Origin of the sequence: Lysinibacillus sphaericus (assembly GCF_006864135.1) — a bacterium.
Lineage (GTDB): Bacteria > Bacillota > Bacilli > Bacillales_A > Planococcaceae > Lysinibacillus.
This window is the reverse complement of record NZ_SADV01000010.1, coordinates 115,344-173,014: the sequence shown is the minus strand read 5'-3', so window position 1 is coordinate 173,014 and position 57,671 is coordinate 115,344. Positions and strand designations below refer to the sequence as shown.

Annotated in this window: 53 protein-coding genes, 1 tRNA gene and 1 pseudogene (1 of these 55 only partly in view); 21 read left to right on the top strand and 34 right to left on the bottom strand. The window is 34.5% G+C overall.

The features are described from left to right. Window positions 1-81: 81 nt before the first annotated feature. The 9 genes from C7Y47_RS14160 to C7Y47_RS14120 all read right to left on the bottom strand — a co-directional run bounded on the left by C7Y47_RS14160 (window position 82) and on the right by C7Y47_RS14120 (window position 9,173). On the bottom strand, window positions 82-969 hold the full coding sequence (locus C7Y47_RS14160; RefSeq protein ID WP_142509360.1) for a 5'-3' exonuclease: 888 nt from the start codon (window positions 967-969) through the stop codon (window positions 82-84). A 172-nt stretch (window positions 970-1,141) separates the two neighbouring features. Continuing rightward, window positions 1,142-1,687 (bottom strand): GNAT family N-acetyltransferase, encoded by a 546-nt coding sequence (locus C7Y47_RS14155; protein WP_142509359.1) that lies wholly within the window; start codon window positions 1,685-1,687, stop codon window positions 1,142-1,144. Window positions 1,688-1,828: 141 nt separating this feature from the next. Next, window positions 1,829-2,821 (bottom strand): agmatinase family protein, encoded by a 993-nt coding sequence (locus C7Y47_RS14150; RefSeq protein ID WP_142509358.1) that lies wholly within the window; start codon window positions 2,819-2,821, stop codon window positions 1,829-1,831. A gap of 372 nt (window positions 2,822-3,193) precedes the next feature. Continuing rightward, window positions 3,194-4,219: a polysaccharide deacetylase family protein gene (locus C7Y47_RS14145; protein ID WP_142509357.1), complete on the bottom strand. Its 1,026-nt coding sequence runs from the start codon at window positions 4,217-4,219 to the stop codon at window positions 3,194-3,196. Beyond that, entirely contained in the window at window positions 4,207-4,953 is a 747-nt protein-coding gene (locus C7Y47_RS14140; protein ID WP_255505180.1) for a hypothetical protein, read from the bottom strand. The genes C7Y47_RS14145 and C7Y47_RS14140 overlap by 13 nt, the downstream gene beginning before the upstream one ends. Beyond that, window positions 4,934-6,616: a GNAT family N-acetyltransferase gene (locus C7Y47_RS14135; protein WP_255505179.1), complete on the bottom strand. Its 1,683-nt coding sequence runs from the start codon at window positions 6,614-6,616 to the stop codon at window positions 4,934-4,936. Before C7Y47_RS14135 ends, C7Y47_RS14140 begins: the two co-directional genes overlap by 20 nt. Further along, on the bottom strand, window positions 6,609-7,703 hold the full coding sequence (locus C7Y47_RS14130; protein WP_142509355.1) for a glycosyltransferase family 4 protein: 1,095 nt from the start codon (window positions 7,701-7,703) through the stop codon (window positions 6,609-6,611). The genes C7Y47_RS14135 and C7Y47_RS14130 overlap by 8 nt, the downstream gene beginning before the upstream one ends. A 47-nt stretch (window positions 7,704-7,750) precedes the next feature. Beyond that, on the bottom strand, window positions 7,751-8,389 hold the full coding sequence (locus tag C7Y47_RS14125) for a sugar transferase (protein ID WP_255505178.1): 639 nt from the start codon (window positions 8,387-8,389) through the stop codon (window positions 7,751-7,753). A 340-nt stretch (window positions 8,390-8,729) separates the two neighbouring features. Beyond that, complete coding sequence (locus tag C7Y47_RS14120) at window positions 8,730-9,173, bottom strand: SACOL1771 family peroxiredoxin (RefSeq protein ID WP_142509353.1); 444 nt, start codon at window positions 9,171-9,173, stop codon at window positions 8,730-8,732. 402 nt (window positions 9,174-9,575) lie between these two features. Between C7Y47_RS14120 and C7Y47_RS14115 the strand changes: the two genes are divergently transcribed. Beyond that, window positions 9,576-10,256: an NUMOD4 domain-containing protein gene (locus tag C7Y47_RS14115; protein WP_142509352.1), complete on the top strand. Its 681-nt coding sequence runs from the start codon at window positions 9,576-9,578 to the stop codon at window positions 10,254-10,256. A 330-nt stretch (window positions 10,257-10,586) separates the two neighbouring features. After that, complete coding sequence (locus tag C7Y47_RS14110) at window positions 10,587-11,273, top strand: zinc transporter family protein (protein WP_255505184.1); 687 nt, start codon at window positions 10,587-10,589, stop codon at window positions 11,271-11,273. A 41-nt stretch (window positions 11,274-11,314) separates the two neighbouring features. On the opposite strand, the gene C7Y47_RS14105 is transcribed toward C7Y47_RS14110, so the two are convergent. Further along, entirely contained in the window at window positions 11,315-12,343 is a 1,029-nt protein-coding gene (locus tag C7Y47_RS14105; protein ID WP_142509350.1) for an S-layer homology domain-containing protein, read from the bottom strand. 708 nt (window positions 12,344-13,051) lie between these two features. Here C7Y47_RS14105 and C7Y47_RS14100 point away from each other — a divergent pair. Then, window positions 13,052-13,951: a 3-hydroxyacyl-CoA dehydrogenase gene (locus tag C7Y47_RS14100; RefSeq protein WP_142509349.1), complete on the top strand. Its 900-nt coding sequence runs from the start codon at window positions 13,052-13,054 to the stop codon at window positions 13,949-13,951. 111 nt (window positions 13,952-14,062) lie between these two features. Here C7Y47_RS14100 and C7Y47_RS14095 read toward each other — a convergent pair whose 3' ends face one another. Both C7Y47_RS14095 and C7Y47_RS14090 read right to left on the bottom strand, forming a co-directional pair. Next, window positions 14,063-14,263 (bottom strand): hypothetical protein, encoded by a 201-nt coding sequence (locus C7Y47_RS14095; protein WP_142509348.1) that lies wholly within the window; start codon window positions 14,261-14,263, stop codon window positions 14,063-14,065. 3 nt (window positions 14,264-14,266) lie between these two features. After that, the gene (locus C7Y47_RS14090; RefSeq protein ID WP_142509347.1) at window positions 14,267-14,851 is read right to left on the bottom strand and encodes a sigma-70 family RNA polymerase sigma factor; all 585 of its coding nucleotides are present in this window, start codon (window positions 14,849-14,851) and stop codon (window positions 14,267-14,269) included. A 506-nt stretch (window positions 14,852-15,357) separates the two neighbouring features. Here C7Y47_RS14090 and C7Y47_RS14085 point away from each other — a divergent pair. The 4 genes from C7Y47_RS14085 to C7Y47_RS14070 all read left to right on the top strand — a co-directional run bounded on the left by C7Y47_RS14085 (window position 15,358) and on the right by C7Y47_RS14070 (window position 16,862). Continuing rightward, a tRNA-Cys gene (locus C7Y47_RS14085) sits at window positions 15,358-15,428 on the top strand. A 41-nt stretch (window positions 15,429-15,469) separates the two neighbouring features. After that, complete coding sequence (locus C7Y47_RS14080) at window positions 15,470-15,643, top strand: YvrJ family protein (protein ID WP_016993736.1); 174 nt, start codon at window positions 15,470-15,472, stop codon at window positions 15,641-15,643. A 78-nt stretch (window positions 15,644-15,721) separates the two neighbouring features. Beyond that, window positions 15,722-16,024, top strand: a complete 303-nt coding sequence (locus C7Y47_RS14075) for a hypothetical protein (RefSeq protein ID WP_255505177.1) — start codon at window positions 15,722-15,724, stop codon at window positions 16,022-16,024. A gap of 553 nt (window positions 16,025-16,577) precedes the next feature. Continuing rightward, complete coding sequence (locus tag C7Y47_RS14070) at window positions 16,578-16,862, top strand: hypothetical protein (protein WP_142509346.1); 285 nt, start codon at window positions 16,578-16,580, stop codon at window positions 16,860-16,862. 85 nt (window positions 16,863-16,947) lie between these two features. Here the strand turns inward: C7Y47_RS14070 and C7Y47_RS14065 are convergent, their stop codons facing one another. Continuing rightward, entirely contained in the window at window positions 16,948-17,445 is a 498-nt protein-coding gene (locus C7Y47_RS14065) for a GNAT family N-acetyltransferase (RefSeq protein ID WP_142509345.1), read from the bottom strand. A gap of 117 nt (window positions 17,446-17,562) precedes the next feature. Here C7Y47_RS14065 and C7Y47_RS14060 point away from each other — a divergent pair. Further along, window positions 17,563-18,082: pseudogene (locus C7Y47_RS14060) on the top strand (DinB family protein). Window positions 18,083-18,111: 29 nt separating this feature from the next. Beyond that, window positions 18,112-18,450, top strand: coding sequence for a CHY zinc finger protein (locus tag C7Y47_RS14055; RefSeq protein WP_142509344.1), 339 nt, complete (start codon window positions 18,112-18,114; stop codon window positions 18,448-18,450). Window positions 18,451-18,526: 76 nt separating this feature from the next. Here C7Y47_RS14055 and C7Y47_RS14050 read toward each other — a convergent pair whose 3' ends face one another. The 3 genes from C7Y47_RS14050 to C7Y47_RS14040 all read right to left on the bottom strand — a co-directional run bounded on the left by C7Y47_RS14050 (window position 18,527) and on the right by C7Y47_RS14040 (window position 21,313). Continuing rightward, window positions 18,527-19,720 (bottom strand): alpha/beta hydrolase, encoded by a 1,194-nt coding sequence (locus C7Y47_RS14050; protein WP_142509343.1) that lies wholly within the window; start codon window positions 19,718-19,720, stop codon window positions 18,527-18,529. Between the two features lie 313 nt (window positions 19,721-20,033). Further along, window positions 20,034-20,327 carry a hypothetical protein gene (locus tag C7Y47_RS14045; RefSeq protein ID WP_142509342.1) on the bottom strand — a complete coding sequence of 98 codons (294 nt, stop codon included), beginning with the start codon at window positions 20,325-20,327 and terminating at the stop codon, window positions 20,034-20,036. A gap of 137 nt (window positions 20,328-20,464) precedes the next feature. Further along, complete coding sequence (locus tag C7Y47_RS14040; protein ID WP_142509382.1) at window positions 20,465-21,313, bottom strand: pyridoxamine kinase; 849 nt, start codon at window positions 21,311-21,313, stop codon at window positions 20,465-20,467. A gap of 190 nt (window positions 21,314-21,503) precedes the next feature. Here C7Y47_RS14040 and C7Y47_RS14035 point away from each other — a divergent pair, with 190 nt between their 5' ends. Beyond that, on the top strand, window positions 21,504-22,055 hold the full coding sequence (locus C7Y47_RS14035; RefSeq protein WP_142509341.1) for an ECF transporter S component: 552 nt from the start codon (window positions 21,504-21,506) through the stop codon (window positions 22,053-22,055). 130 nt (window positions 22,056-22,185) lie between these two features. Beyond that, window positions 22,186-22,626: a cell wall hydrolase gene (locus C7Y47_RS14030; protein ID WP_142509340.1), complete on the top strand. Its 441-nt coding sequence runs from the start codon at window positions 22,186-22,188 to the stop codon at window positions 22,624-22,626. A 63-nt stretch (window positions 22,627-22,689) separates the two neighbouring features. On the opposite strand, the gene C7Y47_RS14025 is transcribed toward C7Y47_RS14030, so the two are convergent. Continuing rightward, window positions 22,690-24,159, bottom strand: a complete 1,470-nt coding sequence (locus C7Y47_RS14025) for a DUF7309 domain-containing protein (protein WP_142509339.1) — start codon at window positions 24,157-24,159, stop codon at window positions 22,690-22,692. Window positions 24,160-25,273: 1,114 nt separating this feature from the next. On the opposite strand from C7Y47_RS14025, the gene C7Y47_RS14020 reads away from it, so the two are divergent. The 4 genes from C7Y47_RS14020 to tnpB all read left to right on the top strand — a co-directional run bounded on the left by C7Y47_RS14020 (window position 25,274) and on the right by tnpB (window position 28,194). Continuing rightward, entirely contained in the window at window positions 25,274-26,401 is a 1,128-nt protein-coding gene (locus C7Y47_RS14020) for an RNase A-like domain-containing protein (RefSeq protein ID WP_142509338.1), read from the top strand. A 70-nt stretch (window positions 26,402-26,471) separates the two neighbouring features. Further along, on the top strand, window positions 26,472-26,834 hold the full coding sequence (locus tag C7Y47_RS14015; RefSeq protein WP_142509337.1) for an RNase A-like domain-containing protein: 363 nt from the start codon (window positions 26,472-26,474) through the stop codon (window positions 26,832-26,834). Between the two features lie 19 nt (window positions 26,835-26,853). After that, window positions 26,854-27,441 (top strand): hypothetical protein, encoded by a 588-nt coding sequence (locus tag C7Y47_RS14010; RefSeq protein WP_142509336.1) that lies wholly within the window; start codon window positions 26,854-26,856, stop codon window positions 27,439-27,441. A 471-nt stretch (window positions 27,442-27,912) separates the two neighbouring features. Continuing rightward, window positions 27,913-28,194 carry an IS66 family insertion sequence element accessory protein TnpB gene (tnpB, locus tag C7Y47_RS14005; protein ID WP_142509335.1) on the top strand — a complete coding sequence of 94 codons (282 nt, stop codon included), beginning with the start codon at window positions 27,913-27,915 and terminating at the stop codon, window positions 28,192-28,194. Between the two features lie 23 nt (window positions 28,195-28,217). On the opposite strand, the gene C7Y47_RS14000 is transcribed toward tnpB, so the two are convergent. From C7Y47_RS14000 to C7Y47_RS13980, 5 genes are all read right to left on the bottom strand, one after another. Next, on the bottom strand, window positions 28,218-31,415 hold the full coding sequence (locus C7Y47_RS14000) for an AAA family ATPase (RefSeq protein ID WP_142509334.1): 3,198 nt from the start codon (window positions 31,413-31,415) through the stop codon (window positions 28,218-28,220). Further along, complete coding sequence (locus tag C7Y47_RS13995) at window positions 31,412-32,083, bottom strand: hypothetical protein (RefSeq protein WP_142509333.1); 672 nt, start codon at window positions 32,081-32,083, stop codon at window positions 31,412-31,414. The genes C7Y47_RS14000 and C7Y47_RS13995 overlap by 4 nt, the downstream gene beginning before the upstream one ends. Then, window positions 32,034-33,437: a hypothetical protein gene (locus C7Y47_RS13990; protein WP_255505183.1), complete on the bottom strand. Its 1,404-nt coding sequence runs from the start codon at window positions 33,435-33,437 to the stop codon at window positions 32,034-32,036. Before C7Y47_RS13990 ends, C7Y47_RS13995 begins: the two co-directional genes overlap by 50 nt. Beyond that, on the bottom strand, window positions 33,428-34,609 hold the full coding sequence (locus tag C7Y47_RS13985) for a DUF2399 domain-containing protein (protein WP_185903492.1): 1,182 nt from the start codon (window positions 34,607-34,609) through the stop codon (window positions 33,428-33,430). The genes C7Y47_RS13990 and C7Y47_RS13985 overlap by 10 nt, the downstream gene beginning before the upstream one ends. A 685-nt stretch (window positions 34,610-35,294) precedes the next feature. After that, window positions 35,295-36,449, bottom strand: a complete 1,155-nt coding sequence (locus C7Y47_RS13980; RefSeq protein WP_142509330.1) for an RNA-directed DNA polymerase — start codon at window positions 36,447-36,449, stop codon at window positions 35,295-35,297. Between the two features lie 315 nt (window positions 36,450-36,764). On the opposite strand from C7Y47_RS13980, the gene C7Y47_RS13975 reads away from it, so the two are divergent. Beyond that, window positions 36,765-38,702 (top strand): RNA-directed DNA polymerase, encoded by a 1,938-nt coding sequence (locus tag C7Y47_RS13975; protein WP_142509329.1) that lies wholly within the window; start codon window positions 36,765-36,767, stop codon window positions 38,700-38,702. Between the two features lie 162 nt (window positions 38,703-38,864). Here the strand turns inward: C7Y47_RS13975 and C7Y47_RS13970 are convergent, their stop codons facing one another. The 3 genes from C7Y47_RS13970 to C7Y47_RS13960 form a co-directional block, all read right to left on the bottom strand. Further along, window positions 38,865-40,844, bottom strand: coding sequence for a DEAD/DEAH box helicase (locus C7Y47_RS13970; RefSeq protein ID WP_142509328.1), 1,980 nt, complete (start codon window positions 40,842-40,844; stop codon window positions 38,865-38,867). A gap of 259 nt (window positions 40,845-41,103) precedes the next feature. Beyond that, on the bottom strand, window positions 41,104-41,403 hold the full coding sequence (locus C7Y47_RS13965; protein ID WP_142509327.1) for a hypothetical protein: 300 nt from the start codon (window positions 41,401-41,403) through the stop codon (window positions 41,104-41,106). 1 nt (window position 41,404) lies between these two features. Then, window positions 41,405-41,665, bottom strand: coding sequence for a hypothetical protein (locus C7Y47_RS13960; RefSeq protein WP_142509326.1), 261 nt, complete (start codon window positions 41,663-41,665; stop codon window positions 41,405-41,407). A 153-nt stretch (window positions 41,666-41,818) separates the two neighbouring features. On the opposite strand from C7Y47_RS13960, the gene C7Y47_RS13955 reads away from it, so the two are divergent. After that, the gene (locus tag C7Y47_RS13955) at window positions 41,819-42,163 is read left to right on the top strand and encodes a helix-turn-helix domain-containing protein (RefSeq protein ID WP_066037121.1); all 345 of its coding nucleotides are present in this window, start codon (window positions 41,819-41,821) and stop codon (window positions 42,161-42,163) included. 796 nt (window positions 42,164-42,959) lie between these two features. On the opposite strand, the gene C7Y47_RS26260 is transcribed toward C7Y47_RS13955, so the two are convergent. Then, the gene (locus tag C7Y47_RS26260) at window positions 42,960-43,055 is read right to left on the bottom strand and encodes a DUF7695 domain-containing protein (RefSeq protein ID WP_436970109.1); all 96 of its coding nucleotides are present in this window, start codon (window positions 43,053-43,055) and stop codon (window positions 42,960-42,962) included. Between the two features lie 1,061 nt (window positions 43,056-44,116). Here C7Y47_RS26260 and C7Y47_RS13945 point away from each other — a divergent pair. The 4 genes from C7Y47_RS13945 to C7Y47_RS13930 are packed head-to-tail and all read left to right on the top strand — an operon-like array spanning window position 44,117 to window position 46,919. Continuing rightward, the gene (locus C7Y47_RS13945; RefSeq protein ID WP_142509325.1) at window positions 44,117-44,758 is read left to right on the top strand and encodes a hypothetical protein; all 642 of its coding nucleotides are present in this window, start codon (window positions 44,117-44,119) and stop codon (window positions 44,756-44,758) included. Window positions 44,759-44,770: 12 nt separating this feature from the next. Further along, window positions 44,771-45,043 (top strand): ParB N-terminal domain-containing protein, encoded by a 273-nt coding sequence (locus C7Y47_RS13940; RefSeq protein ID WP_142509324.1) that lies wholly within the window; start codon window positions 44,771-44,773, stop codon window positions 45,041-45,043. 26 nt (window positions 45,044-45,069) lie between these two features. Beyond that, window positions 45,070-45,978, top strand: coding sequence for a ParB/RepB/Spo0J family partition protein (locus C7Y47_RS13935; RefSeq protein WP_142509323.1), 909 nt, complete (start codon window positions 45,070-45,072; stop codon window positions 45,976-45,978). Between the two features lie 20 nt (window positions 45,979-45,998). Continuing rightward, window positions 45,999-46,919 carry a ParB/RepB/Spo0J family partition protein gene (locus tag C7Y47_RS13930; RefSeq protein WP_142509322.1) on the top strand — a complete coding sequence of 307 codons (921 nt, stop codon included), beginning with the start codon at window positions 45,999-46,001 and terminating at the stop codon, window positions 46,917-46,919. 150 nt (window positions 46,920-47,069) lie between these two features. On the opposite strand, the gene C7Y47_RS24955 is transcribed toward C7Y47_RS13930, so the two are convergent. From C7Y47_RS24955 to C7Y47_RS13900, 8 genes are all read right to left on the bottom strand, one after another. Further along, window positions 47,070-47,231: a hypothetical protein gene (locus C7Y47_RS24955; protein ID WP_185903491.1), complete on the bottom strand. Its 162-nt coding sequence runs from the start codon at window positions 47,229-47,231 to the stop codon at window positions 47,070-47,072. 19 nt (window positions 47,232-47,250) lie between these two features. Beyond that, entirely contained in the window at window positions 47,251-47,400 is a 150-nt protein-coding gene (locus C7Y47_RS24950; protein ID WP_185903490.1) for a hypothetical protein, read from the bottom strand. 511 nt (window positions 47,401-47,911) lie between these two features. Then, window positions 47,912-48,775, bottom strand: a complete 864-nt coding sequence (locus C7Y47_RS13925) for an S-4TM family putative pore-forming effector (protein ID WP_142509321.1) — start codon at window positions 48,773-48,775, stop codon at window positions 47,912-47,914. Beyond that, window positions 48,762-49,745, bottom strand: coding sequence for a nucleotidyltransferase (locus C7Y47_RS13920; RefSeq protein ID WP_255505176.1), 984 nt, complete (start codon window positions 49,743-49,745; stop codon window positions 48,762-48,764). Before C7Y47_RS13920 ends, C7Y47_RS13925 begins: the two co-directional genes overlap by 14 nt. 343 nt (window positions 49,746-50,088) lie before the next feature. Further along, window positions 50,089-53,427 (bottom strand): DEAD/DEAH box helicase family protein, encoded by a 3,339-nt coding sequence (locus tag C7Y47_RS13915; RefSeq protein ID WP_142509320.1) that lies wholly within the window; start codon window positions 53,425-53,427, stop codon window positions 50,089-50,091. Window positions 53,428-53,453: 26 nt separating this feature from the next. Next, window positions 53,454-54,665 carry a restriction endonuclease subunit S gene (locus C7Y47_RS13910; RefSeq protein ID WP_142509319.1) on the bottom strand — a complete coding sequence of 404 codons (1,212 nt, stop codon included), beginning with the start codon at window positions 54,663-54,665 and terminating at the stop codon, window positions 53,454-53,456. Next, window positions 54,652-56,148 carry a type I restriction-modification system subunit M gene (locus C7Y47_RS13905; protein ID WP_142509318.1) on the bottom strand — a complete coding sequence of 499 codons (1,497 nt, stop codon included), beginning with the start codon at window positions 56,146-56,148 and terminating at the stop codon, window positions 54,652-54,654. The genes C7Y47_RS13910 and C7Y47_RS13905 overlap by 14 nt, the downstream gene beginning before the upstream one ends. Before the next feature lie 97 nt (window positions 56,149-56,245). Further along, window positions 56,246-57,671: the 3' portion of an N-6 DNA methylase gene (locus tag C7Y47_RS13900; RefSeq protein ID WP_142509317.1), read on the bottom strand. 59 nt of this gene lie beyond the right edge of the window; the window shows 1,426 of its 1,485 coding nt (coding positions 60-1,485); the start codon falls outside the window, past its right edge; the stop codon is at window positions 56,246-56,248.

Genomic DNA, 57,671 nt, shown 5'->3' with positions numbered 1-57,671 from the left:
CGTAGTGCTAAGCGTAGCAGTAGCAACAAATGTTTTTTGTACCGAAAGCATACAGATGTTTGGACACCCCGCTGAAAGAAGTTAAATAAGTGAATACAGTGAACGTGCCTGCTTGGCGATTAATGTGTAGCCACGTTCTTCTATTTCTTTGAACGTTTGAGGCTCGTAATTAGGTAATACTAAGCTCGCTAATTCTGCCTCGATTGGTACGTTCGTTTGAATTGTTGCAAGCTCGTGTGACAATTTTAGCATATCTAGATTCTCTTTAATTTTTGTGCGTTGCCCTGGCTTTAATTCGTCTATTGACGTAAGAACATTTTCGATAGAACCATATGTTTGAATTAACGTAAGTGCCTGCTTTGGTCCAATACCTTTAACGCCTGGATAACCGTCACTCGTATCTCCCATAAACGCTTTGACCTGTGCAAATTGAATAGGTTCGATGCCATATTCCTCTCGAAAGCGCGTATGCGTATAAACGTCATACTCTGAGTAGCCTTTTTTCGTAAAAGCAATTTCTGCTGATGGTCTTAAAAGTTGCAGTAAATCCTTGTCTCCGCTAATTACCGTAATGTCAGCCTCATCCTGAAATTTTGTAATCATTGAGCCAATTAAATCATCTGCCTCCATTCCTTTAACACCGAAATTTTGCCAACCAATTTGTTGCGATAAATTTTTCGCCATATCAAATTGCGGTTGCATTTCCTCAGGTGGTGATGGACGGTTAGCCTTATAGCCATCAAATAATTCGTTACGGAATGTATGTGCACCCATATCCCAACAAACAGCAAGATGGGTCGGCTTCATAATAGATTGTGCCGTTAATACATGACGCACAAATCCTTGGGCACCATTAGAAGGTGTCCCATCCGCCAGGCGAATATAATGCCCCATCGCAGCCGATGCAAAAAATGAACGGAATAATAGCGCCATGCCATCCACAATTAAAAGTTTTGGTTTTGTTGTCATATAAATAGTCCTCTCTATTACAATACAATAATTGTATTTATCTATCATACTTTTATGAAGCATTGTCTATTATAGCAAACTATATGAGAACATCTACAATATATAGCATAGTGTTAATTTTATGCAGTACCTAAACTTCCATCAATTATACCTCGCCATAATCATCATTTTATTAGAGAGCCGAGACGGGGTATTCTGCCTTTAAAAGCCCATAAACATCAACGTCTTCATATGTATCCACTAAAAATCTATTTTGTCTCAATGTTCCTTCTTTGCGCAATCCACACTTTTCTAACACCCTAGTCGATAGTTTGTTTCTAGAAATGGCAGATGCCCAAATTTTGTTAAGACCTAGTTCGATAAAACAAAAATGAATCATGCTATTTACAGCTTCGGTTGCAAAACCTTTCCCCAAATAGTCCTGACCAAGCCAATAGCCAAGTTCACCTCTATTGTTGACCTTGTCAATTCTTAACGTAATCGTACCTACAATTTCTCTCGATTCTTTTGAAACAATTCCTAAAGGGTATTCGACTCCCCGTTTTATAAGTTCTGGCTGCATATTAATCCAATCTTGTGCGAACTTCAATTCATATGGGTGCGGAAGCCCAAGAATATCAGCTAATCTTTTGTCATTAGCCAATTTTTTGATTCTGAACGCGTCATCCATAGTAAAAGGTTCTATACATAGACGCTCGGATTCTAATTTTATAACCATATTTCCTCCCCTTTTGTTATCAATAAGCCCCCTTGTTCTGGACAATCTTTATGCAAAACGATAACTTTTTATAGGCAATAAAATTTTTAAGTTGATTGCATCACACTTTACGACCTGCGTGAGAAACCGACTTTTACTGGATTATTTACTGACACCTTGGACGTTATTTTTTTGAATACGATTGCGGTAATCCAGTCGAATACCTGTTAGCCATTGTAAAAATGCTGTCACACCCATTTTCACTGTTTCGGGGCGTAGATCCCCCTCCTTTGGATCGGCATAGACAAAGTCAATATGGCGGACTCCTTCATTTTCTCCAATGAGCTTTAGAATATCAAATAATTCATAGGCCGTTAAACCACCTGGTGTTGCAGTAGGTACATCTGGGGCGAATGTAATATCGAGCACATCCAAATCAACAGATACATAAATACGATCTACCTCATACATAAGCTGACGGAGCATTTCACGAATTGTTAATTGTATGCCATCACGACGCATTTGCTTTAACGTAATCATATGTATTCCTTGTTCTTTTGCGTAGTGAATCATTTCAGGTGAATTAAAAAATCCGTGTAACCCAACATTATAAACATGTTTCCCTTCTACAACGCCTGCTGCTATGAGCTGCTGTATTGGAGAATCCATAGCTAAACCAATTTCCTCCTGATTCCGAGCATCCAAATGCGTATCAATTTGAATAATCCCTATGCGATCCTTTGGAAAAGCATTCTTTATTCCTCTAAGAGAGCAAGCTGTTATCGCATGATCTCCACCTATCAGACACGTGAAACTTTTAGAATATGCGGTGCTTAAACTTTCAGCTGCAGCTTCTATAGCTGACTCTGAAAGCATTCTATCCGCCTCATGAATTGCCACATCACCTACATCAACGACTGCCAACGCGCGCAAATCTACTTGCTCATCTAAATTATAAGATTGAAAACTTGGCCAAGCCTTTCGAAATGCTGTTGGATACAGTGCCTTTTCGGATGGTTTACTAGCATACGATAATAAAGCACCGTACAAAATAATATCTACATCATTTGGAAGTGGATTTTCTTTTTGCTTCACCCATTGTTGCATAGCTGAACCATTTTCTTGCTTATACTGCCATTCTGGTTGAATAAACATGTTAACCGACCGCCTTTACGTCATTTTTCTATACTATCTTCAAATTTTTTCATTCTATATATTGAAAATTCATCAGCATAACGAAGGGTTGATTTCCATTTCGGCTGGGCGTTTCCCTGGGGCGTTCAATGCCGAATTAAAGTCAATTGCCCTATACTTCTTTATTGATCCTATAAATATACCTAGTGAAATATCTTCCACATTAATAGTACCATTAGTACATACAATTTCGTCAAAGTTCGGTATTTTCCCTCTTAATTTCTTAAAAAATCTACATACTCCATTTACCCCTTATATACAAAAAGTAGCAAACTAGGCAATTTTCTAGTGTGCTACTTTTTATGTTTGATATTTTCTTCACCCTACTGATTATTAGTCTTCACCTATCGGGCTTTTGCGGGATAAAGTTTGGCAAAGCTCTGCGACCTCGTGCATCGTATAGCTTTGAAAGTTATATCGATTATGCAATTCCTGATAAAACTGTAAAAGTTCCTCAAGCATAGCTAAATTTTTTTCGATATTCTTACCAAAATTATGAGGATGCCACCATAAATGATAAAAGGCTTTAGACCTTGCAGCTGCATGCATTCCCTCTTTTATACGTTGGACTTTTAAGCCTTCAAAAAATCGTAAAGGGCTACAATAGGGCCTTAAAAATGCACTTGAACGAATGTTAATAAAGGAATCCTTTTGCATTTCTTCTAGCGTTACTAGATGATTTCCCGTTATATTAACATAGCTATCCAGCCATTTTTTCGCACCTAATAGTCGACTTTTTTTCGTAAATTTTTGAGGATCGTACAACGGGTGTTTTTCATTTCCTCGATAGCATACAAACCCTACTTCCTTACATGCTGAAAAATATGCTTCATTCACTTGATTACGTGGAAAGACAATCGATTTCATCGGTCCAATATTTTCTTCACAAATCATGGCAGTAGCATGTAAATCTGCACGAAAATTTGCTTCAGTTTGTCCATTTTCTAAACAGTAAAAATGTGAAAATGTATGACTGCCTATTTCTTGATGTGGCGTACGTTTAATCTTCTCAATTAAGGATTTGCCGAAATGTAAAAGATCCTCTTGCTCATTTTCTCCTACTTTTGCAAGTTGTGTATGTGCTGCGTAGCGCATGTTTTTATATTTTATTGGAATACCTCTTAAGTAGTGAGCCATTTCAGCTTTTGTTTCTGCAAACAATAGACCTACTGTTGCCCAAGTCGCATGAATGCCATACTGTTCAAACAACTCTAGTATTTTAGGCAATGCTTCACGGACGCCATATAAATTTTTATTGTATTGTCCGTGCTTAAATACATCGTGGACACCCCAATTTAGCTCAAAATCCAATGATATAACAAGACCTCCACGATTTACTTCAATGACTACTTCCTCCATTTTTGCACGCCCAGTAACAGTGCACGTATTTTAGATTGGGTAATGTAACCAGAATATACATCGACGACTTGTCCACCGAAGCCTAGTTTAAACGCACGAACATTTTGATCATCAGTCAGCTTTCCCATATCATATAAAACAAAGCCTTGCTCCTTTAAATGCAATAAATTATGCCATAGTAAGAAACGATTTGCATATCGAATTGGTCTTCTTAAATGCTCTGGCATTGATTGTGAATGACAAGTCGCTACAAAATAGGACATCGCTTTTTTAGCGTATATAATATCGAGTCTATAGCATAGTGTTTGTCCACAAATACTGCGAATCTCAGACAACCATAGTGCTCCTTTATTTTTTAAAAGCATAATAGCTTCCATTTGAGACTTACTAATTAGCTCGAGTTTTTTTCTTTTTGCGAAGTTATTATAAAACTGTTGAAAGGCTCGTAAATTGTCATCTGATGGTTCTTTATAAATAAAAACTTGATAGGACTCTTTTTGTGCACGACGAAGAACTTTTCGATTACTTTCTGAAAGAGCAAGATACAATGATAACTCACTATCTGTAAGGTGAATATGAACCGTTTCACTTTTAACAAGCTTACGGCTTGGTACAAGTGAATTTGTATAGCCAATAACCTTCATTGATTTTCTAACATTGGCTGGCTTCTCTACGAAATAAAAATGCTGCATTGCGATATTCCATCGCTTACTTTTAATGGACAGAATGAACATCGCCCCCACTCTCTGTGTATTTTTCTACATGATTTCGCTCATAACGAGCACATTTAAAATGTTTCATTCGAGAAATACGTTTATAGCCTAGCTGCAATAATCGTTTACGCTTTCGCCATTGCCAAAATCTCGCAGTAACCCAAAGTGTTTGTGCAGGTTTCATTTTTTGGAAGAAGGCTGTAATAATATCGATATTTTTATAAACATCATATGTTAAAAAATATGTCTGCTTTGGCAATGCTTCAACAATTTGCAAATCATCTACACGCCAGTTCACCGCATGTAATGCAAACGCAGGTTTATTCGTTTCTGCATAAGAATCTTTGTAAATCGTGTATCCCTTATAAAATAGAGAAATAATTTCTTCCTTATCGAGTTGCATCGCCTCCTGTATCGACAACTCCTCAAACAAATCTCCTACAGGTCGTTGCGGTGTAACATTATCTGATGGGGATAATTCATACAAATTCACTTGCTTAAAACGAATAAATTTTTCTACGAATAGTTGTCCATATTCTAGCCAATTTTTTACTTTCCCATACTTTACTAAGTAACGTAATTGACCTAGAGTATTACGTTTCCATCCCACAACACGATGATTGCCCTTTAAAAATTCCTTGAGCCGTTCCTTCAGCGTATAGCTACTCGCCAATAGCTTTGCTCGCTTCGTTCCACCGCTTACGAGCATACGCCTCGTAAAATCAATATTAGAGCGCCAATCGAACTTATACGGCTCATAGCCAATACTCATATCGAACAAGCGATAGTTTTCAGAATAGGTTCGCTTAATCGTTTCTTGATTCACTAATCTGCCAGGCCCAAATAAATTAAATGTTGGCTCATGTGCAAGTGCGTAAGTTACATAACGTCCACGACAGCAAATTCCGTATGTGAAGGCAATCCATTGGTCTTCAAAAACAAGTGCATCTACCTCAACTTGCAATGCCTCCCCTTTAAGAAGCGTTAACTGTTCGAAAAAGTCCTTTTTCTTCCCTTTAGTAAAATCACTTGTATCTATTTTTTTAGCCCATCGTCGATCAAATAATCTAAACATTTGCCAAAGTTCGTCTCGCGAAGGGATTTTCCTCGTTAATGAGCCTAATTTTCGTAGCTTCCGTTCTCTTCTATCCATACCATGCATTTTTCTACGTTGATTGAAGTAGTTAGGAATATCTACATCATGAAAGGCAAGATACGGAGTCACTACACGAAAAATACTTGGACGTAACTGCCTTTCAACAAAATATTGCTCAATGACTTTTGTAGAGTCTTTGCTTTCCAATAATCCATGAAATAAAAATAGTAGATGTTTATACTTTTCAATGAGCTGATCAAACACAAAGGTTATAGCGGGCAACAGCCATTCTTTTTTCGCTACAACACCTGAATAATTCGCAATATTTTCTCCCACAAAGGCATAAATTCGTACTCCCCATCGAAGTCGAACCATGAAGGGGAAAAAGGCAATGATAGTACCATTTTCTTCAACAGCATAGAGCTCGACACGCTCTCTTCGTCCAACAATTTGCCACCAGTTATAAAACCAAGCAAATTCTATAAATGGATTATCATTGTCCTCAGATGCTAAAATTTCATCCCAAATATTTTTGTACCACATAAGCTCATCATCAGTTCGAATGCGAATTAATTGCAAATTAATCACCTTTCTTAGCCGATTTTAAAACAACCTGTTCGTAGATAAATAGCGTTTTCTGATACATTGGTAGAAACGTAAAATTCCTTAAAAAGCGGCGTTCACTTGCGTCCCCCATTTTTTGACGTAAGCTCTCATCTATTAACAATTGTTTAAGCCTGTTCTTTAGTAGATCTTTATCATCTCGATTAATTAAAAATCCATTCTCATACTCAGAAATTAACTCATTGACACCGCCCACATTCGTAGCGATAATTGGAAGTCCTGCTCGCATTGCTTCAATAATTGAAATCGGTAAGCCCTCCCAATCTGATAACAAGACAAATACATGACTTTCCTCAAGTAAGGATGTGACATCTAATTGATTGCCCAAAAATGAGACACGATCTATTAAACCTTTATCGGCAATAAATTCTTCTAAACTAGGGCGCAGTGAGCCATCACCTATCAATTGCAAGCGCCAAGGTATATCAGAAAGCTCCGCTAAAGCCTCTAGCAATAAATCCTGTCTTTTTGGCACTTCAAAACGAGCAACCATCACGATTAATGGATGCTCCTCATTCTCTTTTATAGGTGCTACTTGCTTCTCTATTTGATCGATGCCATTATGAATCGTCAGCATTTTATAAGCAGGAGCAATTTTTTGCATTAATGCTAACTTGCGATCATATTCAGATACCGTAATAATTTTAGTTGTCAACGGCTGAACTGATTTTTCCATTCGACGATACATCCTCTTTTTTTTGTGCGGTACGCCTTCTGTAAAACTCCAGCTATGAGCCGTAAAAACAGTTGGAATGCGTAAAAGCCTTCCTACTACACGACCAATTGTGCCCGCCTTCGATGAATGCGCAGCAATAATATCTGGTTGTATTTTTTTGAATGTTGCTCTTAATTGCCAAAAGGTCTGTAAATCCTTTTTTAGGTGAATCGCTCGCTGCATGGCTGGGATACTGATAACATCAATTTTTTCTTCTTGAAAGCGCCACAGTGACGGATCATAAAGGCCTGTTACAATAGTTACCTCGTGACTATCTTGCTTTAATTTTATGGCGAGTGCCTCCACATGCTTTTGCGCTCCTCCAATCTTATCCATACGTGTAATAAGCTGAACGATCTTCAGAACCTAACACTCCTTAATTTTTAATAAGCACCTGTTCTCGCTAAAACTACGAAAAGTGTTTTGATGATAATTTTAAAATCCATCCTAAAAGAATAACGATCAACGTATTCTAGGTCATATGAAATTTTTTGTCCGTGAGAAATATTAGAGCGGCCGTTAATTTGAGCAAGACCTGTTAAACCTGGCTTTACTTCTAAACGCCGTGCCTGTAAAGTGTTATAAGCATTTGTGATGGATGGAACTTCTGGACGTGGTCCAACAATACTCATATCTCCTTTTAAAACATTAATGAGCTGTGGAATTTCATCAATACTGAACTTGCGAAGAGTAGCCCCAACTTTTGTGATTCGTGCATCCTGTTCAGTTTTAAAAAAATAATCATCCGGAATTCCGCCTGCACACATAGTAGGCATATCCACTGGAACTGCTTGTAAGGTCATTGTCCGCAGCTTCCAAATAACAAAGCGCTGATGATCCTGTCCGGTACGGATTTGTTTAAAAAAAACAGGGCGGCCTGTGCTAATAAGTAAAACGTGGAATACTACTAACATAAGAGGGATGGTAATGAAAAGTAATAGGAGTGCCCCCGCAATATCAAAAATTCTTTTCCCGTACTGACTATAAAATTTAATAGTCTGAGCTGACTCCTCGTGCAACACATCATCCTTCGCATTTTTTTACCACTTAACTTTATATATTCATTTGGGACATTTATAGAACTACTTTTGAAGAAGCAATTCCATAATAATATGTAGAAAAAAGGTACCTCACCATAACGTGGGTTGATTTCCATTCTGGTTAGGCGCTTTCTAGGGGATGTCGGGGAAACGATGTTTATTGCCCGAAAGTGAAGCGTCAGTCAATAAGACGTAAAGTCTTTACTCCAATCTGCCTACTAAAAATGCATACATGTAATAAATCAAAAAAAGGAGTTATTTCAAAATCATTTTTGAATAACTCCTCATATTTATATTTAGCCATTAATAGAGATGTTCCTTTTTACCCTTGTATAATCTGTACTTCGCATGTAATTTGAACATTTCCTTTTAATGCCTTACTAATCATACATGTTTGTTCTGCCTTCTCAGCTAATCGATTAATTCTTTTTCGTTCTCGCTCAGATAAATTTTGTACAATAATTTTCGGCTTATGTAAAATTTTCTCATAAGTAAAAACACCGTTCGTGACATCAACAAAACCTTCAGCTTGCATAGACAAATCCAACACAGCAATCTTCGAATTTTCAAGTAATGTAGCCAGTGTAATTAAATAGCAGGTTGCTGCCGCTCCTAGCAGCATTTCATCAGGATTTGTCCCCATCCCTGGTCCATTCATTTCTCGAGGAATAGAAATTTTCGTATTTAGATTGTCTGCAACAATATTACCCGTCCCATTTCTCCCCTCCGACCATTGTAAATTCATAGTAAATAAATGTTGAACCATTAATAAATCCTCCTTTGATTATATTGAGTACGAGTAGAGCGCTTACCTTTGGGACCTGAGCAGTTCTTTGCTCATTTACCCAATCAATTTTCTTCGTTACCGGACCCAATCAGTTTGCAAGGTTACTAGAACAATTCTACGTACAACTCCATTTCTCCCTTCGAAGGATTCTAATTTTTAAAATGGAGATGGAGGATGGTCGACTCCTACGGGATCATCGTACGCCTCTAGAATAACGCCCAACCCGATCGGAAATCAACCCCACACTATAGCGACAAACGCAATCCTTCCCTCAGTCTAAAGAATTATCAGTGCAATAATGAAACATCCAATATTTAAGAAAAACAGTAAAACTGATTTTATGGTAAAATAGAAAAAACAATTCTTTAGGAGATTTAAAAAATGATTTTAACAAAGCAACAAGCAATACAAGCACTTAAAAAGAACAAATTTATCGGTTTTACTACTAAAACAGGAAATATTATTATGAGGAAGATGAATAAAACCGATTATAATATTTTTGTATTTGAAGAAGGCAAAGATAAACCAGTACGTTATGTAGGTTCTATTATGAACGTCATGGCGACAATGAGCGACAAAGCTTCTAACAAGGATTTCGTTATTGTGGAACAGCTTTCAACTCAAAATAAAGAAGAGGCTGAATCTGTAGAGAATGATGCAATCAAAGAAGTAGTGGAGCCTGCAGAGAAAGCTGACATTAAAGAAACTGCTAAACCTGCAGAAAAAAATGAAGCCAAAGAAGCAAAAAAAGAAAAAGTAGAAAAAACAGCTGACTTCGATGAAGAAAGACGTGCTATTTCAGGTTACGAGGGCTTATATGATGTTTCGGCGAGCGGTCGGGTCATTACAGTGCGTGAGAATCGCCCATTAGCTCGATGTAACGATGAATATGGTTTCCATATTGTTCGACTAACAAAAGAGGGTACTGCTTCAAGTCACAATGTATTTGAACTTTGGAAACAGGCATACCCTGAACTTGAACAAACTAATTTTAAAGGTGCCTTAAAAGCGAAATATGGTACAGGCTGCAAGCTAAGCGATAAACCGGGTATACACTTTTAACCCTCTTAGTGAGTGTCACGAAATTTTGCAGAAGCATAATTGATTTAAAAACCCCGAACGTCGATGCATTGACGCTCGGGGTTTTTAAATTATGGAAAGGAACCTACTATAATTTGCGATTGATATCTATTCCGGTTTGATTACGCAGATTTCGATAATAAAGCCCCTAATAATAGATTTATCGATAAATTAATCTCTTACTTTTTAGTAATTCATACAATGGACCTTTTTCTAAAACTTACGACTATCATATTCGTTTCTACTTAGCATATATTTTTTAAAAACAGCTTAAAGAATATATAGGGTGGAGGAATTTTGCAGTTGAGCGCAATGATACTTGGTGGCTTTCTTTTTTTTAGTGCGAGCATTGGAGGAGCTCTAGCTTGGGTATTCTCTAGGCTATTCCAGCATACAACTCATGGATTATCATTATTATGTGGTGGATTTTTAGTTGGCTTACTTGTAGTAGACGTCATTCCTTCTTCTTTTCAAATATACAAATCATTTGGCCTATTACTTGGCATATTGTTGGGCTATTTAATGTTTGAAGTACTTAATAGTTTATTTCACACTTCTCATACTCAAAATCCCTCAGTATCACTATTGGCAATCGCTATAATTATCCACACTATTCCGATGAGTCTTACTATCGGACAGTTGTTAGGGAAAGCCTCATTAAGTATTGCCATAACAGCTTCTATTATTCTACATCATCTACCAGAAGGCTTTGCACTTTCTACAGCATTACTATCACAAGGAGAACGGCTTTGGAGACTCTTTATTTATTTTATAGCATTTTCGATTTTCTTTAGTGTTTTTATACAGATTGGCCAATATTGGGAGTTATCTGATAAGGCACAAGGCGTACTAATGGGCGTTTCGATTGGGTTAATCGCAACTGCCAGTATTTCAGAATTTATTTTGCATCATATTCGTTCAGTATCAATAAAATCACTTATAGCATTCGTTTTATTAGGATATTTATTAAGTCACGCATTTCATATGCTAGTCGAATAAAAAAGCAATCCACCCCATATTGTGGATTGCTTCTTTTTTAATTACTTTTCGTCACCAATTAACATTAATGTTAGTGATAAGATTTTAGCGAACTGTGCACGTGAAAGATTACCTTTTGGATTAAATTGACCGTTTGCTCCATCAATCACACCTAATTGCTTTAATAATCCGATTGATTCAACAGTTTCCTTACGCATTTGGTTTTTGTCTGCAAATGGGTTATTTTTGCTAACCTTACTTACATCAAATTCCATTCCTTCTAAGTATCTTGCAGTTACAAATGCCATTTCCTCACGTGTAACAGGTTTATACGGCTCAAAATTAACACCATCAAAAATATCAATTATGCCATATTCCTCTAAAATCGCTACTTCCTTCGCACCCGGGTATTTTGCCAAATCTTTATATGTAGCAGGACCTTCATAATCTTCCTTCACATCTAATCCTGAAGCACCGAAAATCATAGTAACTAATTGTCCGCGTGTTACTTGACCATTTGGATTAAATGTTGTAGCAGATGTACCCTTAATAATGTCTAATTGGAACAATAATTGGATATAGCCCTCTGCCCAATGTCCAATAGTATCCGTGAAGTAACCACCTGGTTTTAACACAAGATCATCTTCCTGAATTGATCCAATAAAATCATTCAAATCCTCATCAGCAAAAGCCTGCCATTTCCCTTCAGCATAAACTTCCGCCTTAAATGCATTTCCAGATGGAGTAAATCTCATTTGAATAGAGTCACCGAAAAGCTCTTTAAATTCTTTTTGTTCTTGTGCACTCATTTCAGTAGTTTTCAATAGTGCTTGTAACGAAATCTTTAATGTCATATTATTTTTCGTCGTTACTAATGTCATCTCTTTATCTTCATAAGATAATTTAGAAATTACTAGTGTTTTATAAAGATCTTGGTATGTCATCGATTGCGCTTGTTTAGTCGCTGCAACCGCATGTTTTGGGTGGATAATACTAGAAACATCTACAGTTTCTTGAGCATTTGCTTGTAATCCAAAACCTCCTGTAAAACATGCAATACTAAGCGCACCCGCTAAAAACGTCTTTTTCATTATACCTGCCCCTTTCCATTCATAAATTCAGTGTACTAAAATAACTATTAGTAAATCTATAAAAATATGTAAATTATTCAAAATTATAAAAAAGTCCTATTTTCCTAGAAATATAAAATTACTAAATCTCCAAAAATATCAGGAAGTATATTACATAATTTCTACAATGCATCAGGTACTTTTTTCAATAAATCCAACGAAATGTACCATTATTCTTCGTTTAGAATAAACACCATATTATAAATATGCTTTATGCCTCTTTTTATTTATGCAGAAAAATTAGTAAATCTGTTTATTCTTTAGTAGGTATAAAGTTGTTAGCAGTTGAAAGGGTTTTTTTATACAGGAAAATTTTCCGCTAACTCTGCGATTCTTTTTCTCCATAGTATCTATTCACTACATATGCCTTAAAATATTTCCTAGCTCTAATTATACTTTTAAGGGACTCGAATCCATTAATAGTCATGCAATAAAATATAATGAACGCCAAATGGACAAAGCATTAGCAGCTATTGAACATTAAATGTCACTCTCTCGGTGACGTTTTTTACTTTTGGGGAAATTAATAAAGTCATTATATCATTATAATAATTGAGGCTTTCATTTGATTTTTCAATATTATAAGAAGTAGTATGGAGGTGTAACAAGGGATACAACACATACCCTTACAATTATATTAATGTAACATTATCGAAGGAGGAATTTAGGATGAATTATCAAAATATTACAGTTGCAGGTAGCGGTGTTCTAGGTAGTCAAATTGCCTATCAATCAGCTTTTAAAGGCTTTAATGTAACCGTATACGATATTAATGATGAGGCCTTAACAAATGCACAAGATCGTATCACAAAATTAAAACCGTTATACCAACAAGACTTAGGTGCGACGCAAGAAGAAGTTGATGCTGCATATGCACGTTTATCATTTAAAAGTGATTTATCAGAAGCGGTTGCAAATGCCGATCTTGTGATTGAGGCGATTCCTGAAGTTGTTAAAATTAAAACGGAATTTTACACAAACCTTGGCAAAGTTGCCCCTGCTAAAACAATCTTTGCGACAAACTCATCTACATTATTACCGAGCCAATTTGCTGAAGCAACTGGTCGTCCAGAGAAGTTTATAGCGCTTCACTTTGCAAATACGATTTGGAAAAACAACACAGCCGAAATTATGAAGCATCCAGGCACTGATATGAAAGTGTTCGATGAAGTCGTAGAATTTGCACGTGCTATCGGCATGGTTCCACTTCCATTATATAAAGAACAACCAGGCTATATTTTGAATTCATTACTAGTTCCATTTTTAGATGCTGCTGAATCACTATTAGTAAAAGAAGTAGCAGACCCAGAAACAATCGATAAAACATGGATGATTGGAACAGGAGCACCACTAGGTCCATTCGCCATCCTTGACATTGTCGGCATTAACACTGCCTTCAACATTGTAGAGGCAAAAGCCGCTGCTACAGGTGAAGAAAACTTTAAAAAATTAGCCAATCTCTTAAAAACAGAGTATATCGAAAAAGGCAAACTAGGCCGCGCTACAGGTGAAGGTTTCTATAAATATCCAAACCCAAACTTCGCAAAACCTGATTTCCTAAAAGGCTAATTAATTAATAAAACGATGTACATAGTGTCTTCACTATGTGCATCGTTTTTTATTTCAAGGTGTTGGAATTTAGGTTGCCGGGTAGCCACCCGGAATAACCGGGTATAAAGTTCACGAGAAAAAATCCCAAAAACTAGGTGCATCTTGAAATTCTACTGTTGCCAGCTTCTCTATAATTTTTAATTTAATTTCTTGTTCCAAGTCTTCCCTTTCCTGAAAGTCTGTATTGTGCAAACATTGTTTTATTTTCGGTATGAAATTCTCTATAATCGTTAGCGTATCTTCATTGTATTGATTTTCTAAAATCGCCATATATTATTCCCCCTTTTTGCTGAGTGTAGTTTTGAGTTTATTTAAAGCCTTCCTATGAAGGTTTGATATATTCTGCGGTGTAGTTTGTAATGTGTGAGCTATTTCTTTTATAGAAAACTCTTTTACATAAATCATCTCTAATATTTGAAGTTGTTTAACCGTTAGTTTTTGCAAAGACTTTAAAAGCAGTTCATCTTCAATATTGTCAAATAATCCTCCATCAACTATATGATCCAGTTCAATTTCAACGCTTGCATCTTCTATTAGCTCTTTCGCGGTCGTGCCACCTTCTTCTGATAAGCCCTTATCTAATATTAATAGAGCACGATTTTGTAGCCTTCTCCTTTTTTTATCAAAATCTAAGCTAAAAAAATAAATTAAATTACTGACATATTTGATTTTCCTAACATTTATATAGTGAGATTGGAAAGATTCATCGACAAGTTTCTTATTTTGTTCGGTTGGATATAAGATCGCCTTTTGCACCAAATAAAGATTATTGGAATCCGACAAAAAGCTTTTTATGATTGGATTGTTAACCTGCGCATTATTTCTATAGAAGAATTCCTCTATTTTTTGTTTCTCCATTTAACTTCCCTCCAATACTTCCGCCTTCTTTCTATTTAAAGTGAATGTTGTATCTATATTATAAATCAAAATAAGAACAAATGTTCTTAAAAAGAATAAAAAAAACACCTTTTATACAAAAAAGGTGATTTAATCCAACTCTTTCAAATATCTAAAATAGCTTTTATTTTTTCTGGCTGATAACCAATAATTCTCTCCGCTTTATGATCAGCGACTATTAAAGTAAATGGGATAGCACTACTATTAAAATGCTTAAACTCCTTTAATACGTGCTCTTCATTAATATCTTATTGACATACGTAATATTATTTTCTTGTAACCATTCCTTTAACCTAACACAATAGTGACATTCCTCGCTTGAATATTCCGTTATATCATATTTCATCTTAGAGACCTTAAAGAGGTCTAAAACATAAGAAATGGAAACCATGACAAAATAATTTTTTTTACAGGAAGGTTGTTTTTATTACAGAAGGATCCTCTTTACATAGTACGGTTACAATTTTGGTGATATAGCCAAGCGGTAAGGCAAGGGTCTGCAAAACCTGGATCCTCGGTTCGAATCCGAGTATCACCTTATATTACTAATTTGGAGTAAGAGGGAGGGTGATTTACATTATGACACCAGAAAATGTTCCAATTTGGATTAGCCTAATAGGAAATTTTGGATTCCCTATTGCCATTACAGTCTATCTATTCATTCGCTTTGAAAGGAAAATAGATAAATTAGAAGCGGTCATCATGGAGTTATCGGAAGTTATTAAATCACTTAATTACAAAAAAGGAGGGTGAACGACATAGAAATTGAAAAATTAATGGCGGGTGTTCAAACATCTGCTAAAATTTAAATGAAGGGTGGGAGGGTCTAAATTGGGAATTGTATTAGTTGCTTTAGGATTAGTATTAGTACTAGGAATAGCTATTATGATAAGTCTTGGTAAATCGAATAAAAAGAAATATATAATTTGGGGAATAACTATGATGTTAGTAATTGCTCCTTTATTCTCAGGGGTTGTTTCTATTCTGTATGGGAGATATGAAGGTGAGGGGTTTGCGGCGGTCGCACTAATGATGGTCATGTTTCCACTTCTATTTTTAACTGGACTTGTGCTTCTTCTTTTAGGAATTTTTAAAAAAGGAAAAGCTAAATCTATTAAGCCAACGGATGCGTAACAGCTTTTATTGCTTTTCATATTTAACGCTTATATTTATTATTGTGCAGGTAATTGACTTACGCTTGATTTCCTACTAACTCGCGTTGGTGGGTGTATTATTTTCTTTCACTTTTTATTTTGACCAGCATGTAATTAATTGCCAAAAAGGTTATCTCTTCTGTATGATTGTAAATAATGGGAGGGGAAATTTATGATAGCCTACAGGAGAATTGCTGTACTATATTTTCTTATTATGTTCCTTAGCATTTTTATTGCAACACAAATGAACAGTATATTAACCGGTGTATTGGTTCTTGCTTTTTTGTATTGGTTGTTTATTGGCTTTCCTTATTTACTACAAGAAAAGGTAAAGTTTTTCGAGATATGTTGGCATTGGTTAACGAAAGGTGGAAGAATAGGTCCTAGAAACTAAAGATTTATACATTCATTTTACTGAATATTCAGATGGATAAACTAAGGAATGTGATCAAATCTTGGAAGCTTACATGCTTTATCCAGATTTTTATTTTAAGCATACTATACAACTATAAAGGGATCGATTGGAGGCAATTATGATTAGCAACAATAAAATTGCAAAGGTCAATATTGTGCTGGCAATTTTACTTGCTTTAGGTATCACCTATAATTATTTTTACAACCATGTACCAATTCAAATTGAACTCTTAGGCAATTTAGGATTTTGGCTAGTATTCCCATTATCAATCATCAATATAGTACTGAGCTTAAAACTACTGAAAAATAAAACGGGTAATGCTAGTAGCTACGTCACTTTTACGATTGCTGTCATTATTTTAATCATTGCTTTATTTTTATTGTTTCATTGGACCACGCCATAAAAATAAAAAAACTCCAAGGGTAAAAGCTCTTGGAGTTTTCGCTTCAGCTTATTTCAATGGCTGTTCAAACATCCACTGAAATAAGTTATAGATACAAAGCCATATAATCCTCATCAAAATATTGCTGATCTATTTTTAATGCCCTTTTCTCTGCTCCAAATACCTCAAACCCTAAAGAAGAATACAGTCTTTTTGCTGAAGCATTCGTTGATACAACTGTTAGATGAAGCTGTTCAATTCCCTTTAACTCCCTCGCTTTGTTAATTACTTCGACCATTAAACGCTTACCAATACCAAGCCCGCGCTTTTTCGGAGAAACATACACCGCAAAGATACTCGCTTTATGCTTTAACTTAAGCTTACTTTCCTGCACTAACGTCGCAACGCCCACTAATTGTTCATGATCAAAAACCCCTAACGTAAAAGAGCCCTGAGATTCAAATCTGCTGGCAAACAGCTCAATCGGATTATCCTTTTCCTCCTCAAAGCTAGAGCCAAATGCTTCAGGATTATTTTGTAGCGCTTCTAATCTTAAATTCCGATAGGCTTCAGCATCTGCAGCTATTAAAAGTCTACTATTCATTTTTATCCCTCCTACGATACTTTCCATTTTTATCGCCAATTCTTAATAGTATTTTATGTACTTCTGCAAGATAGTTTCCTAAAATGGAAGTAACAGTACAATGAAGAAGGCTAAAATATGAAATCTAACAGTATGGCGCATCATTTTCATCTATTACAAGAGCAGCGAATTCACAACGTACCTTGGCATTCATTCACTCCAAGAGGAACAACTATGGCACCGCGAAAAAGAAGAAAAATGGTCTATCGGTGAACATTTCTATCACCTTTATCTAATCTTAAAAATGCTGAAAACAGCAACAAAGTTTTCCTTACTACTGACGCCTTACGCAAAAATGCGAAGAAACAAGCCTTTCGCTACAGAAATACATGATATATACGAGGAATATAAAAACAAAAAAGGAAGCGGCATGAGAGCTCCAGGAATATTAGTGCCTCCCTCTAAAATTCGTTTTACGCTAAGCAGCAACGAAATCGAATAATTACTAGTAAACGAAACGAGTGTAATGCAAGAATTAGTAAAAAATATTGAAGACGATATTGCCGGGCATATTATCTTTCCAGATCCCATTGCTCACTACCCTAACCTTATTCAATCTATCCAGCTACTTGCCATCCATGAAAAGCATCATTTTTAAGCGTTTTAAGATGAAAAGAGGTTTGACATATGAAGATTCTAGGAAATGTTATTGATGATCAAGGAAGATGTAAGCACTATTTTAAAAAGCAAGATACCATTTCAATTAAATTTAAATGTTGTGGGGAGTATTATCCTTGCTATAAATGTCATGAGGAAAATTCAAATCATAAAATTCAGCCATGGAAGAAAGAGGACTTTCATGAAAAGGCAATATTTTGTGGTGTATGTAAAAGTGAACTAACGATTCATGAATATATGAATCACACAAACTGTAAACATTGTCATACTCTTTTCAATCCAAATTGCAATAAGCATTTTCATATATACTTTGAGACGGATAATAATAATCCTACATGTACTTTCTAATTATAAAAGCCTTTGAAGAATGATTAATTCCTTCAAAGGCTTTTCCTATTACCATAACAGGAGCTACGCGTAATGATTATTTATTATATTTTTGAAGAAATACTTTTACTTTCTCCTTGGCAAATTGCGTGCTCAAACTACCTGGATTTGCATCAAAGCCATGATCGACCTTTGGAAGAAGATAAAGTTCATGCGCTACACCGCTTGTAGTCAGTTTCTCATCCAAGACGTTTGCCTGCTCTACAGGAACAATACGATCACCCGTCCCTAAAAACATAATAGTTGGTGGCGTATGTTCCTGGATATAGCTTATAGGGGAAAGCATCTTATAACGCTCAGGGTAATCGGATGGTGAACCTCCAATGTACTTACCCATAACATCTTGGACATAACTCTTACTTGGATTGTTGTTGTAAAACGCAGTCATATCTGACGGCCCATACATGTTAATCACTGCCTTGATCGGTACATCCGGAACATCCGTTGATGGCGGTAAATGCTTATCTCCCATACTATATGCAGCAAGCATAGCTAGATTTCCCCCAGCAGACTCTCCCATTAAAATAATTCTATTCGAATCAATCTTATACGTATCTGCATTTTGCACGATCCAACCAATCGCCGATTTAACATCCCCTACTTCATCTTTCCAACCTGCTTCAGGAGGCATACGATATCGGACATCAAAAACAGTGTACCCTTGATCATTCATCCACTGATTCCAGTCTTGCACTTGGCCTTTATCCCCACTTACCCAACCACCCCCATGCACTTGAACAATGACAGGTGTTAAAACATCCTCTGATTTTTTCCACGCTGGCCACACATCAAGCTTTAGTTCAATGCCGTCCGTAGTTTTCCCATACACCACATCTACACTAGGCTTTGTTGAGATATTTTGTTTATAGAAAAAATGTGAACTAAGAGCAACCGATACATTCTCGCTTTTAGCATAGCTTTTCATATTACTAATTGGCTGCACAGTTAAAAACATTAATAACAACAAAATAGGAAATAACACTGTAAGAGCAATTAAGGTTTTCTTCCAAAAAGAAAGAGCTAATAAAACTATTAATATTAATGCTGTAACTACTAGAATAATCGGAAATATAGAAACTCCCCATGCAAGTAGACTCATTATTTTATCCATATTACTCGGATTAAAAATATAGTAGGCCACTATAATAATAATAAAACATACTATCACAGAGAGGATTGTGAGTAGCCACTGAAGAAAACCTCTAGGTCGCCAATTTGTTGTCCGATTCATTTTTAAAACCTCCCCTATTCTAAAGAACTTCACCCGTGCAATGGTTTAACACATACGATATGTTATTATCATTCCCATTTAAACATGCAGCCCCAAGTTCATCTAGTAGTTTCAATTTTGTCACGACATGTTAATTCTACACGCATAAATCATACTTGATATTTCAAAAAATGCCCGTAACCATTAATCTTGGCTACAGGCTGTTCACTATTTCATTCAATAAATTGAGAAAGTGCCATGTTTTAGAAGGGTAGAATGCTTAAGCTCAGTCAAAAACTGCATAAAAAAGAGCCGAAAAGATTCGATTCGGCATTTATTCAAACATTCCTATACTAAGCTCCCTACAAAATGATTCTATCGTGTCACGCTCTTCTTTTGGCAATGCTTCGTACTCAACCAGATATTGTGCTGAAAAGTCTTCTAGCTCCTTATAACTGACTTCTCTTGTCAGGACGATTCCATTGACCTCACTAGCCAATTCGTTTGCCGCCACAATATCCGTAAACGCAAAGGCTTGTTCTTCATCATCCGTAAATGTAAGAAGGTCAATTTCCCCCTGGTAATAGCGATTATCTACTTGCACTACATAATATCTAATTGAATCCATTATACACCTCCCTAATTCATGATTTTCATTATTACCTGTTTACTAAAAATCCATCCCTTATCAATTCGCACAGGCGTTACCTTCAATAAACTGATGAATATCCATGTCACAACGCAGTTATAAAAACCTTGACATTGCTAAAGCAGCATTCGTAAAAACGTTTCAAAGTTCACGCCTGCTTCACGTGGAATTTGCGCTTTTGATGTCGCTTCAATTGAAGCAGCCAAAAACGTCTCGGCAAGCTTCATCGACTCAACTAAATCCTGTCCGCGCATCATGCCACCCATAATGACGGATGCAAACAAATCACCTGTTCCTGAATAGCTCTCGCCGTTGTATTCTCGGATGCTAGAAAACGAACGATGTGCATCGACATACATATTGCCTACATAACGCTTATTCGCATCTGCTGGCGGCGGATTCAAACCGGTAATAATAACGTTCGCTTTAGTTTCCTGCTGCAGCTGATGGCCCGCTTCCTCTATCGCCTGAATATAATCTGAATCGTCTTGATAGCTCTGTAACTTCTCGTATGACAAACCCGTAAGCAAGCAACATTCTGTAATATTTGGCGTAATAATATCTGCACATTTCACTAGCGCCTTCATACGATCAAGCAACTCGCCTGTATACATTTTATAAACCTCACCCAAATCGCCCATTACCGGATCGACAAGCAGCGTTGTTTCACTCGAGTGGAAGACGTTTAAAAACCGAAAGATATTATCGATTTGCTCCTTCCCTGTCACAAAACCTGTGTGAATACCATCAAAGGTTGCTCCAAGCTTGCTCCACTCATCCACAAAGTAGTCCATCTTTGACGTTAAATCCTCACAATAAAAACTTGAATACCCTGTTTGCGCGGTTAATATTGCAGTTGGTAATGGCACCGCCTGAACACCCATCACTGACAGCACAGGCATCGCAGCCGTTAACGAGCACTTCCCAAAGGATGACATATCCTGAATTACAGCAACTTTTTTCATCATACTCTCCACCTAACTAATCCTGCTTGTATTCTCTCATCGTATCATAATTAGCTAGATGCGAAAATGCACTCCCTTATAGAAAAACAAACTGACCTTTACTTTTTTTATCAAATTGGCACTTTTACGATAGTCAGTCCTTTGCTAAAGTAAAAATTATTAAAAAATTCATCCTAGCGAGGACATGCAAATGCAAAATATACAAAGTCAATCCTATACAAAACCACGCACGAAAACATTTGATTTAGTCATTACTTCCATTCTTGCAGCACTTGTTTTCGTCGCGACAATGTTTATTAATATAAAGCTACCATTCGGGCAAGGTGGACTTATTCACCTAGGAACATCCATGCTTTTGATCACGTCAATTTTATTTGGTCCTAAAAAAGGGGCACTTGCTGGAGCAATCGGAATGGGCTTATTCGATATCGTAGGTGGTTGGTTAATTTGGGCGCCAACTACAATTATCTCCCGCGCATTACAAGGCGCCATCGTTGGGAAAATCGCTTGGTCTAAAGGACATAAAGGCGACGACATCCGATTAAACATTTTAGCAGCCGTTGTTGCTATGCCCGTGATGATGGGAGTTTACTATATCGGGCAAGCGATTATGTTCAAAAGCTGGGTTGCCCCTATGGCATCCATTCCAGGAGACGTCATTCAAAACGTTGTCGGCTTAATGATCGCGATTCCAGTATGTATCGTGATGAAAAAAACACCGTACTTCAAAAAGAATTTCTAATAATAAACACGCCATCTTACTGTTTTGCCGACAGCATCGATGGCGTGTTTTTCAATTATAAAACTATTATTAGAATTTCAAATGACAATAATGAAGGCTTTTTTTCATACTATATGGTGGAGGTGAAAAAATGCCAAGAGTAAAGTATATAAATTCCGACGTTGACCTAGTGGCAAGGATGATGAGGGCAGAAGCGGTAGGTGAAGGAAACCAAGGAATGCTATATGTTGGCAATGTTATTGTGAATCGTGTGATAGCAGAATGTCCAGACTTTAAAGATTTAAGAACGATTAATGATGTTATTTATCAGGTACAGGGAGGAAATTATTCTTTTGAAGCTGTTCAAAAAGGCAATATGTTTTACCAAAGGGCGCGACCTAATGAAAGAAGATTAGCAAAACTGACGCTGGATTATTGGCGAGATCATCCAGCGAAATACGCACTTTGGTATTTCAATCCATACGCACCATGTCCTCCAACATGGTACGGTCAACCTTTTACTGGTCAATTTAAAAATCATTGCTTCTATGAACCAGCACCTGATACATGTGAAAGTGTTTATCAAGGATAGGTATAACAAAAAAATCCCACTGAAAAGTCAACTTTTCAGTGGGATTTTGTGTGGTCTGCTTATTCACTTTTCTTCAATTAAATCCATTGACATGTCTTTCATAAATTGTCTCACTTCTCGAATGCAAGGAAGTTCACTTTCTACAAGTTCCACCCCTACAACTTTTGCTAGTGGTTGAAGCATCGGACTTAACTCTTTAGAAACAAATATTTTACTTGGTCTTACATCTAAGCCCTGTAAAAATGCCCATAACACACCTTGTGTAATTGGTGGCGTTTTAGGCATCGGGAACAATTCATGTTCAATAACCAAATTGCTTCCTCGTTCTACAAGCATACCAGCAATCGGATAAACAGTGCGGCTCGTTTCTTCCGATTCTACGCCAAAAGGCATGTAAAATACATCATATTCTACTTGTAACGCGCTTTTAGGCTTTTTCTTATATTTGGCTTTTTCAAACATCGAAATTTCCTCATAGCACTCAAACGTTGGCTTTGGCATATTTATTTGCAAAATATAGATCTCTTGTAACTCACCATCCATTTGTACTTTAAACATTGGATATTGATGTGCAGCTAGCTGCGGATATTCCCAGCCATCCTTCCGAGCTTCTGTAATATTAATCATCCTACTTATAACATCAATTAATAGCTCTACCTCTAAATAATCTGGTCTTTCAGGATGCGTTCCCTCCAGATAGCTACGGAACTGAATCCAGTTCTTCTTCCCTCTATACGACAGTCCATTATCTTTAATTAATAGATAATCTCCTAGGTCTAACTCTTCCCTATCAACAAAATTCACAGTTAAAGCATTTAAACCATAAGAGAAATCGCTCGATAAATTTTTCTCATAAAGAATGTTAGCTAAGCTATGATAGCCAAGCTCCATGTCAAAAATCATTAACCCAAACTCTTCACCACCCGCTCCCATAACAGAAACAAGTACTTTGTAATCTACATCTGCAAAATGAATGCCAACAACTTCATCATCACTAAAATATTGCCATGGCTTTAGTTTTTTCAGGTAATTTGTAAGCTCCAATAAAGTAAGATAATCTGGCTCTAGGTTTTCTAGTAAACTATTTGCCTCTTCATCCTCCCTTATCCGTTCATTAATTTCCTCCAAATCAATCTTGTCCATGTTACCAGTATGAATATTGCCTGCTCCCGCAATACATAAAAGGGTTTCACAGTTCATCGGTAAATCCTCATTGCTCTCTAATCGAATAACAAACGATTCACTATTATCAATTATATGTGCAATGGCTTCATCACCGGATTTTCTAAGCCATTCGTCAACTACCTCTTCATCTGTATCTAAATCCGTATCATTTTTAGGTAAAAAACAAATCTTTTCTTTAGATTCCCGTCCATCTTTTTTAACCATTTCAAAATTAAAATAGTCCGCCCCATCCAAATCAAAGCTAAGTAATATCATTTCATCTAGCAAGGAAAAACTACTGTTCTTCGGTAACAATAACTTTCGATAAATCTTTGGGTTTTTCTGACTTTCAATATGCAACTGTATCATTGTTTAACCTCCTTCTTCTATTTGTTCAAGTGATGCTAATGAAGTTACGGCTTACGTTACATTCACACACTAGAGCAATAATCACTTGCTCTATCTCTTCAATCAATTATGCCTCGGCATAGATGCGTCCAGAATCGGCCTTGTGCTTAGGCCTGCACGACGCAGGTAGTTAGCCGTTATTAACTCCTTTCCGATTCCGTGACATCCACCAGAGACTTTAACTTCTTTTAGCAAATATCTTTTGTACCGAAAGCGTATCAACAGGTACAGCATCTCACCACCTACAGAGGCGGGAGATTTCTGCTGAAAGAAGTTAAACATTTCTACTTTGTAGCTATTAAACCACTCTCTATTAACTCTACTAACAACCTGTCTGTTCTGCAATACTTCAAAATCCATTTCTCACCAATTGTTACACACCTCAATACTTGCAGTGTAAATTGTGAAAAACACCATAAGTTGTCTAGTAACAGCGCTTTATTGTGTTTATAAAAATTACATTTAAGAAAGGTGTTTTTGTGAATTTTAGTTCGTCATTTAATAGTATTTAAAAAAAGTCACTCATCCTCGTACTCGAATTCTATTTCCTTTTCTATTATTTCGTTCTTATGAAAATCCAACAATTCCCTATCATTAGATTGAAGCTTCCTTTTTCCGTCGGCTTTAATTCATCCCGATTGTTGTAGTTGCATAATTGCATCATAATGTGCATTCTTTTTTTGGAAGTTTATATCCAATTTTAAATGTAAGTATTTTCACTCCTAGGATTGATGCACCAACGAACTATCTGCCAATTATTATGTAAGATTTAAATGTCCTATTCATTAAATAAATAATAAATCCTTTGTCACGATGTCTAAGGGAGAATTTCACACCATTAGACTCCTTATTTATTTCTAACCCATATCCAAAAGCCCTTACACTTGTCATATAATTACATATTTTCTCAAAAGTTTATATATTCTTATTTCTTAACATTTATACCTAAAAGAGAATAAAATTGCTTAATATACAAAATTATATACACAAAAATAATTTGCTAACCCAACCTTGGTAACATATACTATTTTTTGTAATAAAATTGTAAAAAAATAAATTATAGGTGGTTTTGTATATGGTTCGAAGTATTCCCGGTCCTAGTAAAAAAATTAGTACATATGGTATTGACACAAACAAAATGACAAAAGTCATGAGGAACATTGCCTTAGAAAAAAAATCAAACTCAAACACTAGTAATTCTTCTAAAGGTAGTAAACAAAATCCTAAACAAGTTATAACTAAATCAAAATCTGCACTAGAAAATGGTGTAAGATCACAAATTACTAACAGACAATCTAATTCAATTTCGAACAATCCAACTAATATTAGATCAGATACTAGTTATCAAATTTTTTATAGTGTTGATTCCTCTAGCCTTGGTAGTTCAGTGATTACACTTAACAATCTCAATAGTATGGACGGTGTGAGAACAGCATCGTTAGATACCGTGGAAATTTCAGGGAAATCAAGAGAATTATTTGTGGCTAAATCTTCAAAAGATAAATATCTGGATATTGCAGGAACTGTTTTTGATATTGTAACTGATTTTATCCCTGGAGTTGGCACTGCAAAAGACATTTATAATGTTTATAAGACAATCGTAGACCCTAAATCAAAGGTTGCAGATATTGCATTGGCTTTAGTTGACTTAGTTCCTGGACCGAGTGTTAGCAAGTTGAAAAAATTTGCTGATGTAATTATAGACAAATTTAGTTTAAATAAATCTACTGCAAAAAAATTAACGGATGCTTTAGTTAAAACATCTGCTGCAAAAATCCGAAAAATGGATATAGATGATACGAAAAGACTTATTAACGCTTCTGAAGGTAAAGATCGTGGACATACAAAAGACAAACATCTTAATATAACTGACGAAAAATTACAATATCGTTCTAAAACCGATGCTCGAGATGGTGCAAGTAGATTTAGTAGTACAAAAGTTATGAATGAATTTGTAAATAATGTATTAGATAAAGAAGCAGATAAAATTGCCTCTTGGTTAAAGAGCTCTAATAATAAAGATTTTGTATCAGGGAAACATAAGTCTACTACCTCTTTAGGGGATGGATACATATATGATGCAAAAAAGAAAACATATAAACATGTTGATAAACTTGATACAGGAAAAGTAGTGTTAAGAAAAGATAATAGTAATGAATATGGTTTTATTGTATATACCAGTTACCCTATAGTGAAAAAATAATTACAACCGTTGAAGTTTTATGTTTTATTTATTAACATATTCTTTAATCAGTTTTAAAGGGAGAAAAAAAATGATATCAAACAATGAAGTAATGTTTTGTAAATTGACGGATGAAGAACTTGAAAGAAAATTAAGAATTACATTTACTGATATTACGTGTTTTTATAGTCGAGATATTGCAATAAAGGCTATAAATGAAAATTTAGTGATGCATAGCGAAGAAATCGCAGAATGGATATGGCAAGATCCCGGTGAATCACATAGACGTATGAGATTAGAGTTCACTCACCAATTCCCTATAGGCTATGGTATTTCAAAGAAGAGCAAGCAAAAATATACTGACTTAACAAAGAGTTACCTCATTTTAGAAAAGTCTGGTTTGCATGACGAAGGATTTTATATAATTTTTTCTGCACCATTAATTGAATACTAGCTAAAAGGAGTCGCTAAATATGATAGTTATAGAAGAAATAAAGTATTTTATAGACGCACATTTTATCCCGGGTATTGGCTGGGAGTTGATAGAAGATGTAGTTATTGATCACCGAAAATTAAGTAAAGAGGAAAGAACTAAATTCAAAGAAGAAATTTTATATATAAAAAATTTGTTAGAGCAAAATCAATTTGAAATAGTAAAAAAAATTATTGTGAACAGCAATTTAGAAGGTACGAAATTATCTGATATTGAGCATATGCAAAGATTTGTGAATGAAATTTTACCTATTATTGAAAAATTCGAATTAAAAAAAGATATTTCTTATATTCCATTAGAAAGTCTAAAATATATGTTTGAAACTATAATAATCCCAACAAAAACATCACTATCATATCCATTTTTAGCTATCGATATTCAAAGAGAAGGCGATACATTTATTCAACATTTCAAGCAAGATTTGGAGTATGTAGAACAAGCCTTTAAAAAGAATGATAAATCAAAGATTGAAGAGATACTTCAAATTTCGCATGAAAAAGGTGTTTATATTTTTGACTCTGAATATAGAGATTCTTTTATTCAAGAAGTTATGAAGAGTTTGTCATAATTAATGATATGAGGCTAGCTGACCTCTCACACACCATAAGTATGAACTTTCGGGGTGCGAAATAGTTAGTTTTTTCATTTCGAGTAGACTTCATAAAGCCTATCTCATCCTAACCTTAATTCTATAATACTTTTGATTAAACAAGTTTATCGAATATAAAAATTTATTTATTCTTATTGTTATTCTTTTTCAATTGTAAGCCCGTATTCAAATAACACATATAAACAACCAGGCACCTCCTGTACGATAAATATATCAATTTAAGGAGGTGCTTCTTTATATCAACTACTAAACTAAAAATTGTCCCTATGACACTAGATCCTATCATCACTAATAACTCTTCAGCAACAACTTCACCACAAAATTCTCTAGAGCCGAGCTGCATCATTAAAACAACTAGTGCTGAAATTTCCTTCTTTTAATGGTGAGATAAGCGCATCATCCAAACGATCCTGAAGGATTGAACAAACGATGATGCATGATTTTACAGGCGTGCAGAATGTCTACATCCGTAAAGGTATTGATGGTCTCTCTATACTCATTCAGGATTCTTTTGAATTAGATCCGTTTAGAGATTCCATTTTCTTATTTTCAGGATGGAGCAAAGACCGTTTTACCCCACAGGTTGAGTGGGAACAACTTGAAAATGCGGTTAATTGTTTCATAGGAAACTATCTAAAAAGAACGCTTAAAATTTCAAAGAAGAAATCCTATGGAATGATTTGTTTGGAACAAACTTCTGACAATGCTTAATTATAAATCAAAAACAATTACATTCACTTCTTATTCTGTATCCCTCGAATCGTACTTTTCGGAATCGTTGCATCATGCTCAACAATGAATACTTTCGAGAAGCAGTTGTAATACGTTTCATCATGTCCCTTTGGCGACACTATAATCAGCTTACGTTGCAGTTCCTCGGCATAAAGATTAAACACCTTATTTTTTCGCTCATCATCTAATGCGCTATCAAACTCATCGAGCACGATATAGCCTGGTGAAGTAGCTAAGTTTTGCAGTAGTGCGAGCGCGAAAAGAAGTGAACTTAGTGATTCCTCCCCACCCGATACACCTAGCCCCACCTTTCCACTACGAGCCTTCATACTCACATCTTCAAGTGCACCTTGATGCCCAATTTTACGCGCTTTAATATACAGTCGGAAATTGACACGACCTGATTTTTCTTCAATGCGTTCCTTTTCCACTTGCCCTTCAAACTGGAACAAATCCATATATTTTTGGAAAAGCGTATTGATTTTAATTAAGTGCATCGAAATCGTGGTTTCTAAGCGGTCTTCCCACTCATTTGCACGAACCGTATTGCTTTCAAGGAGTTGCTCTGATTTCGCTAAATCAGCATTTTTCTTATCGAAATCAGCCTTTTGTTGATCGTAATTTTGCTGGGCATTTTCGTTAATTTTTTCTAAGCGGGCATTGCGTAGCTCAGCTTTTGCTTGTTCGCTTTCAGCCTGTAGCATCGTCAGTGACAAGTTCGTTGCTAGTTGTTCATCTAGTTGCTGTGCTTCTTGCGGTAGCACCTGTTCAAGTTCAATCATATCAAGCTCACAGCGACTTTTCATCGTTTCATCTAATTCTAGCTTGTCCTTTGCCTTTTTAATCGTTAACTCATAACCTGTTATTTGACTTTCGACTATTTTCAAATTGCTTTCGAATTGTTGTTGCTGTTCACCAAGTCGTAATTGCTTTCGTTTTTGTTTAATAATTTCATGTTCTTTTATCTCTTGCTCCGTTGTAAGCGCTCGAATTTTTTGTTGCAAGTATTTTCTTGCCTGCTCAATCTGTTGTAGTTGCATTTGCTGCTCTGCAAAAGCGCCGAGCTCCTCATGAATTTTCCATTGTTGCTCATAAAAACCCAGACTATACTTTCCTTCACTTTGCTCGCTTTTTAGCTTGTCTTGTTGTATTTCAATTGCCGTTTGCTCATCATAAAGTGCTGACAATTTTTGTTCGACTAGTTCAAGCTGCTGAATATAAGATGCATAATCCGTTTGCTTTAATAGTGTACTTTCGGCTAATTGCATCGTATGAAGATGGCCTTGTAGCTGTTTCAACTGTCTAAGGTTTTCTGCGTATTGTTGTTCTAATTGTTGCTGCTCGTTCTTTGTTTTTGAATATGTCTGTTGTACTTCCTGCAATAGCCTTTCAATCGCCACATCACTTAAAATATATTGCGCCGCTTCCTGTGCACCACGAATACCGCGCGTATCATATAACAAGCCTTGCTCGATTTTCGGACTCTCTAAGAAAAATTGCTTCACCCACCAAAGCGCTTTATTGGCATAATTCCTCTGCTGTTCAGTTAAATCACTACGAATTTGTAAGCCGTACTCCGGTAGCTTCGAGATACTTTCTGTCGGCACAAGTTGCTGAAGTGATACGTAATATAAATCATTGACTGGCTTATAGTTTTTCCCAACATAAAAAATGGTATATTTAATCCCCTCAAGTTGCTTTTCTAACTGCAATGGAGCAGATGGCATGAGCTCTATTAACTCACGTAACGGGTACGCTTCTAGTTGTTGCTGCTTTAAATGCAATAATCCTTGCTGCTGGCGTTTTGATACTACCTTTTTTTGCTCATACTGTTTAACGTTTTGTTCCATCATTTTTAGTTCTATCTTAAGACGCTGTATCTGTTCAAATTCCCGTTCATTTTGTAGTGCTAAGGTATTAATTTTTTGCTCGATCTGCACACTGCTTACATAGATTGCCTTGTGCTTTTCTGCCTTTGTGATTTCATCTTTTAGGTGCGATGTAGTCATTTGTAAAAAGCTTTTTTCTTGATTGAGCTCGCGTTCTTGCTTGCGCAGTTGCATTTGTTGATTACTGAGCTCACTTAATTGATTTGTAATCATCGCTAATTGATTTTTTGTTTCTTCTAGCTTACGTTGTGCCGTTTCGGCATCAAAGCGTAAATGCTTTCTCTTTTCATCGATAGCTTCAAGCTGCTGTTCTAACTGCTCCTGCGATTTTTGTTGTTGTGTATCTTCATTTTGCTGTTGTTGTAGCTGACCGGCTATTTGGGTTAATTGCTGTGACAATGCCCCAACATCCTGTGACAATTGAGATCTTTGTTGCTCTAGTTCACTAATGTTATGCTTTAATTGTTGTCTCGAAATGACTAGTTTTTCCTTTTCCACTTGATCATTAGCTTTTTGCTCGGACGTCTTTTCAATCGAAGTACTATAATACGCGATCATTTGATGGAGCAACGTATAATATTTCTGACCAGATGTGAAAATACGTTTTTTGTTATCTAAATATTTATTGAGCTCGGTTTGAGCCGCATTCACGCTTAGCTCTGCACCTTTTTGAATACCCTTTAAATATTCAATTTCCATACGAACTTCTTTAATTTTTTCTAATGAAGCTTCCCATTCCTTTTGCATATCAGAAATCTCGAACATGTCACTAAATTTGCGAAAACGCTCTTCCGGGTACATCGCCGCAAATTGATTGACTTCTTGCTGATACCAAATTAAATAAAAAACATCTGGTTCAATTTTATAGCGCACGCGCAAATCTTCACGATACGCCTTGAATGTACGTCCCGCTATTCCACCAGATGTATAGCGGGCATGAGATGTTAAGTTCGCTTCGTCTGGCCCATTTAACACCTCGTACTCGCGCTGAATCGGGCTATTTTTCGTATCTTGATTGACCGTTAGCTGAAAGGCAATGAATTTTGGACCATCAATTTTCGTCCGGCCATCATTTAAAAATACGAGTGTAATACGTGCATACCAATGGTCATTTACTTTTAAATTTGTTGAACGAAGTCCCTCTAGTTCTACCTTTGATGAATGTAGCACGGCACCAAGGCAAAATGTTAATGTCGATTTTCCTACACCATTTGGACCAGTAATTAAAATATGCTCGTCTGGTTCCCCAAAATAAATGCTGCGAGGTGAGTAGTCACGAACGCCTTGAATTTTTAATTGATACGGAATCATTCGTTTTCCTCCTCAATATGTAAGTTATAACGATTAAAAAACTTCATTACTTCTTCTTTACTAAGCTGTGTTTCCTGGGCAAATTCCGTTGTTCGTCGTAAAAATGACTCCGAAAACATATGTACTCCTATGGCTGTTAACATAAATGCCTCTTCAGAAACGGATTCGTAGTCTGTAACCGCGCCAATTTTTTTCAGTTGGTCAATATTATTTTTCAATTTGCGATTGGCGTTCAATGACTCATGTCCAAAATCAACCAGGATTTGATGCAAGAGCGTAAATTCATGCCCGAGTACTTCTTGGTGATAAAACAAATACAGCATAATTGCGAGCGCTTCACTGCTTAATGTTGATTTCGCATGTTTTGCGGTTACATGCATCATGACAATGACGCGGTCTCGACGTGCATCGTAAATGACACGGAAATAGCGACTTAACGCAGCATTTAAACGATTGATAAATGAATGAAAAGCTTCATCGTCTCCATTATTAATGCCTAGCATCTTTACTAAATCCTTCTTTGCTAAGCCGTAATTTGCCCCTTTAATCGATGCAGATGAAGAAAATAATAACTGCATAAATGCTAATTCCTCTTCGGTCGTCAAATAGCCCTTTAAGCTATTCATCATCATAAGGGTATTGTCGAACGGTAAATCGTTTGTCATCATCGTCTATCCACTCCCATTGTTTTTCATAGTCCTTCGCTTGCTCGATAGGCTGTTGTTCTACCTTATTGTTACTCGTTAGTGCCGATACAGCTAATAATGAAAGAATCGCATCATGCCATTTGTTGGAACTCGATTCCACAATGAGCTCTTCCATTTCCGTTTCACCATGCTCGGTTAAATAATTTTCAATTCGTTCGGTATCAATCAAAGATTGTGTCATTTTCCATGAAGCATCCTGCAATGCTTCTTTTATAGGACGAACATCCATTTCGGTCTCTTCATATTCATGCTCAAGTTGATGAGACATTGGCTTTTCTAGCTTCGGTTCATACGTTTGTAAATAATATACAGCATCTGTAATATCTTGCGGACTAATCGGTGCGGCAAATTTTACAGGGACCCACAGGCCATCCATCGCTTCTTGTTCATATTGATTTTGTTCCATAAAACTTAAAATATCATGAGCTGTTGGGATATTCGTATTAGCTTCAGGTGAATGCATCGCCAAAATAAACTGGCGCACCTTTTCTGGTGAAATGGTGTCAGCAGTAGGTGTGAGCTGCATATTGACAAAGCGAATATATTTTGTCAGTAAGCTCAAGCTAAGAGAGGTCCCTTTTGAAATGGCAGCCGTTCCGCGACGCATTAAATCACTCATTTTCGTACTTTCTTCGACGGTACCAAACTGTTGTAAACGTTCATTTAATTTTGTTTCAAGCTCAAGCATTAGTTGATTAATCTTTTCCAGCTGCGGTAAGGCATTGCGATCAGCAAGAAGTTCAAGCTGGCGTTCCTCTAATTGCTTAATCGCCTCTTCAACGTTGTAAATCATCGATGCGATTTTATTGCCTCCGGAAATCCCTTGATCGTCGTAGGCAGCGCTTATTTCAGCATCTCGTCTTGCTTGAAATAGCGAGCGTCCAATATCATCTTGCAAATAATAGGCAAGCGCATCGTTACCCATGCGAATCAACCCATCCATTAAATTTTTCCCACGGTCACGCATTTTAATTTGACGACTCTGTTTTATGATCCAATTATTGCGCTCTAAAATCGTGAGCATTCTTGTAATTTGCGCTAATGTTGGCGGTTCTTTGTCTAGTGAATATGTAGACTGATATCGATAGTATAGTATTTCCTCGTTATCGATGGGATCTTTAATGCCGAGAGATGCTTCGTTAATTAACTGAATGACATTTAAAAAACGAATAATTTCGATTGGGGAATCGTACATTTTTTCGGTACTTAATTCTTTTAACACACCTGCTAACGATGCTAAATCCCGCATTGATTTCATAAATTCTGCGGTTTGATAATCGCTTGTAAAAATCGATATCGGTGCTTTTACATCCATTTTATCCACTGTTTAACCCCTCCTAACTGCTGCTCCTGTTCATGCGCCTCTTGCACCTGGGCTGTAAAACTTTCAATTGAATGATACAATTCATAATCCCGCCCAACAATTTTTACAGTTCCCTTAACTAATTCGGCGGCATACTTAGCAATCGTGATGCCCGCGCTATCGGTATCTGTCCAAATAATCGTTTGTTTAATAGCTGATTGCAGTAATTGCTCAATAAATTGTTTATGTGCAGAACGAATTTGTCCGTCTAAACAAACGATGCAAGAATTCGTTTGCCGTAAAAATTCCGTCTCTACAGCTAAACGCGTTAAAATAGCGCGGTTTTCAACAAGCCATAATGTTGTATTTGTCGTTGTAAAAGGTGATGTTAAGACCGCATTATCCGTCGTCGCATGCACCGCGCCAATCGCATACGTTGCAACGTTATTTTGCACATCACCAGTAAAATAAATTGGCACAATTTTCCCGATGCTCACTAGCCCGTAAAGCATCGGGTCAATACCACTGTGCTCTAGCTGCGCTAAAAAAACCTCGCGCTCTTGGTCAAATACCTTTGAACCCCCAATCGTATCGTGTAAGGCCGCGCCGATTTCCTTAAAATCAAATAGCTCTTTTTGCAAGGATAACGCATAAAACGCTAAACAAAACTCAATGTATTTCATGCGCTTTTTCATCGTCCACTGTTCAGGTAGCATATTCCATTCGATCGCCTGTTGGAATAACTCCGGTAACGCTAGTTTCTCGGCTTTTTGTTTTAACGCCTGCATCTGTTGCTGCTGTTTTGCGAGCTGTTGTTGCTCGGATTTTTGTTGAGCTTCTATGTAAGCCGGGCCTATGCGGTAATAATCATCCTTAACGCTAATTCCGTCTGTGTGATAGCGAATTTCGCGCACAATCCAGCCCTGTTGTAGCCACTGCTGAATCGTGTCATTCGTTTCATGTAACGTTCGTTTTGCATTTGGTGTAAATTTATAGGATGCTATTTTTTTAGGAAGAGATGAAGTGAATTCTGTATTCATCGTGAACTTTAAATAAGCGATTTTACGAAATGTACGCGCCGTCTTTTTGACAATAGTCGCAACAAATAGTTGCTCTTGTTGTTCTACCCTTTCAATCGTTTCATCTTTTTTCAAAAAATACGCTTGGATAAATGCCTCATGCATCTTGAAAACCTCCTCTACTTTGTGCCCAGGTTGATAGTAGCGTACCATATGTTTTGTTTGTTGTGGGGAAAGAAAACGAGTCACACAACCGTACCTGCGATGGCTATCGAGTAAATTGATTGGCGGTACATGCGTAAAAAGTATACCAACTGGTGGATCTTTTCGTACGTAGCCATTTCTTACTGGTACATCTTTTTGAGGGACATTACTTAAATATAGGCAGAAGCATTGCAGGAATGATTAAAGGTCTTGAGGATTTTCCCACAGTTAAATTATATTATAATGGTGAGGATCAATACTTTCTTTATATCTTACTCTCGGACCGATAGAGGGGGGCTTGTGCGAGCCTCATGAAATTTTAACAGCCCTATAATTTCGAGATTGAATGATACTAAATTCATTTAGGCAACAAAAAAAGTGCCAAGCCCTTGATATCTCAAGAAACTTGGCACTTTTTGAAACTATTTTGTTTCTAATGTATGGAGACGGCGGGTGTTCTACCTATCAAATCAGAAAACCTTGTAATATCAACGTTTACAAGGCTTTTCTGACCATCTGAAATTGCTCTTACAAAGGAATTAATAAGGTTTGCTAAAAATGCTTACGGAGACAATCTAATCTGTTTAAAAAATGAAGTTTAACACTCATATTATGTTTCATTTGGAATTAGGAAATTTTGAATATATCAATTATAAATTAGATAAAACAGTTTTTTTGAAAAATCTTGACCCAATGAAATATTATTAGCATTTAATCTTTTTTTGATAAGTTTCTTTTGATTGGAAGTTAACTTAAGGTAATTAAACCTCTTCCGAAGAATTTCTAAAGAACTATGATCATAGTTTATAATATTAAGTAATGTACTCGTCTTATGAGAATCTAATTTACATGAAAAAATTAATTTTTTTACTTCTTTAATCAATTTATCTAACACATATGTATCGTTAATATATCTATAATTATAACCTATTCCAAATTTAAACTTTTTCCCTTCGTTATTAAAAGACGTTATTCCATACAGAGTGTTTATTAACTTATAGTAAAGAATCCAGAAAGCTTTTTTAGAACCCTTATTTTTCTTGAATTTATAAAATTCTCTCTTAACTTTATTTAGTATCTTTCGATATTTATCATCTGACATACTAATACAGAGTTTTCCGTCTTTAGTAAAAAACTTATACCCCAAATAATCATAATCTAAATCTGTTTTTAAATTATTATGATTTAAATAAGATATTTTAGTCTTCGCTTGGTTAACTTGTAATCCATATTTAGAAAATATTGTACTGAGTAACTCCTTGTTTTCATTTTCAAATTTTGCTCTTTCCTTTTTATCTTTAGTATCGTCATAATTTATAATTACAATATCATCTACATATCTATAATACATAACTGGTTGAAACATTAATTTAATATCCTTATCGAAATCTTCTAAATAAAATTCAGCTAGATGATTAGAAAATTGCAATCCCAAAGGAATCCCCTCAATCTTGTTTGTAAACATGAATTCCTTAAGTATATTTATTGAATTATTACTAAGTATATTTGAGTTGTTCAATTTTTGATAAAGTATATGTTTATTAACTGAAGGGAAAAATTTCTTAATATCAGTCCTTATAATAGATAGATTTAACTTTTGAATAGAATAATTTAAATAGTCACCTTGAGTCAGATAACTTATTAAGGACTTTATGATTTCATCCCTACTCTTTATACTTAGACTAAATTTCTTTTGCATTTCTATTTTTAACCCGTTATAAATTACTGTTTGAGCTCGGTTTGGAACATAATAATTTCTATTGCCGGACTTAATTGTTTTTGAATCTTTAATCCCTGTCATCGAATTACCCTTTCTATGCACTTATACTTTGCCCAAAAAGAAATCAAATGAGAATCACTATTTGGGCAAAAGGTACAACTTCTACCTTTGAGAACCTCGAAGTTCTCATCGCGTGTGTATTCAATAAAGCCTTTATGCGTTTCCGTCTGACTAAATGAATTAGGATAGCCTTGACTATCAAGTATAATGTGCAGTGACCCTTGGGGCATATATCATATATCATAAAAAGCTTATGTATTGTAATATGCATCTAGATAATCACTTTAATATGATATAGTATAATATGAGTAAAAATCAACCAATTGTGGAGAATTTATGAGAGAACAACTTTTTTTCAAAACTGACACTTTACCAGCAGAAATACCTATCCTATTTAATAACAAAAACTTATATTCTAACTTTACAAAAAAATATTTTTCAGACCTATATCTTACCGATGAAAAATACCAGAGTTTATTTTCTTTTATCACTGTTCCTTACCACTTTTACGTTCCGAAAGATGAATATAATAACCGAAAATTATCATTACTGCATCCTATTGCACAACTTCAAATGTTTAGTTATATTTTACGGTATGAACAACTAATTGTAGCTTTTTCAAATGAATCTAGATTTAGCGTTAGATCTCCTATAATTAGAAATCAACCTGTTTTCAAACCTAAAGATATTCACAAAACATGGAAACGTTTAGACGAAGAATTTAGTTTTAGCAAAGAAAATTCAGTAACATCTGAAGAAGACGAAAAATATTTCAACTCATATTTTTCATACAAATCATTTAAAAATATTCAAAACCTATACACTTCTCCTAAATTCAATAGAGTAAAATATAAATTTAATTATTTCATAAAATTGGATTTACAAAATTTCTTTCCAAGTATATACACACATTCTATAGCTTGGGCTATTTTAGGAGATAAATCACTTGCCAAGAAATTAAGAAATGAAAAGGATCTATTTGCAAATGCGACCGATATTATTTGTCAGAGAATAAATTTTAATGAAACTAATGGCATTGTTGTAGGTCCGGAATTTTCAAGAATAGTATCAGAACTTCTTTTAACTAGAATTGACTCCACGCTTTATAATAATTTACATGAATTGAATTATTTTTTTAACAAAGATTATGTTTTATATAGGTATATAGATGATTATTTTTTATTTGCGGAAAATAAAGAAATTGCAACTAAAATAGAAAATGTCATGAAATTAGAGTTGGATAATTTTAATTTAAAACTTAATGAATCCAAAAAAAATATTCAAGAAAAACCTTTCGACATGTTGGATCATTCTATAATAGAGTTAAAAAATGCTTTTTCTCTTTTCAATTTCAATTTACTTAGATTTGAAAATGCAGGATTAAAATCAAAAACATGGTTAGATAATATTTGGAAGGATTTATTTAATAATATTGAGCTAATAATAACAAAATATCCTCATTCTAAAGAAAAAACCATTAAATATTTCTTAAAAAAAGTTAGAAATAGTATTCCAATTAATTATGAAATTAATTTATTTAGTTTAACAAATATAGTAGAAATCATTTCACAGTTATATTCACTAGGTATAAATTCATATTCTACTGATTATCTGATAGCAATTTACACAAAGATAATTCAAACTTTAAAAAAAGACAAAGAAAATCACGAAGATTTTTTTAATTTCATCAATGAAAAAATTTATCAATATTGTTTTACACTGCTTAAGAATAATTTTGATAAAATCCATACTATGTATGATTTAATTATATTTATCAAATTTTTAGATAAAAAAATACCAAGTACTTTCTTGATTAAAATCCTTGAGGCAAATACAAAAAATTATTTTGTTCTTTGTTCAGTTGGGTATTATATTCTAAATGACAATCTGACAGGTATCAATACTCAATATTTAACGGTTATAAAAAAATTAAGAAAAATAATTATAACATTTAAAAATGAATACATAGGTAAAGGGGCAGATTCTTCTATTTTAGAAGCTGGGTATTTTTATATTATTAATGATTTTTCTTACTATCCTGGTTTTAGACCAAGTGACAGGAATAAGTTAAAAAAACAACTTAATCGTGAAATAAACCAATTAACTCTCACTATTAAAGGTAATATACAGCTCCAAAATGTTTACAAAGATATTTTCACCAAAATTACTAGTTCATCTTATTATGACTGGAATAAAGATATTACTAGTTTTTTAAGAGAAGCTGCTAAGAAGAGTATAAATATTCCGAGAAGCCAATTCCCTATTTATAGTTAGAGTCTATCTCCCCCAATAATTATTATTCATATCAACACTTTAAAAATTCAATATTAAGCAGCATATCTGATGATTGATATGCTGCTTAAATTTCATATATTATTTTGGTTTCTAAAAAATCTATTAGATTATGTCTATAAAATTAAGATTATATAAAATTCTTTACTCATTTCGATTTTCTAAATAATAGTTCAATTTTTCAACAACAATATTTTTAGCAACTCCATAATCTTTTGTACCATATTCACCTATCCGCTTCCTCAATACTTGATAAATCGCCTGATGAATATTTTTCGTTAACCAACCAATATTATCAATCTCATTGTCTAATTTAAAGCCATAACGAAAAGGCAACTCATTCCCCTTTTTGTCTAGTTTACTCTGAATAAAGAAATCTTCAATTTTAAGATTTAGCCATGTAATATACTCTTTTCTTAACCCTTGGGCCTTTAGATAGTCTTCACCTTCCGAATAATTACCTTGTATATTTTCATTAGCTTGTGCTTCTTTATTATGAATAAGTGTTTGTGCTTCTTCCTCGGAAATTAGCCCTTCTTGTTGTAACTTATTGATTCGTTCTGTTTCAGACTTTAGATTTTCAAGCACAGCATCATTAGCTCCTCTTTTAGCTGCTAAATATCGTTCAAATCCATCAGTCGAAAACGAGTCTTCTTCTCCAATTCCTTTAGAAGAATATTTAGAAACACTACCTAATTGTTGTGGCACAACTATTAAAATGTCTTCGTCGATATCTACATTTACCTTTTTAGAAGAAGGTCTTGCCTCTACGAACCCCAGTTCTTCTAACATATTAATTTGAATACTAAGGTTTTCTCGCTGTGACTTAATGACCTCTGAAAAGGACTTTTGCTGTTTGTAATACTCCCACAGCTTTTCAAGCCCAAGTTCCTTGTGATAAATGACATTACAAAAGTTATCTAATTCAGAATTAGCATTATAAATTTTTCTTAAGCCCCTCCCTATTGCTTGAGCATATGGCGTCAATGATTTAAATGGTCTAAAAATAGAAATAATGGAAATATCCGAATTATTATAACCCTCTCCTAGCATTTGAATACTAACCATCACGTCATATTTACCTTGTGCAAAATCTGTTAAACGAATATCGTTCTCTCTTTCATTATTAGAGTTAGTACTTACATAAGTCGCAGTTAAACCTGCGTCTTTAAACCATTGGCAAATTGATTGGGCATGTTCGTCATTACAAGTAATAGCTAACACGCGATGGTTAGGGTAGCTTTTTCTTTTATCTATTAATACTTGCTTTGTTTGTTGAATGATTTGTTTAGAACAAACTTCTGACAATGCTACGGATTTGTTTATCCAGTCATTATTTAATTTCTGCTTCGCTTCTTCTAACGTCAATTTTTGACCAGTTTCATTATGGACAAATTCTAATTCTCCTGGGATTTCAACTTCTTTTATTACATCTTTTAATAATCCATCTTTAATAGCTTCACCTAATGTATATTCATAAATTGGATCCAATGGATTGTTTGTAATCTCTTGTTTATCTGCTCTAAACGGGGTAGCAGTCAACTTAATTACTTTTGATGCTTTAAAATATGCCAATGCCTCTTGCCACATAGGCGCTGCAACATGATGTGCTTCATCAATGATAATCATATCGAAAAAATTCTCATCAACTAAATTCATTAAGTTAACTTCATCACTACTGCTGTTTATTCGATGGATATTAGTAATAACAATATCTGCTTCTTTTAGCTTTCGAATAGCAATACTTCTTTCCTGTTCACTACCCTTTTTAAAACCTTGATATAGTAAAGCTTTCGGAAGTCGATCTGACTTTAAAACAACGTTATGTTTATACAAAAATGAATTTTGAGGATTAAACACTGTATCAAATTCATCAAAAACCGTTCTTCTAACAACTTTTCCTGGAGTAATTAATAGTACTTTTCCTTTACAATTTGCAAAAGGTAGAATAGACATTAAACCAGTTTTACCAGATCCAGTAGGCATAACAACTAACACTTCTCTTTTTTCAAATTCCGGAAATTGTTCGTAATAATTTTGAACGGCCTGATATGCATCAATTTGAGCTTGATATAGTTTACTATTTTCTATAATGTTTGCGTAAGTAGAATTAAAAATTACCATAATATACCTCCTTATTAATTCTATAATACCATATTTATACCTTTAGATATTATAATGTTTTAAAATTCCCAACTTTCCGCTTTACAATAACGAACAAACGTTTTATATAATCTTAGATTAATAAATAGCAATGAAAAACCCCAGCTCATGAAGTGACTCACACTGTCACTTTATTAGAGTTGGGGGTTTTTTGCCTTGAGTAAATTCATATTAATAAAACGTTAAACAATCAATAAAATGACTGCTTAACGTCCAATTATTAAAAATAGATTTTAGTAACAGTAGCTTTTCCTCGAATTACAACTTCCTTTGCTTTCGCTTGACGAACAGTTTCTTCTAACCCTTCAATGTCAGTCGAAGTAGCATCGCCAGCGAGTTGCAAATCAAAGCCAACGAAATTTGAAGAGTAGCCCTTAGCCTTCACTAACTCTTTTAATTCAGTTAAAAAATCGAGATTAATAGCATCGTGTGCAGAGTTACGTTCTTTCGTGCTATCTTCTTGCGCCTCAACAATTGTACCTAACTGAATTGTAATTTGACCTTTGTACCATTTATGCATTTTATAAGACCTCTTTCATTTTAGAATCAAGTTTTAATCCATCCAGAAAGCCAACTAGATAAATTTGCTGCAGAATATTATGCTGATACTCAAACACTAAATCATGAATTTTTTCTGTAAATTCATCCTTTGCCTCTTTATTCAAGGATAAATTAGATTGATTTAGAAATTTATCGATACTCTGCGATAAACCTTCTTTTTTTACGTTTGAACTGATTTCATACAATACTCCATCAACGCGTTGATTCAAAAATTGTTGCATTGTTGCATTGCTGCATTAAAATTATCGATAATAGCCATCTCCTTTTATGCAGTTTTTTAGAATTCTCAATAATAGTATAAAACATTAAATATTGATTGTAAAACGGAATAATTGTACGCTTAAATTGACTAATTAACTGGAGTTGATAGGACGATGAATGCTGTCTCAATCGGACGTACAATAAGAAGTTTACGAAAACAAAACAATATGAGTATGCAAGAATTAGGCGATAAGGTCGCACTATCTCAGGCCTCAATCTCGAGACTAGAAAGCGGTGTCACTGATATAAACTTTGCACAACTATCAAATGTATGTGAAGTATTTGAACTTACACTTACTGAATTTTTTGCTATGGTCGAAAAGCAAATGGACTTAAAATTAAATGTCTCTCCTGTAGAAGTTAAAACAATCGACGACAAATTAATTGATATCATCCAACAGTTATCAGATGATCAAAAAAAGGGGCTGTATGTTTTATTACAACCATATGTTAAATGAAAAAATCGCTACTTAGAATCTAAGTGGCGATTTTTACTTTTTAAAGATAATACCTGAAAGTGTTTTTAGTTTCAAAACACTAAATTTACTACTAAAAAATTAATGAAGCTTAGAAAAAATTTCATACTGATCCAATGTCTTTTTTGCTTCCCTTGTTAGGGGATTTACTTGCTGAATTTCTCAATCACTAAAGACTATTCTTTTTGAATAGAAATAGTCGTTCTGACATCTCTTCCTGTTAATCCAACTTCATTATTTTTTTAATGTTGTTGAATTTTGTCTATTTTATTTTACACCTTATTATAACAACTGCCAGTTTTACTATTTCACTCACTACTGCTCCTGCTATAAGCTATAAAATCTTTCAATAATTCTGTTTCTCTAACAAGAAATCTTTATTTACTAGAACTAAAACCAAATGTTTACCTTTAGGAGAGATTCTGAATAGTTACCAATAGTAGTTACCATTACTGGATTTTTTTATAGTAACCAATAGTTTTAATTGATAATATTAAACATATTGCTACTTGACTAAACTGGTCAACTCCCCTTTACAGAAGGGATTCTGAATAGTCACCAATAATGGTTATTATACATAGTTACTATTATTAGTTATCATATTGGCAAATAAGTACTTTCAATAGTATCTATTCGATATCATTTAGTATTTAAAATGAAGCGGTTTCTCAAATAACTAAGGCTATAGCGATTTTTAATAGTGTCAAAAATTAATTATCCATTCTCATCATAAATTGAATAACTCAAATCTATGTAATCATCTACAGTTGTTCCTTCTTCATGCCCATCCAAACTTCTGATACTCTTTGCCTCCATCCACAATAATCGAGCCACATTTATAGTATCTAAAATCATAATTATGCTTAGATTCAATTATGTCATTACATTTTTTGCAACGTACTTTATCGCAAATGATTTTTTTCTTTAATTAAGCCTCCATATTATAATTTTTTTTATAAATTTCTAATTTCTTTAATCTATTCAACCATCGTTTCATACACTTAAGGGGGTATAGCTAAGTATACCCCCTTAAGTGTATGAACGACTTCATAACCACAAACCTATATAAGGCCTTGATACGTCTACGTTTCATACGTGCAATTACATGGCTTCCGAGCAGACAAATATCTCTGGAAAACCCCTATAATGATCAAAAAAATATATAAGTCACATCACATTTTTGGGGACTATTTTGTAATATTTATAGCTTTAATCAGCGTCTTTTAGTGACTTAAATACCTAAGAATTAAAGGTATTCTTTTTTTCTCAAAGGCACTTACAATTTAGGCATTTATTATTTTATTTATTTTCACACTCTTCTTTAACTAAAGAGTGTTTTAACAATCCGTTGAATCTCGAAATAGACAATGAAATTCCTCTGTAACTGATTTTCCCTATGAATGTAAGCTTTCCGTATTGTGCATTATCAACTTTTGCAAACTCAACACAATAATATAAACCACCTTTTTAGCAAATGCTATCAACTTTTATTCCAAATCTCGTATAAAGTGACTGTTCATCCACTAACACATCTTGCAACATTTCTTGTTGATGCTATTTTGATAAAAACGAAGTATAGTACGGATTAATGGCATGTTTGGCTAATAGTGGTTCTGCAGAATACAACGGTCCTAGCAGCACTGAAAAAAAGAAAAGTAGCTACTAATCTCTACACTCCGGATTACCGAATGACTAAACTACCAAACAACTCCTCCAACTTATCTATAACTCAATGTTTACAATAGAACGATCTCTTTTTAAATTCAAGAACCGGAATAAATTAGATTCAAAGTACTACGCATCCCCTAGAAAAGGTATTCATACAGTTGTTTAGAACCATTTTACCGATTCCACCCCGTTTCCTTCTTGAATAAGGACTTAATAACTATTATCATTTCATTATTATTAATTACTTTAGAAAAAGAGGTCTATATAATGAATGATGACATCTTCTTAATATTATTGTCAACGGATTTTAAAGACATAAAGTCCATTACTCATCTAGCTCATAAGTTACCTTTTAAAGGCGAGTATATAAGTATGGAAGATTTTTTTCCTTTGCTTTATAAACTACTTCCTCAAGAAGATCTGAAAAGTATCACAGATAAACTTACAGTTGAAAACTTTATTTTTGTGTCTTTTAATAACGCTGGATTCCTAAATAATCTAACTAATGAAATTAAAATGTTATTAAATGACTTAAAAAAGAAAAGTACATCTGGAAATGCTATAAACCGAATTTATAGCTTGATTAACTCAGAGATTTCTGTTGTTAATCCTGAACTACAAATTGTACCAACACCTACAGATGCTTCACCTATACTTACTTTTAAATTTAATACCGTACGAGAATATCTCTTTTTTATTACCGCTAAATACATCCACATGAAAAAAGAATATTACATTTGCAGCTTCTGTAAAGAGCCTATTTTTAATGTTACACCAAAACAAAAAAGTAATTTAAGCAATCATAGAACCATTCTCCATCCTCACTGCCGAGATGAATATAAAAAACAAAAAGATCGTGAAAGAAAAAGAAAAGCATCAGAAAAACAAAAACTAATTTTGAACATATAGGAGTCTATAACTATGCTAACTAAAAAACTCATTCGTGCTGATATAAATAGAGTCATTCTTGATCCCAAAAACCCTAAAAAGGACCCTAATTTCAAATCAAAAGAAATGAAACAAATTCTTAAGACTAAAGGGTTTGAAGAAGCTATCTTTGCTTATAAATCTGGTCCTTTTTATTGCATACTCAGTGGTCACAGAAGATGGCAAGCGAGTCAGTCTCCTGAGATGAATATTAATAAACAGAAAGATCGTGAAAGAAAAAGAAAAGCATCAAAAAACAAAAACTAATTTTGAACATATAGGAGTCTATAACTATGCTAACTAACAAACTCATTTGGGCTGATATAAATAGAGTCATTCCTAATCCCAAAAACCCTAGAAAGGACCCTAATTTCAAATCAAAAGAAATGAAACATATTCTTAAGACTAAAGGGTTTGAAGAAGCTATCGTTGCTTATAAATCTGGTCCTTTTTACTGCATACTCAGTGGTCACAGAAGATGGCAAGCGAGTCAGTCTCTTGGATTGAAAGAAATCCCTATTTATTTAGTTCCAGAACCTAAAAACGCTTTGGAAGAATTAGAAAGATTAGGATCAATTCAAGGTAATCAAACTGATTGGAGTCCATATGAATGGATTACGCACACTATAAATTTATTTGAAAATGATTTAAATTCTAAAATCGAAGATATTGCAATTAAATTAAGTGAGTCTATTCCCACAATAAAAAAACGCATTGCTGTGGGTAAGTTTTACGAGAGAAATGAAATTGAAGTTCAGTTAAACAATAATACCTACTCTGTAAATATGTTAGATACCATTCGCCTATGGTGTATGAGAGTAAAAAAATTCCATCCCGACTTGTACCATGATTTAGGCGAAAAATATATTAAAGAGATAATGCTTAGAAAATTTGAAAACAAGTGTCTACACAGTGAAATTTTAAAGGGCAATTATATAGAAAAAGCTACCCAAAATGAGTTAATGACTTTTCTTTTTGACCCAAACAAGAAAATATCTTCTTTTATACAAGAAGTAAATTTATTAAATAATACAACTAAAAATTATGATGTCAAAACAAATGTATCTATCATAAAAAAGGCAACAAAAAACATTACTGGTATTAAATACAACAGGAAAAATGAAGCATCAAAATTACTAGAAGAAATCAGGAACTTAGAGAACCATGTTGAAACCTTATTAAAAAAATTAAATTCTAATTAATAACAGTTAGGAGTAATCAAATGACACGTTTACATTTAAAATATATCCCTATAGAACAAATAAAACCTAACCCTTTAAACCCCCGCAAAGACTATAAAATTGACTCTGAAAAATTACAACGTATTCTTGAAAATCGCGGATGGGAAACTGCTATCACTTGCTATCCGAAAGATGGAAAATATATTATTTTATCTGGTCATCGTAGACATTATGCAGCTAACCAAATTGGAATGAAGCAAATACCAGTATATGTTGTTGCTCCTCCCGAGAGTATTGAAGAAGAATTAGATAGACTTTCTTCAGCTCAAAGAGGTAAGGAGGATTGGACTACCTATGAATGGGGTAAATATATTTTTGACCTTTCTAATAATAGTACAGAGAATTGGACTATGAAAGAGCTTGCATATAAAACGGACAAAGGAGTGAAAGTTGTACGAGAAGCTTTAAAAGTTTTTAATTATTATCCTCATATGGATATTGAAGAAAAACTTCAGAAAAAGAATCTTTCCATTACTATATTAGCAAGAATAGTAGATTTTATTGGGCAACTAAAACAACATCACCCTGATATTGTAGAGGAACTTTCTGAACAAATGATTCGTGATAGTCTAGTTAATAAAGCTGAACATAAAAGAATTACTTCCAATCATCTGAGATCAGACAAATTGTTAGAAAATGCTCCTAAATCCGTTCTAAAAACATTTTTTAGAACACCTAAAATGAATTATATGGAAGTATATTCTTTGATTGAAGAAGATGAAATTATCATCGATTCAAAAATTAAAAGAGAGATTAAAACATTACAAAAAAGAACTACCGAAATTTCTCAAATGGATACTAATAATACGGAAGACTCCATTAAATTGTATAAAGAGCTAGAATCACTAGACATTTTTATTAAGTTGAAAAAAGAAGAACTTGAAGAATACTTAAATAAATAACTATATTTGTACATATGCCAAATCTTTTAAGGCATATGTACTTTTCAATAATATTAGTCAACCCTTTAAAATATCCTTCCTGCTTAAGAAAATCTAAATATGTTTCGTAACACTTACTAAATGAAGCCACCCTATCATCCTGTACTAACCTTAAATCTCAACCTTTGTAAACTCCATTCCCTTCACCTTTAGCTGATTAAATAAATTCGCTAATGCCGTCTCGCCGACATTGCGGTACTTGCCTAATAGCACTAGCTCTTTCGGGAAATCCTTAACATGTAAGAAGCCTTGCTCTTGTAACGAGTTAAGCAAGCTTGTTTGGCCAGGAAAGTTATCCTATTTGTAAAACAAAAAACTTCCCCCGATATTGCTCTGTTAATCTTTGCGTTGATTTTTCCTCAAGGAATAATCGTAGTTCTTCAAAGATGTAGTCATCATTTGCTTCTTTAAAGCGTTTGACATATTGGAAAAGTATATCCAACAACTGACTCTTCATTTTGCTCACTAAAAATCAAACTAAAGAAGAAAAAGTTAGCAGATGTGATTAACTCGAAAATATTAGATCGTCATGTATTTAAAATATCACCTCTTTAAAAGGCAATATTAAATCATGCCGCCAGTGAGTTGAAAGTGTGTAACATTGTTAACGCGATGTTTAAAAAGTGGGGTAAATCAACATTTTGGACGTTAATGGTTGTGACTTCTTTAACGGGTATTTACCGCTTTTTATAGGATTACGTTAGCAAAGTGTTAGCATTTCTTCAAACACTACTCTTGTGGTGGGTGCTGATGGTAGATAATTAATTGTAGCTGTAGTTGTTGTTCATCATAAATTACAAACTTTTATATACCTAAATCGGTAGGAGTAAAATTCTATTTTATATGAATGCTTATATATCCACGTTTTCAGGTCATTTTCAGTGTCTAATTTGGAGCCTGACCCAAAGTTTAACCCAAAATGAAAATGATTAAAATTTTTCTTTCGGAGACAGTTACTTATTTGTATGCCTAAATAATTGTTCAAGTTTGCTTCTCATTCTATTATATAATACATCTGGAATAATGTTATTAGGTATCCTTCCATGAATATAAATAGAATCTTGAATAGAACGTAATTCTTGTTTAGTAACCTTAGTTTGCTTATCTAACAAATCATCAATAGACGATGTAATTCTTTTTAACTCTTTAACTTGTTGAAGAAAGTCAAACCATCCCTTAAAAAGGTAAATAAACAATGAAACAGTTGGGAAGAACAACATTATTAAAAAATCATATAATTCAAAGCCGGTATAACATCCAATGATCACCAAAGAAGTGAAAATTAGAATACCTGATAAAAAGAGAAACATACTAAATTTCTCTTTTTGTTTTATGGACCATGCCGTATTCATTCTTTGTGCTTTTAATGTGTATTCAGATTCATTATCAGTAGCTATCCCTGTATACCAATCTTTCAATTTATATTCCTCTGTTTTTTCTTTTTCAGCTAGCAAAACAATATCTTCTTTACTAATTTTTCCACCTATTAAGTGTGAATTCCACTTTAAATTAAACACATTCGTATCAAAAGATTCTTGTATGGTTGCCCCCATTTTAGTAAAAGCCTTTTCATAGTATTCTATAATAAATGTTGCAATCAAAATCAGAGAACTAACTACTATTACGGCGTTAGCAATTTCATTTTCAAAAGTAAAATATAAAATAACAGCTATTATCGGCCAAGCTATACTCAGTAACATTCTCCACATATAAAAGTTTTTAGCTTGTTTGTATGCCTGTCTTTGTCCCCGTAAATAAATAATGTTTTCCGGAGTATTTTGTCTTTCTTTAATAGGAAACAATTCATTCATAATCATCACCAAAAACCACACGCCACTTTTTATCAGCATTTTCATAATTTACAGCCATTTCAAACTCCAATGCTTTATCAACTGCAGATTCACAAGCAACAGCCTTATTTTGTATTAATTTTTTCTTAGTGTACTCTAATTCATTCAAATTTCCTTGTAATCCTTTAGGGTCTAATACAGGTTCAAAAATAGCATCTTTTAAATAGCCAAAAAAAGAACTTAATTGTTTCTTTCTATTAGAACAAATGTAGTAACTTTCAACGTAATTCAAAACTATGTTTTCTATCAAATACGACGAAATATTAATCTTTTGTATTTTATTCCAATACTTTATAATTCGAATAAATTCAATAACATTAAAATCTGTAGATTGGTTTGTCTCGGTTACTCTTGATTGATCGATTCGAGGGTCTGTTTTCTTCCAATGACCATTTCCATTTGGAATCAAATAATAGGACCTTCCGTCTGCTTCTTCTGTTGTCTTCAATGCTGGTATAATATCGAAGGTCCAATCATAACTAGTTAAGCTTAAGATTACCGCTTCTTGGCTTGATCGAATATCCGCTTTTTTATATTGAGAAACTTTAGATATATTATCTCTAATTTTATTTGCTACTTTTCTTGAATTTAAATAACCATCTTCATCTCGCAACTTGTATAAATTAGTTGCTTCTTCTGGAACAGTTAATTTTACCTCATCACCAAAATCCTGATATGTTGTTCCATCTGCTGCAAAGACCAACATGAAATCAATATCATCTAATGGCCGAATCTTTGTTTTCCTCGAAAACGAACCATAATTATAAATATGTTTGCTTGGATATAATCGCGGGAAATTCACCGCTTTACTAGGTAATTCTTCTAATTGCTTATATAAAAAATCTCTACTAATTCGAGCTTTCTTAGTAACGTCTGAATCTAAATCGATATGCTTTTTTATAAATTCATTCATATTAACTTTTGTATAAGTAGCCACTAAATCAGTCCTCTTTCTACATTAATTTTTAAATCACTGCCTACACTACTAATTAACTCTAACAATTAAATTTATTTCATTCTTATTGAAAATAACCAATAACCGCGATTTCGTTTAGTGAATTTTAATATTAGTAAATCGTTTCTCCAAAGACGATTGTAGGCAGAGGGAAATTTCCATTTCCATCTTATCTTTTATTTAGAGTTTTGATCCACATCATTTTTGATTTTCCAGTCCCATAAAATCCTTCTACCAAGAAGTTTCTATAAATAGGTTTTAATTACATTTCCCAACTGAAATAAAGAGAGTACTTAATCACATAAATACTCTCTAATTATTTAGACTACGAAATATCCACCGCATTACGATTTATCCGATCAATAACATCCAAAATCCCTCGCGCTTTTGGTAACTCGTCTTTGAACACAACCATTATCCCCCCTACTGAACTAAACGGGTCTTGCTGCAATGCTTGGCGTTCAAGTGTACCGTTTCTTACGATGTAATCAATAATTGTCTCGACGAATTGCGATTGCTGGAGATTAAGGTTTTGCTCTGAAATAAATGCTGAAAATGCTTCAACGGCAGCTTGGCGGTCTAGCCCTACTACTTTACGCACAAGCTTTGTAACTGGTGTGTCGCCATAGTCCTTTTCGTACTGCTCTTTTGAACCAAGCTCTGTCCACAAGATTTGTTCTAAATAGGAGACATCCTGCTTCGTTAATGGCTTATTGTTACGCAGCTTGTAAATTGCCAACGTATCTTCGTGCTGATGCTCTTTTAAATAATGCTCGACCTTTTTGCGATAGCTTTTGAGGTCATTGACATTTAAAATAGAAGCATTTTCGGCAACAGTCATTACTTCATCTTGGAAATTCGTATAGTATATTTTCTGATTTGAACGTTCGATATAACGAATTAAATCACGCATCGCTAAACGTACCTTTTCTAAATCTGCTAACGAAGCTGTTTCCCAGAACTCAGTTGTTCGCACTTGATCGATGACATCTTTTTGTGCTAATACTTGCGGAATTGTCCCTAGCTTCGAAAGAGCCTCAGCTGTATCTACAACACGGCGAATTGGTTTCGTTGCGTTATTTGATTGCAAACTTGCTATTTCAATCGTCAGCATTAGAAGGTCAAAGCGTTTGGCTAATTCATCATCCTCAATTGGTATAATTAACGGAGATATATTTTCTTTTACTTCATTTGTTTGAACGACTGATAACGCTTGCCAGCTTTCCTCATTTTGATATTTATGGACATATTGTAAATACTGTCGCACACGGAAGTTTTCATCATTTAAGGCGCGGACATCCGATAAAATCTCTTTCAATAACTGCTCACGGTATGAAATAAACGTTCCTTCTTGATATTGAAGCGATTGCAATTCACGGACAATATCAACTTTCGAATTAAATAGCTTTTCCGTTAACGTTTCGGTAATTTTTGTTTGTTCCCCTTTTTCATTTTCACGGAAGTACTCAAAGTTTCTTAAATAGTCAAAAATCAAAAAGTACTCCTTGTCCATCCCAGGACCAAATAAATCTTTACGTAGACGTGTACCTCGACCAATCATTTGCCAGAATTTTGTTTTCGAGCGTATCTTTTTGAAGAATACTAAATTCAATACATCTGGTACATCGATTCCTGTATCTAGCATATCCACTGAAATAGCAATTTGTGGCATTTTATCAGTATCAGAAAAATCATCAATTAACGATTGGTAATATTCCACACTATAATCGATTACTTCTGCAAAATCTCCCCCGTATTCAGGGAATTTCAAATCAAAACGTTCTTTAATAGCCATTGCGTGTTTATGGTTTTTCGCAAAAAGTATCGTCTTCCCTAATTTATCACCGCCTGCAACCTTCAAGCCGTGTTCCATTAAGTCATTCAATACTTGATCAATTGTATTTGAGTTAAATACAAAGTTGTTAATGGCGGAACTATCAATATCTTTTACTTGCGTTTCGTCTTCGAAAATTTCATCAAACTCATCTTTTTCATCTTCTGATAAATCCTCATAGCGAATACCATCATCTAAAATTTTCATCGTCGTTTCACGCGTTCGATAATCGACTAAATACTCATCCTCCACCGCTTTTGATAATTCATAAGCAAAGGTTGGGACACCATTTTCCAAATCGAAAATCGTATACGTATTTTTGTCTAGCTCATCTTTTGGTGTTGCGGTTAAGCCGACAAGCATCCCATCAAAATAATCAAAAATACTTTTATACTTTTGATAAATCGAACGATGTGATTCGTCAATAATAATCAAATCAAAATGACCGACTGTAAATAAGCGATTGCCATCTTTACGCTTCACTTCATCAATGGCATTCATCATCGTTGCATATGTAGAAAATACCATACGAGCGGCTTCAGGATCTGATTTTTTCTCTAACATATTGCTTAACGACAAGTTCGGCAGCAATGTATTAAAGTTACGAAACGCTTGTTTTACTAATGAGGTACGATCTGCAAGGAAAAGCACATTTTTAATCCAATGATTGTTCGTTAACACATCAACTAACGAAATAGCCGTTCGTGTTTTACCACTACCCGTTGCCATGACAAGTAGGCCTTTACGTTGGTTATTGCTAATCGTATCGCAAATCGCTAAAATCGCCTCTTTTTGATAGTAGCGGTTTGTAATGTCGTCGTTAATGTTGATATTTGTTAACGGCTGTTTTAAATGACTACGGTCGATTAATAATTGCAGCTCATCTTGTGTATAAAAACCGGACACTTTTCGAGCAGCGTAATGATCATGCCAAATAAATGTTTCGAAACCATTTGTATAGAAAATAATTGGTCGTAATCCTTGCACTTGCTGTACACAATCCGCATACAACTTCGCTTGATTTCGTCCCTCTTTCGGATCACGAGATGTACGTTTCGCTTCGACAACGGCTAAAATTTTGCCATTTTTACCGCGCAGTACATAATCGACAAAGCCTTCACCCTTTACGTTTGGCATACCCGCTACAGGATACTCTAGCTCAACATTTTTACCGATTTCCCAGCCTGCTAATTTTAAATCTAGGTCGATATAGCGTTTACGTGTTTCGAATTCCGATATCGTATCCACATCAAAATTATAATCTTCCTGTGCTTCTACTCGGTTTGCTGTTAACAACTCACGAAGTTCTTCATTTTGCTTACGTAATTCTTCAAGTGATTGGTCTTTCGCACTTAACTTTTCATATAAATTACTTAATTCCTCAGGACGCTCTCGTTTGTAATCTGCATCGTATAATAACGCTTCATCAAAATCAGTAGCCGTATATTCCTCTGCGTAGCAATAATCAATCCACGAAACAAATTGATGTAAATTATGAAGAGTTAGTACAGCTTCATCACGTGTAATCGCAACATTCGTATGTACAGCTGCATTTCCAAGCTTCACAACATATTTCATCATCGGTAATAACTCTTCATCTATAATCCCTAAAAAGTGACGATCATGAATCAAACTTGAAAGATTATCTTGATAGGGTACTTTCACATCATTATCAAACTGATACACCCATTTCACCGAAAGCTCTAGCGCACGGCGCGACAAAATCGCAACCGTGGCAGGGCTTACTTGCATTGCCTTCTCCGCTTCAAAGCAAGCATTAGAAAAGCTTTTAAATGATTGTTTATCCTTTAAAAAATCGAAGTTCAACATTTACTCATCTCCTTTGTAAGATTGGGCTATTGTTTTTGGAATAGCTCGCCTTTGAAGGCTTTTTGGAGTAGGGAGTTGTATAGTTCGTCCGTTTCCACTAAAGATTTTTTCAACATTTTCCTCTGTTTTTGAATAAGATCAATTTTTAAAGCAAAATCCAACTGCATTTCAATTGGTGGTAATATTATAGGAACTTTTCTTAAATCCGACATGTTTAACTGAATTAACGTAATCCCTTTGGATAGTTCCTTCAAATATCTTTGCATATTTATGTTTTTAAATAAATACATAGCATAACGACGATCAATAATTTTTCCGTTGAATTTAATTGGTGTTATACCCCTGGTAACATTTATACCTTCCATTTCAGAAGTTGCTAAAATAACACTCCCAATATTAGCTCGTACAGTAATTAATAATTCATTACCTTTTAAAATTGTTCTAGAATATGCATTTGATATTTCTACGCTAGTTTTCTTTAATTTCCCTACATCTATTTCATCATTGAAATCCACTGGTCTAATTACTGGTATACCCCCATCAATTTCTTGACCAGTTTGAACTATACCATATGAAATAGAACTGTCTTTTTCAACAACCTCTTCTAATTTTTGAACTTTCCACTCTAATGAATTTTGAATTGGGTTTCCAAACATCTCTAAAAACAAACTTTGTGTTAATTCGTCTAATGCTGTGATTTGGGATTGGCGTTTTTCTATTAATGCATATGCTTGATCCAGAGTTAAAACTATTTTTTTCTGAATTTCTAATGAAGGTATTATTACATCAATTTGATTAAGGTATTGTTCTAACTTCAGATTAATAATACCCGTAGTCTTATTTTGGAATTTTAAAACTTTTCTTGTTCGATGCAAATTAAACAGTACATACAATAAAAACTTCGGAACTACTAGCTCTTTTTTTGGCCTTAAAACACTTGTGAAATTATTACAAAGATATAACTCATCCTCTTCAAAATACACTACTCGTCCTACTGGCTGATCAGGGCTACCTCCAGATTTTTCTATTATGATATCACCCAATTGTAGCTTCTTTTTTGCTACTTTAGCTTTATCGATATTTCGAAAAACAACTTCCTTATCTAAATCTAATTTCCCTGTGTTAGAAAAATTAGTTGTTCTAATAACTTTAATCCCATTAGTTTCATCTTCAACATCTTGTCCCCACTCACCACTAATTACATCATCAATTAATTCAATTAATTTATAAGTTGGCATTTAATAATCCCTCCAACTCTTTAATCCCTGCCTGAATTTCCTTTTCTATTTCATTTATACTAATTAAAATTTCTTTGGGACTTGAATACTCTACTTCCTCATACTCAACCTCTTTATACTTATTAATCGACAAGTCATACCCCTGCTCACGAATTTCATCTACTGGTACAAAGAATGATTGGTCTGTCCGTTTGCGTTCTGCTTCATTTTGTAAGTTCCCGAAACGTTCAATAATATCCTCTATATCATTCGCTTCAATCTCTGTGCGTTTATCATCTAATGAGTACCCGTCAGCTTTCATATCATAGAACCATACATTATCTGTTCCGCCTGTACCTGTTTTCGTGAAAATCATAATACCTGTAGAAACTCCTGCATATGGTTTGAATACACCACTAGGCATAGAAATAATCGCTTCTAATTTGTTGTTATCAATAATTTCTTTACGAATCGCTTTATGGGCATTTGAGCTACCGAATAATACGCCATCTGGTACTATAACTGCCGCGCGTCCACCAGCTTTTAACGTACGTAAAATAAGTGATAGGAACAGTAGCTCTGTCTTCTTCGTTTTCGCTACTTTTAGTAAATCATTTGAAACTGCTTCATAGTCTAGTGAGCCTTTGAACGGTGGATTCGCTAATACTAATGTATATTTATCTGCTTCTTTATTTTCCTCAGATAATGAGTCACGGTAATCAATATTCGGTGCATCTACGCCGTGTAGCATCATATTCATCGCACCGATACGCAACATCGTCGTATCCATATCGTTTCCGAAAAACATATCATTATGGAAATGCTCATTTAGCCCTTGTACTAAAAATAAATCGTTATGATTTTTACGTAAATACACACTCGCTGATACGAGGAATCCTGCTGAACCCATTGCTGGATCGATAATTATATCCTCTGGTGATGGCTTCATTAACTCTACAATCATATTAATAATGTGGCGCGGTGTTCGGAATTGACCATTTGTACCAGATGTTTGCAGCTTAGATAATAAATACTCGTAAATGTCCCCTTGTGTATCACGGTCTTCCATTGGAATACTATCAAGTGCTGTTACAACCTTTTGTAATGTTGCTGGCTTGTTAATTTGGAACATCGCATCTTTCATGTACTTTGAAAAAGCCGATTCCTCCTTACCACCTAATGATTTGATGAATGGGAATATTGTGTTCACCATTACTTCATACATTTCTTGTGCAGGTAAGTTTTTAAACTGTGTCCAGCGCATCATTGGCCAGTGTTGCTTTTGCATATCTGTAAAGTCTGCTGGCATTTCCGAGAAGATGCCTTTATAGTCAAGCCCTAAAAATGCTGCCTCATTTTCTTTTGTCAATTCACCTTCATCTAAACCTTTAATGAATAGTAAATATGTTAATTGTTCGATGTTTGTTAACGGGTTTGTATTTCCTTCCGTCCATAACGTTGTCCAAATATTATCAATTTTATTTTTAATTTCACCTGTAATCATTCAATTCTGCTCCTTTTTAGTAAAGGAAATCCAAGCCTCTACAATATTGTAGGGGCCTTTTCAATCCCTTTTGCTGTTTTAAACTTTTTTGTATTAGTTACAGTAATAACAATTTTTCCCGAAGTTCTTTTTCAACGTTTTCTAACATTGCTTTTTTCGCTGCTATTTCCGCCTCCAATAACATTATATCAATAGTTTCTTCAGGCTCTCTATTATCTACATATCGGGCTAGATTTAAATTGAATTCATTTTCTTCAATTTCATCAAGCGAAACTACTCTTGCATAACGTTCAACATCTTCATAAGAATTATATGTTTCAACAATTCTATGGATATGTGATTCCGACAATTGGTTATTAGCCCGTTGCTCAGTAATATAGTCATTTGAAGCATCGATAAACAAAACATTTCGATGACTACGCTTTTTCTTAAATATTAATAGGCATACGGGAATTGATGTGTAAGGAGCATATAGACCATTCGGCAATGTAATTACCGCATCTAACATATTGTGGTTAACAATTTGTCTACGAATATCCGCTTCTGATGCCCCCCTAAATAATACACCTATATTATGAATTGAGAAACAAACGCCATCTTCTTTTAACTGGTATAACATATGTTGAATATAAGCAAAATCCGTTTTAGATTTTGGAGCTACTTTCTCATATATAGCAAATCTCGGATCACTACCCTCTAGCTGTTCTGGACTCCACATTCCCCCAAAAGGCGGCTCTCCAATTGCTACATCATATTGTTGCCCTAAATGTTTCGGATCAATTAATGTGTTGCCTAGTTGTAAATCAATTTTACGATAATCAATATCATGCATTAACAAATTCATATAAGCTAGATTCAGCACTTCCGGATTAATTTCTTGCCCAACATATTTTCCCACTCTTTCTGATGGGGCTGCCAATAATAATGAAGCAGTTCCTACAGTTGGATCATAAATCTCACTCATATCACCTTTATAACTTGTTAGAAAAGCTTTTAATAATCTTTCAATTGATGAAGAAGTGAGATATTCTCCACCCATTTTCGCACTTTGGCTTTGAGAGTTTATTAAATACTCGAATAACCTCTTATCATCTGCAATTCTATCTAACCCTGTCATAAGCCTCTTTAATAGCACCGCTTTTTCTTCATTAGATAGGCCCGGAACATCTCTTATTAATAATGATTCCTCAAATAAATGACCAAAAATTTGATTTGTACCTAATGAATACGAAGACATTTGTAATTCTTCGATACTTTTCTTCACCAATGAAACTTCAAATAATGGCGATTCATTTTGTGCTAAGTTCACTAAATAAGACCATAATAAAGTCGGGGCGATTTCATAACCTAATTCATGAGCAACTGGCTGAATATATAATTCTTTTTCCATTCGATTATTCCAAGCCACTTCTATTGAGGTGTTGCCTGGTAAAGTGGATTTGATTTGTTGTTCAAATTTATTACTTAAGTCTTTAAAGGCTAAAAGATTAATACATATTTTGACGATAGCCGGCGTATTAATA

Bases quoted from the DNA above. Each gene is read 5' to 3' on its own strand.
- C7Y47_RS14160 (WP_142509360.1), bottom strand. From the start codon at position 969: ATGACAACAAAACCAAAACTTTTAATTGTGGATGGCATGGCGCTATTA.
- C7Y47_RS14155 (WP_142509359.1), bottom strand. From the start codon at position 1,687: ATGGTTATAAAATTAGAATCCGAGCGTCTATGTATAGAACCTTTTACT.
- C7Y47_RS14150 (WP_142509358.1), bottom strand. From the start codon at position 2,821: ATGTTTATTCAACCAGAATGGCAGTATAAGCAAGAAAATGGTTCAGCT.
- C7Y47_RS14145 (WP_142509357.1), bottom strand. From the start codon at position 4,219: ATGGAGGAAGTAGTCATTGAAGTAAATCGTGGAGGTCTTGTTATATCA.
- C7Y47_RS14140 (WP_255505180.1), bottom strand. From the start codon at position 4,953: ATGTTCATTCTGTCCATTAAAAGTAAGCGATGGAATATCGCAATGCAG.
- C7Y47_RS14130 (WP_142509355.1), bottom strand. From the start codon at position 7,703: ATGGATAAGATTGGAGGAGCGCAAAAGCATGTGGAGGCACTCGCCATA.
- C7Y47_RS14120 (WP_142509353.1), bottom strand. From the start codon at position 9,173: ATGGTTCAACATTTATTTACTATGAATTTACAATGGTCGGAGGGGAGA.
- C7Y47_RS14115 (WP_142509352.1), top strand. From the start codon at position 9,576: ATGATTTTAACAAAGCAACAAGCAATACAAGCACTTAAAAAGAACAAA.
- C7Y47_RS14110 (WP_255505184.1), top strand. From the start codon at position 10,587: ATGATACTTGGTGGCTTTCTTTTTTTTAGTGCGAGCATTGGAGGAGCT.
- C7Y47_RS14105 (WP_142509350.1), bottom strand. From the start codon at position 12,343: ATGAAAAAGACGTTTTTAGCGGGTGCGCTTAGTATTGCATGTTTTACA.
- C7Y47_RS14100 (WP_142509349.1), top strand. From the start codon at position 13,052: ATGAATTATCAAAATATTACAGTTGCAGGTAGCGGTGTTCTAGGTAGT.
- C7Y47_RS14095 (WP_142509348.1), bottom strand. From the start codon at position 14,263: ATGGCGATTTTAGAAAATCAATACAATGAAGATACGCTAACGATTATA.
- C7Y47_RS14090 (WP_142509347.1), bottom strand. From the start codon at position 14,851: ATGGAGAAACAAAAAATAGAGGAATTCTTCTATAGAAATAATGCGCAG.
- C7Y47_RS14080 (WP_016993736.1), top strand. From the start codon at position 15,470: ATGACACCAGAAAATGTTCCAATTTGGATTAGCCTAATAGGAAATTTT.
- C7Y47_RS14070 (WP_142509346.1), top strand. From the start codon at position 16,578: ATGATTAGCAACAATAAAATTGCAAAGGTCAATATTGTGCTGGCAATT.
- C7Y47_RS14065 (WP_142509345.1), bottom strand. From the start codon at position 17,445: ATGAATAGTAGACTTTTAATAGCTGCAGATGCTGAAGCCTATCGGAAT.
- C7Y47_RS14055 (WP_142509344.1), top strand. From the start codon at position 18,112: ATGAAGATTCTAGGAAATGTTATTGATGATCAAGGAAGATGTAAGCAC.
- C7Y47_RS14050 (WP_142509343.1), bottom strand. From the start codon at position 19,720: ATGAATCGGACAACAAATTGGCGACCTAGAGGTTTTCTTCAGTGGCTA.
- C7Y47_RS14045 (WP_142509342.1), bottom strand. From the start codon at position 20,327: ATGGATTCAATTAGATATTATGTAGTGCAAGTAGATAATCGCTATTAC.
- C7Y47_RS14040 (WP_142509382.1), bottom strand. From the start codon at position 21,313: ATGAAAAAAGTTGCTGTAATTCAGGATATGTCATCCTTTGGGAAGTGC.
- C7Y47_RS14035 (WP_142509341.1), top strand. From the start codon at position 21,504: ATGCAAAATATACAAAGTCAATCCTATACAAAACCACGCACGAAAACA.
- C7Y47_RS14030 (WP_142509340.1), top strand. From the start codon at position 22,186: ATGCCAAGAGTAAAGTATATAAATTCCGACGTTGACCTAGTGGCAAGG.
- C7Y47_RS14025 (WP_142509339.1), bottom strand. From the start codon at position 24,159: ATGATACAGTTGCATATTGAAAGTCAGAAAAACCCAAAGATTTATCGA.
- C7Y47_RS14020 (WP_142509338.1), top strand. From the start codon at position 25,274: ATGGTTCGAAGTATTCCCGGTCCTAGTAAAAAAATTAGTACATATGGT.
- C7Y47_RS14015 (WP_142509337.1), top strand. From the start codon at position 26,472: ATGATATCAAACAATGAAGTAATGTTTTGTAAATTGACGGATGAAGAA.
- C7Y47_RS14010 (WP_142509336.1), top strand. From the start codon at position 26,854: ATGATAGTTATAGAAGAAATAAAGTATTTTATAGACGCACATTTTATC.
- tnpB (WP_142509335.1), top strand. From the start codon at position 27,913: ATGATGCATGATTTTACAGGCGTGCAGAATGTCTACATCCGTAAAGGT.
- C7Y47_RS14000 (WP_142509334.1), bottom strand. From the start codon at position 31,415: ATGATTCCGTATCAATTAAAAATTCAAGGCGTTCGTGACTACTCACCT.
- C7Y47_RS13995 (WP_142509333.1), bottom strand. From the start codon at position 32,083: ATGATGACAAACGATTTACCGTTCGACAATACCCTTATGATGATGAAT.
- C7Y47_RS13990 (WP_255505183.1), bottom strand. From the start codon at position 33,437: ATGGATGTAAAAGCACCGATATCGATTTTTACAAGCGATTATCAAACC.
- C7Y47_RS13985 (WP_185903492.1), bottom strand. From the start codon at position 34,609: ATGCATGAGGCATTTATCCAAGCGTATTTTTTGAAAAAAGATGAAACG.
- C7Y47_RS13980 (WP_142509330.1), bottom strand. From the start codon at position 36,449: ATGACAGGGATTAAAGATTCAAAAACAATTAAGTCCGGCAATAGAAAT.
- C7Y47_RS13975 (WP_142509329.1), top strand. From the start codon at position 36,765: ATGAGAGAACAACTTTTTTTCAAAACTGACACTTTACCAGCAGAAATA.
- C7Y47_RS13970 (WP_142509328.1), bottom strand. From the start codon at position 40,844: ATGGTAATTTTTAATTCTACTTACGCAAACATTATAGAAAATAGTAAA.
- C7Y47_RS13965 (WP_142509327.1), bottom strand. From the start codon at position 41,403: ATGCATAAATGGTACAAAGGTCAAATTACAATTCAGTTAGGTACAATT.
- C7Y47_RS13960 (WP_142509326.1), bottom strand. From the start codon at position 41,665: ATGCAACAATTTTTGAATCAACGCGTTGATGGAGTATTGTATGAAATC.
- C7Y47_RS13955 (WP_066037121.1), top strand. From the start codon at position 41,819: ATGAATGCTGTCTCAATCGGACGTACAATAAGAAGTTTACGAAAACAA.
- C7Y47_RS13945 (WP_142509325.1), top strand. From the start codon at position 44,117: ATGAATGATGACATCTTCTTAATATTATTGTCAACGGATTTTAAAGAC.
- C7Y47_RS13940 (WP_142509324.1), top strand. From the start codon at position 44,771: ATGCTAACTAAAAAACTCATTCGTGCTGATATAAATAGAGTCATTCTT.
- C7Y47_RS13935 (WP_142509323.1), top strand. From the start codon at position 45,070: ATGCTAACTAACAAACTCATTTGGGCTGATATAAATAGAGTCATTCCT.
- C7Y47_RS13930 (WP_142509322.1), top strand. From the start codon at position 45,999: ATGACACGTTTACATTTAAAATATATCCCTATAGAACAAATAAAACCT.
- C7Y47_RS13925 (WP_142509321.1), bottom strand. From the start codon at position 48,775: ATGATTATGAATGAATTGTTTCCTATTAAAGAAAGACAAAATACTCCG.
- C7Y47_RS13915 (WP_142509320.1), bottom strand. From the start codon at position 53,427: ATGTTGAACTTCGATTTTTTAAAGGATAAACAATCATTTAAAAGCTTT.
- C7Y47_RS13910 (WP_142509319.1), bottom strand. From the start codon at position 54,665: ATGCCAACTTATAAATTAATTGAATTAATTGATGATGTAATTAGTGGT.
- C7Y47_RS13905 (WP_142509318.1), bottom strand. From the start codon at position 56,148: ATGATTACAGGTGAAATTAAAAATAAAATTGATAATATTTGGACAACG.